General features: G+C 65.7%; 56 protein-coding genes (1 of these 56 only partly in view). 26 read left to right on the top strand and 30 right to left on the bottom strand.

Features of this window, described 5'->3' with window-relative positions; translation table 11 throughout:
* The first annotated feature begins 46 nt into the window (after window positions 1–46).
* Together mmsA and mmsB are read left to right on the top strand one after the other, a co-directional pair.
* Window positions 47–1,576, top strand: coding sequence for a multiple monosaccharide ABC transporter ATP-binding protein (gene mmsA / locus JKG68_RS12955; protein ID WP_202060005.1), 1,530 nt, complete (start codon window positions 47–49; stop codon window positions 1,574–1,576).
* A gap of 55 nt (window positions 1,577–1,631) precedes the next feature.
* A complete protein-coding gene (gene mmsB / locus JKG68_RS12950; RefSeq protein WP_376773141.1) occupies window positions 1,632–2,777 on the top strand; it encodes a multiple monosaccharide ABC transporter permease in 1,146 nt (381 codons plus the stop codon).
* Window positions 2,778–2,852: 75 nt separating this feature from the next.
* Here mmsB and JKG68_RS12945 read toward each other — a convergent pair whose 3' ends face one another.
* Both JKG68_RS12945 and JKG68_RS12940 read right to left on the bottom strand, forming a co-directional pair.
* On the bottom strand, window positions 2,853–3,164 hold the full coding sequence (locus JKG68_RS12945) for a hypothetical protein (RefSeq protein WP_202060001.1): 312 nt from the start codon (window positions 3,162–3,164) through the stop codon (window positions 2,853–2,855).
* Between the two features lie 179 nt (window positions 3,165–3,343).
* Window positions 3,344–3,502: a hypothetical protein gene (locus tag JKG68_RS12940; protein ID WP_202059999.1), complete on the bottom strand. Its 159-nt coding sequence runs from the start codon at window positions 3,500–3,502 to the stop codon at window positions 3,344–3,346.
* Between the two features lie 389 nt (window positions 3,503–3,891).
* On the opposite strand from JKG68_RS12940, the gene JKG68_RS12935 reads away from it, so the two are divergent.
* Window positions 3,892–4,119 carry a hypothetical protein gene (locus JKG68_RS12935; protein ID WP_202059997.1) on the top strand — a complete coding sequence of 76 codons (228 nt, stop codon included), beginning with the start codon at window positions 3,892–3,894 and terminating at the stop codon, window positions 4,117–4,119.
* Window positions 4,120–4,260: 141 nt separating this feature from the next.
* Here the strand turns inward: JKG68_RS12935 and JKG68_RS12930 are convergent, their stop codons facing one another.
* The 4 genes from JKG68_RS12930 to JKG68_RS12915 all read right to left on the bottom strand — a co-directional run bounded on the left by JKG68_RS12930 (window position 4,261) and on the right by JKG68_RS12915 (window position 6,697).
* Window positions 4,261–4,968 (bottom strand): outer membrane protein, encoded by a 708-nt coding sequence (locus tag JKG68_RS12930; protein ID WP_202059996.1) that lies wholly within the window; start codon window positions 4,966–4,968, stop codon window positions 4,261–4,263.
* 326 nt (window positions 4,969–5,294) lie between these two features.
* Complete coding sequence (locus tag JKG68_RS12925) at window positions 5,295–5,720, bottom strand: NUDIX hydrolase (protein WP_202059994.1); 426 nt, start codon at window positions 5,718–5,720, stop codon at window positions 5,295–5,297.
* Window positions 5,721–5,782: 62 nt separating this feature from the next.
* Entirely contained in the window at window positions 5,783–6,283 is a 501-nt protein-coding gene (locus JKG68_RS12920; RefSeq protein WP_202059992.1) for a phasin family protein, read from the bottom strand.
* A 33-nt stretch (window positions 6,284–6,316) separates the two neighbouring features.
* Complete coding sequence (locus JKG68_RS12915; RefSeq protein WP_202059990.1) at window positions 6,317–6,697, bottom strand: phasin; 381 nt, start codon at window positions 6,695–6,697, stop codon at window positions 6,317–6,319.
* Between the two features lie 200 nt (window positions 6,698–6,897).
* Between JKG68_RS12915 and JKG68_RS12910 the strand changes: the two genes are divergently transcribed.
* The 3 genes from JKG68_RS12910 (at window position 6,898) to JKG68_RS12900 (ending at window position 12,806) form a co-directional block, all read left to right on the top strand.
* A complete protein-coding gene (locus JKG68_RS12910; protein ID WP_202059988.1) occupies window positions 6,898–9,570 on the top strand; it encodes a PAS domain-containing sensor histidine kinase in 2,673 nt (890 codons plus the stop codon).
* On the top strand, window positions 9,570–10,019 hold the full coding sequence (locus JKG68_RS12905; RefSeq protein WP_312890786.1) for a GNAT family N-acetyltransferase: 450 nt from the start codon (window positions 9,570–9,572) through the stop codon (window positions 10,017–10,019). Before JKG68_RS12910 ends, JKG68_RS12905 begins: the two co-directional genes overlap by 1 nt.
* Window positions 10,020–10,082: 63 nt before the next feature.
* Window positions 10,083–12,806, top strand: a complete 2,724-nt coding sequence (locus tag JKG68_RS12900; RefSeq protein ID WP_202059986.1) for a bifunctional acetate--CoA ligase family protein/GNAT family N-acetyltransferase — start codon at window positions 10,083–10,085, stop codon at window positions 12,804–12,806.
* Between the two features lie 114 nt (window positions 12,807–12,920).
* Here JKG68_RS12900 and bfr read toward each other — a convergent pair whose 3' ends face one another.
* The 8 genes from bfr to JKG68_RS12860 all read right to left on the bottom strand — a co-directional run bounded on the left by bfr (window position 12,921) and on the right by JKG68_RS12860 (window position 18,897).
* A complete protein-coding gene (gene bfr, locus JKG68_RS12895) occupies window positions 12,921–13,406 on the bottom strand; it encodes a bacterioferritin (protein ID WP_202059984.1) in 486 nt (161 codons plus the stop codon).
* Between the two features lie 82 nt (window positions 13,407–13,488).
* The gene (locus JKG68_RS12890; protein WP_202059982.1) at window positions 13,489–13,746 is read right to left on the bottom strand and encodes a (2Fe-2S)-binding protein; all 258 of its coding nucleotides are present in this window, start codon (window positions 13,744–13,746) and stop codon (window positions 13,489–13,491) included.
* Window positions 13,747–13,865: 119 nt separating this feature from the next.
* On the bottom strand, window positions 13,866–14,435 hold the full coding sequence (locus tag JKG68_RS12885) for a putative glycolipid-binding domain-containing protein (protein ID WP_202059980.1): 570 nt from the start codon (window positions 14,433–14,435) through the stop codon (window positions 13,866–13,868).
* 653 nt (window positions 14,436–15,088) lie between these two features.
* Complete coding sequence (locus tag JKG68_RS12880; RefSeq protein ID WP_202059978.1) at window positions 15,089–15,760, bottom strand: LutC/YkgG family protein; 672 nt, start codon at window positions 15,758–15,760, stop codon at window positions 15,089–15,091.
* A complete protein-coding gene (locus JKG68_RS12875) occupies window positions 15,757–17,190 on the bottom strand; it encodes a LutB/LldF family L-lactate oxidation iron-sulfur protein (RefSeq protein WP_202059976.1) in 1,434 nt (477 codons plus the stop codon). Before JKG68_RS12875 ends, JKG68_RS12880 begins: the two co-directional genes overlap by 4 nt.
* Window positions 17,187–17,699 carry a DUF6653 family protein gene (locus tag JKG68_RS12870; RefSeq protein WP_202059974.1) on the bottom strand — a complete coding sequence of 171 codons (513 nt, stop codon included), beginning with the start codon at window positions 17,697–17,699 and terminating at the stop codon, window positions 17,187–17,189. Before JKG68_RS12870 ends, JKG68_RS12875 begins: the two co-directional genes overlap by 4 nt.
* Window positions 17,700–17,713: 14 nt before the next feature.
* Window positions 17,714–18,511: a (Fe-S)-binding protein gene (locus JKG68_RS12865; RefSeq protein ID WP_202059972.1), complete on the bottom strand. Its 798-nt coding sequence runs from the start codon at window positions 18,509–18,511 to the stop codon at window positions 17,714–17,716.
* Window positions 18,508–18,897 carry a c-type cytochrome gene (locus JKG68_RS12860; protein ID WP_202059970.1) on the bottom strand — a complete coding sequence of 130 codons (390 nt, stop codon included), beginning with the start codon at window positions 18,895–18,897 and terminating at the stop codon, window positions 18,508–18,510. The genes JKG68_RS12865 and JKG68_RS12860 overlap by 4 nt, the downstream gene beginning before the upstream one ends.
* Before the next feature lie 135 nt (window positions 18,898–19,032).
* Between JKG68_RS12860 and JKG68_RS12855 the strand changes: the two genes are divergently transcribed.
* The 7 genes from JKG68_RS12855 (at window position 19,033) to JKG68_RS12825 (ending at window position 27,295) form a co-directional block, all read left to right on the top strand.
* Window positions 19,033–20,466 carry an FAD-linked oxidase C-terminal domain-containing protein gene (locus JKG68_RS12855; protein WP_202059968.1) on the top strand — a complete coding sequence of 478 codons (1,434 nt, stop codon included), beginning with the start codon at window positions 19,033–19,035 and terminating at the stop codon, window positions 20,464–20,466.
* Entirely contained in the window at window positions 20,463–21,647 is a 1,185-nt protein-coding gene (gene glcE / locus JKG68_RS12850) for a glycolate oxidase subunit GlcE (RefSeq protein ID WP_202059966.1), read from the top strand. The genes JKG68_RS12855 and glcE overlap by 4 nt, the downstream gene beginning before the upstream one ends.
* Before the next feature lie 79 nt (window positions 21,648–21,726).
* The gene (gene glcF / locus JKG68_RS12845) at window positions 21,727–23,082 is read left to right on the top strand and encodes a glycolate oxidase subunit GlcF (RefSeq protein ID WP_202059964.1); all 1,356 of its coding nucleotides are present in this window, start codon (window positions 21,727–21,729) and stop codon (window positions 23,080–23,082) included.
* A gap of 103 nt (window positions 23,083–23,185) precedes the next feature.
* Window positions 23,186–24,694, top strand: coding sequence for a chromosome partitioning protein ParA (locus JKG68_RS12840; RefSeq protein ID WP_202059962.1), 1,509 nt, complete (start codon window positions 23,186–23,188; stop codon window positions 24,692–24,694).
* Between the two features lie 375 nt (window positions 24,695–25,069).
* Entirely contained in the window at window positions 25,070–25,921 is an 852-nt protein-coding gene (locus JKG68_RS12835; RefSeq protein ID WP_202059960.1) for an SDR family NAD(P)-dependent oxidoreductase, read from the top strand.
* Between the two features lie 12 nt (window positions 25,922–25,933).
* Window positions 25,934–26,515, top strand: coding sequence for an NUDIX hydrolase (locus JKG68_RS12830; RefSeq protein ID WP_202059958.1), 582 nt, complete (start codon window positions 25,934–25,936; stop codon window positions 26,513–26,515).
* Window positions 26,516–26,575: 60 nt separating this feature from the next.
* On the top strand, window positions 26,576–27,295 hold the full coding sequence (locus tag JKG68_RS12825; protein WP_202059956.1) for a DUF2076 domain-containing protein: 720 nt from the start codon (window positions 26,576–26,578) through the stop codon (window positions 27,293–27,295).
* 127 nt (window positions 27,296–27,422) lie between these two features.
* Here the strand turns inward: JKG68_RS12825 and JKG68_RS12820 are convergent, their stop codons facing one another.
* Window positions 27,423–28,193 (bottom strand): L,D-transpeptidase, encoded by a 771-nt coding sequence (locus JKG68_RS12820; RefSeq protein ID WP_246515383.1) that lies wholly within the window; start codon window positions 28,191–28,193, stop codon window positions 27,423–27,425.
* A gap of 207 nt (window positions 28,194–28,400) precedes the next feature.
* Here JKG68_RS12820 and JKG68_RS12815 point away from each other — a divergent pair, with 207 nt between their 5' ends.
* Window positions 28,401–29,246 carry a DMT family transporter gene (locus JKG68_RS12815; protein ID WP_202059954.1) on the top strand — a complete coding sequence of 282 codons (846 nt, stop codon included), beginning with the start codon at window positions 28,401–28,403 and terminating at the stop codon, window positions 29,244–29,246.
* Between the two features lie 28 nt (window positions 29,247–29,274).
* On the opposite strand, the gene JKG68_RS12810 is transcribed toward JKG68_RS12815, so the two are convergent.
* Both JKG68_RS12810 and JKG68_RS12805 read right to left on the bottom strand, forming a co-directional pair.
* Window positions 29,275–29,763 carry a PaaI family thioesterase gene (locus tag JKG68_RS12810; RefSeq protein ID WP_202059952.1) on the bottom strand — a complete coding sequence of 163 codons (489 nt, stop codon included), beginning with the start codon at window positions 29,761–29,763 and terminating at the stop codon, window positions 29,275–29,277.
* Between the two features lie 401 nt (window positions 29,764–30,164).
* Window positions 30,165–30,599, bottom strand: coding sequence for a MarR family winged helix-turn-helix transcriptional regulator (locus JKG68_RS12805; RefSeq protein WP_202059950.1), 435 nt, complete (start codon window positions 30,597–30,599; stop codon window positions 30,165–30,167).
* 196 nt (window positions 30,600–30,795) lie between these two features.
* Between JKG68_RS12805 and groES the strand changes: the two genes are divergently transcribed.
* Window positions 30,796–31,083: a co-chaperone GroES gene (gene groES / locus JKG68_RS12800; protein ID WP_173946442.1), complete on the top strand. Its 288-nt coding sequence runs from the start codon at window positions 30,796–30,798 to the stop codon at window positions 31,081–31,083.
* Window positions 31,084–31,135: 52 nt separating this feature from the next.
* Window positions 31,136–32,782: a chaperonin GroEL gene (gene groL, locus JKG68_RS12795; protein WP_202059948.1), complete on the top strand. Its 1,647-nt coding sequence runs from the start codon at window positions 31,136–31,138 to the stop codon at window positions 32,780–32,782.
* A gap of 85 nt (window positions 32,783–32,867) precedes the next feature.
* Here the strand turns inward: groL and gstA are convergent, their stop codons facing one another.
* Both gstA and JKG68_RS12785 read right to left on the bottom strand, forming a co-directional pair.
* Entirely contained in the window at window positions 32,868–33,485 is a 618-nt protein-coding gene (gene gstA, locus JKG68_RS12790) for a glutathione transferase GstA (protein WP_202059945.1), read from the bottom strand.
* 22 nt (window positions 33,486–33,507) lie between these two features.
* Window positions 33,508–33,957 carry a DoxX family protein gene (locus JKG68_RS12785; RefSeq protein ID WP_202059943.1) on the bottom strand — a complete coding sequence of 150 codons (450 nt, stop codon included), beginning with the start codon at window positions 33,955–33,957 and terminating at the stop codon, window positions 33,508–33,510.
* Window positions 33,958–34,053: 96 nt separating this feature from the next.
* Here JKG68_RS12785 and JKG68_RS12780 point away from each other — a divergent pair, with 96 nt between their 5' ends.
* From JKG68_RS12780 to JKG68_RS12760, 5 genes are all read left to right on the top strand, one after another.
* Window positions 34,054–34,491, top strand: a complete 438-nt coding sequence (locus JKG68_RS12780) for a MarR family winged helix-turn-helix transcriptional regulator (RefSeq protein WP_202059941.1) — start codon at window positions 34,054–34,056, stop codon at window positions 34,489–34,491.
* A gap of 194 nt (window positions 34,492–34,685) precedes the next feature.
* Window positions 34,686–35,228 (top strand): VOC family protein, encoded by a 543-nt coding sequence (locus JKG68_RS12775; protein ID WP_202059939.1) that lies wholly within the window; start codon window positions 34,686–34,688, stop codon window positions 35,226–35,228.
* Window positions 35,229–35,320: 92 nt separating this feature from the next.
* Window positions 35,321–35,707: a COG4315 family predicted lipoprotein gene (locus JKG68_RS12770; RefSeq protein ID WP_202059937.1), complete on the top strand. Its 387-nt coding sequence runs from the start codon at window positions 35,321–35,323 to the stop codon at window positions 35,705–35,707.
* Between the two features lie 57 nt (window positions 35,708–35,764).
* Complete coding sequence (locus JKG68_RS12765; RefSeq protein ID WP_202059934.1) at window positions 35,765–36,274, top strand: RNA polymerase sigma factor; 510 nt, start codon at window positions 35,765–35,767, stop codon at window positions 36,272–36,274.
* On the top strand, window positions 36,271–37,077 hold the full coding sequence (locus JKG68_RS12760; protein WP_202059932.1) for an anti-sigma factor family protein: 807 nt from the start codon (window positions 36,271–36,273) through the stop codon (window positions 37,075–37,077). Before JKG68_RS12765 ends, JKG68_RS12760 begins: the two co-directional genes overlap by 4 nt.
* Before the next feature lie 9 nt (window positions 37,078–37,086).
* Here JKG68_RS12760 and JKG68_RS12755 read toward each other — a convergent pair whose 3' ends face one another.
* Window positions 37,087–37,914: an aldo/keto reductase gene (locus JKG68_RS12755; RefSeq protein ID WP_202059930.1), complete on the bottom strand. Its 828-nt coding sequence runs from the start codon at window positions 37,912–37,914 to the stop codon at window positions 37,087–37,089.
* Window positions 37,915–38,062: 148 nt separating this feature from the next.
* On the opposite strand from JKG68_RS12755, the gene JKG68_RS12750 reads away from it, so the two are divergent.
* Window positions 38,063–39,142, top strand: coding sequence for a flavodoxin family protein (locus JKG68_RS12750; RefSeq protein ID WP_246515381.1), 1,080 nt, complete (start codon window positions 38,063–38,065; stop codon window positions 39,140–39,142).
* Window positions 39,143–39,200: 58 nt separating this feature from the next.
* On the opposite strand, the gene JKG68_RS12745 is transcribed toward JKG68_RS12750, so the two are convergent.
* Genes JKG68_RS12745 through JKG68_RS12735 form a run of 3 tightly spaced genes read right to left on the bottom strand, consistent with a single transcriptional unit; the run spans window position 39,201 to window position 41,770 of the window.
* Window positions 39,201–39,986 carry a MetQ/NlpA family ABC transporter substrate-binding protein gene (locus JKG68_RS12745; RefSeq protein ID WP_202059925.1) on the bottom strand — a complete coding sequence of 262 codons (786 nt, stop codon included), beginning with the start codon at window positions 39,984–39,986 and terminating at the stop codon, window positions 39,201–39,203.
* 34 nt (window positions 39,987–40,020) lie between these two features.
* Window positions 40,021–40,686 (bottom strand): methionine ABC transporter permease, encoded by a 666-nt coding sequence (locus tag JKG68_RS12740; protein WP_202059924.1) that lies wholly within the window; start codon window positions 40,684–40,686, stop codon window positions 40,021–40,023.
* Window positions 40,676–41,770: a methionine ABC transporter ATP-binding protein gene (locus JKG68_RS12735; protein WP_202059922.1), complete on the bottom strand. Its 1,095-nt coding sequence runs from the start codon at window positions 41,768–41,770 to the stop codon at window positions 40,676–40,678. Before JKG68_RS12735 ends, JKG68_RS12740 begins: the two co-directional genes overlap by 11 nt.
* A gap of 247 nt (window positions 41,771–42,017) precedes the next feature.
* On the opposite strand from JKG68_RS12735, the gene JKG68_RS12730 reads away from it, so the two are divergent.
* Window positions 42,018–44,114, top strand: a complete 2,097-nt coding sequence (locus JKG68_RS12730; RefSeq protein WP_202059920.1) for an ABC transporter ATP-binding protein/permease — start codon at window positions 42,018–42,020, stop codon at window positions 44,112–44,114.
* Window positions 44,115–44,205: 91 nt separating this feature from the next.
* On the opposite strand, the gene JKG68_RS12725 is transcribed toward JKG68_RS12730, so the two are convergent.
* From JKG68_RS12725 to JKG68_RS12695, 7 genes are all read right to left on the bottom strand, one after another.
* Window positions 44,206–44,691 carry an META domain-containing protein gene (locus tag JKG68_RS12725; protein WP_202059918.1) on the bottom strand — a complete coding sequence of 162 codons (486 nt, stop codon included), beginning with the start codon at window positions 44,689–44,691 and terminating at the stop codon, window positions 44,206–44,208.
* A gap of 144 nt (window positions 44,692–44,835) precedes the next feature.
* Window positions 44,836–45,810 carry an ATP phosphoribosyltransferase gene (gene hisG / locus JKG68_RS12720; RefSeq protein WP_202059916.1) on the bottom strand — a complete coding sequence of 325 codons (975 nt, stop codon included), beginning with the start codon at window positions 45,808–45,810 and terminating at the stop codon, window positions 44,836–44,838.
* Entirely contained in the window at window positions 45,810–46,904 is a 1,095-nt protein-coding gene (locus JKG68_RS12715) for an ATP phosphoribosyltransferase regulatory subunit (RefSeq protein ID WP_202059914.1), read from the bottom strand. The genes hisG and JKG68_RS12715 overlap by 1 nt, the downstream gene beginning before the upstream one ends.
* Window positions 46,905–47,301: 397 nt before the next feature.
* The gene (locus JKG68_RS12710) at window positions 47,302–47,769 is read right to left on the bottom strand and encodes a hypothetical protein (RefSeq protein ID WP_202059912.1); all 468 of its coding nucleotides are present in this window, start codon (window positions 47,767–47,769) and stop codon (window positions 47,302–47,304) included.
* Between the two features lie 70 nt (window positions 47,770–47,839).
* On the bottom strand, window positions 47,840–49,324 hold the full coding sequence (hisS, locus tag JKG68_RS12705) for a histidine--tRNA ligase (RefSeq protein WP_202059909.1): 1,485 nt from the start codon (window positions 49,322–49,324) through the stop codon (window positions 47,840–47,842).
* Window positions 49,325–49,609: 285 nt separating this feature from the next.
* Window positions 49,610–50,959: an omega-aminotransferase AptA gene (gene aptA / locus JKG68_RS12700; protein WP_202059907.1), complete on the bottom strand. Its 1,350-nt coding sequence runs from the start codon at window positions 50,957–50,959 to the stop codon at window positions 49,610–49,612.
* Between the two features lie 94 nt (window positions 50,960–51,053).
* A complete protein-coding gene (locus JKG68_RS12695) occupies window positions 51,054–51,275 on the bottom strand; it encodes a heavy-metal-associated domain-containing protein (RefSeq protein ID WP_202059905.1) in 222 nt (73 codons plus the stop codon).
* A 178-nt stretch (window positions 51,276–51,453) separates the two neighbouring features.
* On the opposite strand from JKG68_RS12695, the gene JKG68_RS12690 reads away from it, so the two are divergent.
* The 3 genes from JKG68_RS12690 to JKG68_RS12680 form a co-directional block, all read left to right on the top strand.
* Window positions 51,454–52,785, top strand: coding sequence for an EAL domain-containing protein (locus tag JKG68_RS12690; RefSeq protein WP_202059903.1), 1,332 nt, complete (start codon window positions 51,454–51,456; stop codon window positions 52,783–52,785).
* A gap of 171 nt (window positions 52,786–52,956) precedes the next feature.
* The gene (locus tag JKG68_RS12685; protein ID WP_202059901.1) at window positions 52,957–53,832 is read left to right on the top strand and encodes a TIGR01459 family HAD-type hydrolase; all 876 of its coding nucleotides are present in this window, start codon (window positions 52,957–52,959) and stop codon (window positions 53,830–53,832) included.
* Window positions 53,833–54,148: 316 nt separating this feature from the next.
* A protein-coding gene (locus JKG68_RS12680) for a bifunctional riboflavin kinase/FAD synthetase (protein WP_202060036.1) crosses the window boundary here: on the top strand, window positions 54,149–54,227 show its 5' end (the start). The gene runs 866 nt beyond the window's last position; 79 of the gene's 945 nt are visible here — the first part of the coding sequence; its start codon is at window positions 54,149–54,151; the stop codon falls past the right edge of the window.

Below are 54,227 nucleotides of genomic sequence, written 5' to 3'. Positions count from 1 at the left end.
GTGAGGATGATGCAGCGTCACCTTTAGAGACGCCCGAGGTTGTGCGATGAATGCGATCCTTGAGATGCAGGGGATCACCAAGACGTTTCCGGGCGTCAAGGCGCTGGACAACGTCAACATCACCGTCAAGGCCGGCGAGATCCACGCGCTGGTAGGTGAGAACGGCGCAGGCAAATCCACCCTGATGAAGGTTCTGAGCGGCGTCTATCCGCACGGCTCCTATTCCGGGTCTATTGTCTACGAGGGCCAGGAGCGCCGCTTCAAGGGCATTTCCGACAGCGAAGAGCTCGGCATCATCATCATCCATCAGGAACTGGCCTTGGTGCCGCTCCTGTCGATTGCGGAAAACATCTTTCTCGGCAACGAGCAGGCCGAGTATGGGATCATCGACTGGTCGGCGGCATTCTCGCGTACCAGGGAATTGCTCAAGGTCGTTGGCCTCAACGAGTCGCCGGAGACCCTGGTCACCAACCTGGGTGTCGGCAAGCAGCAACTCGTCGAAATCGCCAAGGCGCTCTCGAAGAAGGTCAAGCTCCTGATCCTGGACGAGCCGACCGCCAGCCTGAACGAGAAGGACAGCGACGCGCTGCTGAACCTGCTGCTCCGGTTCAAGCAGCAGGGCATCTCCTCGATCTTGATTTCGCACAAGCTCAACGAGATCTCGAAGGTGGCCGACTCCATCACCGTGCTTCGCGACGGCGGCACGGTCGAGACCCTCGACTGCCGCGCGGAGGCCATCAGCGAGGATCGCATCATCCGGGGGATGGTGGGCCGCACCATGGAGGATCGCTATCCCAAGCGCGAGCCGAAGATCGGCGAGACCATCTTCGAGGTCGAGAACTGGTCGGCCTATCATCCGATCCACACCAACGTGCAGGTGGTCAAGAACGTCAACCTGACGATCCGGCGCGGCGAGATCGTCGGGATTGCCGGCTTGATGGGGGCAGGGCGCACCGAGTTTGCCATGAGCCTGTTCGGCCGCAGCTACGGCCAGAACATCTCCGGCCGGGTGACCCTGCACGGCAAGGAGGTTGACGTGAGCACGGTGGAGAAGGCCGTGTCGAGCGGGATCGCCTATGCCACGGAGGATCGCAAGACCTATGGCCTAGTTCTTGCCGAGGACATCCGCAAGAACGTAACCCTGGCAAATCTGGAGGGCGTCTCCAAAAGCTTCGTCATCGACGATATTCGGGAGCTCGCGGTCGCCAACGATTACCGCGCCAAGATGCGGATCCGCAGTCCGAGCGTCTTCCAGGAGACGGTGAACCTGTCGGGCGGCAACCAGCAGAAGGTCGTGCTGAGCAAGTGGCTCTTCTCCGACCCGGAGATCCTCATTCTGGACGAGCCGACCCGGGGCATCGACGTCGGCGCCAAGTACGAAATCTATACGATCATCAACAAGCTGGCCGATGCCGGCAAGGGCGTTCTCATGATATCCTCGGAGATGCCGGAGCTGCTCGGCATGTGCGACCGGATCTATGTGATGAACGAGGGCTCCCTGATTGCCGAGCTCGACATTGCCGAGGCATCCCAGGAAAAGATCATGCACGCTATCGTCAAGTCGGGGAGACGCTGAGATGGACACGAGAACCGCCGACGAGCTTCAGGTTTCCCAGCAGAAGACGTCGTGGATGGAGTTCGTCAAAACCCATTTCCGCGACTACGGCATGCTTCTGTCGCTTCTGGTCATCATGCTGTTCTTCCAGGTGGTGACCAACGGTACGCTCCTGCGGCCGCTCAATCTCACCAATCTCGTTCTCCAGAACAGCTACATCGTCATCATGGCGCTGGGAATGCTGCTTGTCATCGTAGCGGGGCACATCGATCTGTCGGTGGGCTCCATTGTCGGCTTCGTCGGCGGGCTGGCGGCCATGATGATGGTTCGATGGGGCATCGATCCCGTGACGACCACCATTGCCTGCCTGATCGTAGGCGGCCTGATCGGCGCCGCCCAGGGCTATTGGGTGGCCTATTTCAAGGTACCGTCCTTTATCGTGACGCTGGCCGGCATGCTCGTCTTCAAGGGCCTGACCCTGGCGTTGCTCGGGGGAATGTCGGTCGGCCCCTTTCCGGTGGTGTTCCAGCGCCTGAGCTCCGGCTTCATTCCCGACGTCTTCGGCGGGGAGGGATTCAACTACACGGCCCTGTTCCTGGGCGCTGCGAGCGTGGCGGTGATCATCTATTTCAGCTTCCGCAGCCGCGCCAACCAGCTCAAGCACGCAGTGGAGACGGCGCCTTTCGGGCTCTTCGCCTTCAAGAACGCTCTCCTGGCCGTTCTCGTGGTGGCGTTCTGCTATCTGATGGCAACCTACCGCGGCCTGCCGAACGTTCTCGTCATCATGGCCGTGCTGATCGCGCTCTATGCGTTCGTCACCAATCGCACCACGATCGGTCGGCGCATTTATGCGCTCGGCGGCAACGAGAAGGCAGCCAAGCTCTCCGGCATCAAGACAGAGCGTCTGACCTTCCTCACCTTCGTCAACATGGGCGTGCTGGCAGGCCTTGCAGGCCTGATCTTCGCGGCCCGCCTGAACACCGCCACGCCAAAGGCAGGTTTGGGCTTCGAGCTTGATGTGATTGCTGCCGTCTTCATCGGCGGCGCCTCGGCTACGGGCGGTGTCGGCAAGGTCACGGGCGCCGTGATCGGCGCCTTCGTCATGGGCGTCATGAACAACGGCATGTCGATCCTCGGCATCGGCATCGACTACCAGCAGGTCATCAAGGGGCTCGTGCTGCTCGCTGCCGTGTCGCTGGATGTCTACAACAGGAAGAAGTGAGCCGCTTGAGCCCGGCTGAAACAGCGACGGCGAGCCCAAGGCTCGCCGTTTCACGTTCGTCTGATCAGACCCGGTTCAGCGCGATGCCGACATTCCCGCTGCTTCGGGAACAGGGCTCTTGGTCAGGGTGATCTTGTTGTCGCTGCGATTGCAGGACATGGTGACGAAACCGTCCGAGGCATTGATCCGAACCGTCACCACATCGCTGGTGCTCACGAGCTTGACAGGCGCCTCGTCCACCTCCTGCGCTGCCTCATCGATGATCGAGAGACACTCGTCAAAAGGCATCGATGCAATGCGGGTGTCGGCGGACTGAGCCTGCGCGGCGGAGCTAACGGCAAGAGCCCCGAAAGCTGCAACCATAACCGTGATCATAAAGGGGCGCATCGACTGATCCTTCCAATGCTCGGAGATCATCACGCCCGAGGTCTTTCCGCTGTGTCCTATCGCACAGGATAGCAACGTGCCTCAGCATGCGCCGTTCCTCGCTGTCAATGTCGCAGGGGGTGGCAAACCTTGATCATCGACGGGGATCTGTTGGCTGTGGTTAGCGGAAGATAAAGGGCTTAGCCGCTGGATTCCTTCTCTCTCCCGGAAATCTGGCGTCCACGCCGCTCCGCCGTTGCCAGAGCCTCGGCCAGAAGGCGGCTTTGGTCATCGGGCCGGGACGAGTTCAACGCCGAAAGAATCTTCTCCGCTTCCGCTTCGTGGCGAGTGTCAGGCATCGATCTACCTCTCTCAAGCTCTGCCGATGCAACTGCCGAACTTTGCATGCGGTTCCTGCTTACGATTGGCGATTGGAGTGCAGGCCATCGGAGAGGCTTATCTGTGTCTAAAAAGCGCCCACCTTGGCAGGCAAGCCCACAGGCAGGCGCATCACGGAGTCATAAGAACTTGTCTTCTCAGGCCGGACGTAAGAGAGTTGCATCGAGTGCCGGGAGAGACCTATGACGGGTGGTCAATCGGTGCTGGTTCTGAAGTCCTAAGTGATCCTGCCTCTTCTTTGCCATAGCTTTCCGGGACAAGGGTTCCGGCCAGCAGACCTCATTCATTCCAATCGTTTCAGATCTCGCGTTCAGACATGATTCATCCCAAGATTGTCAGGGATGGTCCCATGACGACCGGCGGACCAGACCCTTTAAAGGATGCTCTCGATCTCCAGGCTCGGATTAGGGGACTGAAAGCCCTGCTCGAACTCCAGCGCTGGCAGGTGGAGGTGCTCAATAGCAGGCTCTACTCATCCGAGCCGGGCGGAGTCGCAGCCCGGCGGCTCCTTGCTCTCAAGCGGAGCGAGGACGGGGCGCCAGCCCTGCAGGTGCCTGTGGGCATGAACGATCCTTGAGGAGAACTTCCTGAAAACGGGGTCCTTGTCCAAGGCAATGCCCCAGAGGCTGTTCGAGGGCGGATGTCAGCATCGCTCCCCTGAATCGAAAAAGCCCGGCGCTGCCGCCGGGCCTTTCCGTTTGAAGCGCGTAAGGTGCTGTCAGTTGAACTTGTAGTTCACGCCGGCGCGAAGCACGCCGAACTCCGCATCACGATCGATGTCGACGCGGCCGCCGAGGGTGTAATTGTCCTTTGTGTCGAGATCCACGTAGAGACCCTCCACCTTGGCGGTGAAGTTGCCCGTAATGGCGTATTCCACGCCGGCGCCGAGGGTCCAGCCCCAGTTGATTTCGTCGCCGCTGTGGTGTCCCAGCACCGTGTCATAGCCTCGGTTGCCGCCGACATCGCCGTAAGCGAAGCCGCCGGTGCCGTAGACGAGGGCGCGGTCGAAAGCGACACCGGCGCGGGCACGGATCGTGCCGAAGAATCCATCGGAGTCGCCCGGGTAGTACGTGGTGCCGTAGGACGCGCCCTTGTTGCCGACGGCCGCATACTGAAGGTCCGTCTCGGCGCCGACTACGAACATGCCGAACTGGTAATTGTAGCCCGCCTGGGCGCCGCCAACGAAACCGCCGCTCCGTCTGCCGCGGGCCGTGCCGAATGCGGGATCATAGTAGCGGCTGTCGCCCACATTCCAGCCGTAGCCGACGTTCAGGCCCGCGTAGAAACCAGTCCAGGTGAAAACCGGAAGGGCGTTGTAGGTGGATGCGGGCGAATAGCGCGATGGCAAGTCAGCCGCATGGGCGGTCGAAGCCGCAATGGCGAGAGCCGCTGTGGCAGCGAACAGTCCAAGAGCAGAGGTACGCATAGCTGGAATCCGTGCTTAGAAACAGAAATGGCGAGGCAATCATTGCCTTTCGGGGTAACTAATAAGAGAGCCGAGAAGGTATTTGCAATATGATTGCATGTTACCATTTGGAACATGCTTGATGATTTATGAACGTTTACTTTCCATCAACCATAACGCCGCTGGTCGGCTTGAGCTTGTGAGCCGATTATGCGCAGATCCATCCGTGAAGTTCGGCCGTGAGGCCTCAAAGCTAGAGACAAACTCGGCCCTGCTTTTTTCTGAAGGCAGGGCCTTTTTCTTGGGCTCGGGTTGGCTTGACCGTCACGAACTCTCAGGAGTTCCCGCTAACCTGAGACAAGGGCTTGAGCACGCCTTGCGATCACATCCACATCCGCGCTCATGGGAAGTTTGTCGGGATCGAGATCGCCGATCGGAAACCAGCGCGCCTCGAGAGCATCGTCACCTGCCAGCGGAAGACCGGAGATCCACCGGCACTGGACGGCAATCAGGATGTAGTGCTGCTGCACAAGGCCGGAGGCATCCCGCACCAGAATGTCGAGAGTGGTGAGGATGTCTTGAGCCTCGGCATCGATTCCGGTCTCTTCCCGAAGCTCGCGTGTGGCCGCAGCCTTGACGGTCTCACCGAATTCGATCTTCCCGCCCGGAAATCCCCATAGGCCTGCGTCCGGCGGGTTGGCGCGCCGCACGAGCAGCGTCTGGTCTTCACGGATGACGACGGCGATAACTGCCGGGACAGGGGAGCGGTTCATGAAAAAGGCTCGGCCAGTGATGGCCGAGCCTTAACGCATCAGATCGTCTTAGGGTAGCGTACTTAGCGCACTTGACGGTGGAGGGTCTGCAGGGGCTCGAGGCTTCTGGTGAACCAGAGCGCCGTCGTTTCTGCAACGTCCTTCCACTGAGCCGAGGCCGCCTCGTAGGCCTGCCGTGTTGCGCTGGTCTGCGCCTGGAAGGCCTCGGGGAGGGGAGAAGGCTTGATGGCCGAACGCCACAGGTCGAGAGCGGCGCTGCTCTGGATGTTCAGAGCCTCGATGATCTTGCCATTCACCTCCAGGGCGCCTTTCGCCGAAGCTGCCACAGCCTCGCTCATGGCCTGCCGGATGGCATCACCCTGCTTGCGCGCGGAGGAGAAGATGGCTCCGGCCTCGATGGGCTGAACCGTTGCGGCCGGAGGCTGCGAAGCAGGGCTGGCATCCACCAGGGTCTCCGTCGCTTCGGCTGCCGCGTGAGCTGCCATCTCGACCAGATCGGCCTTGTGAGCGATCTTGGTGCTCTTGGCTGCCCTCTTGGTTTTTGCCGTCTTAGCTTCCGCCATCGTCACATCCTCGCGAAGTTTTTGAGAAGGGTCTTACTTCTTGCCGCCCGGTTGCTTCATGGCGGACTGGGCCATGGAGCCGAATTCCTTCATCTGGGACTGCATCGCCTCGAATTGAGAGCGAACGAATTCGGCCTGGATCTGCATGGCTTCCTGCATATCCTTCGCACGCACCATCCTCTGGGCGAGGTCGAAAGCGGCGGAGAGGTTCTGCTCCGTATAGGAGAAGGTCTTGCGGGCGGCATCCTTGGCACTGGCCTGGACCGTATTCGCCGAGCCTTCGAACGTGTCGGCGGTCTTCTGAGCGGCGCTCATGAAGCCGTCGATGGCCTTGCGGGCCTGCTCGACGCTCTTCTCTGCGAAGTCGCGCATTTCCGGGGGAATTTCATAACCTTGGGGCTGGTTCGTCGCCATGGATCACTCCTCGTTGTAAGGCATTTGTGCAGTGCAATATCACATTGTGCGATGCAAAATCAACACCTTCATGCCTGCCTTATTAAGGTTACCTCAAAGTAAAAGGATTCAAGTGTTCCGCCTTGCATGCTTGGCTGCCGATATTAGTCTAGAACCCTTGCAGTAGGTGACTTGAGACAGCTTGAGGCAAAAGGCCGTTCATGACGGATGCCCCCACCCCGTTCGAAGCCATGATCGCGCGGCTTGCCGCCGAGCCGGGCCTGAGCCTTTTGGCAAAGCCTGGCGCGGGTGTGCTCGTGTGGGATCGGGCGGGGGGTCGACTGCTCTGGACATCGCCGGCTGCTGGCGCTCTTCGGGATGCCCTGACCGATGAGACCGGCCACGTTAAGGCGGATCTAAAGGCCCGGGACGGTCTCAAGGCATTGGCCGAGGGGCTTGCGCCCAGACAGGGCAGCCGGCTGGAGCGTTTGCGACTCGATCCAACCCGCCCGTGGCTGCCGGTCGCTTGCGCCTGTCGCCTGGCCACCCTGGACAGCGGCGAGACGGTTCTCGTGACCGCCCTTGTCGGGCCGGTTCCAAAGATGGCCACACGCTCCCGGCCTGCTCAGGCGCAAGAAGGATCCGTCGGTCCTGCGGCGCCTTCGTCCGAAGCCGCTCGTGGGCCCGCCCCATTGCCGGAAAGGCCCCTGGGACCGATCCGCTTCATTTGGCAGGCCGATGGGCAGACCCGTTTTACCGAAGTTTCTCCCGAGCTGGCCGCAGCCGTGGGGCCCGCGGCCGGCGACATTGTCGGGCTGACCTGGGAGGAGGTAGCCCGATCTTTCGTCGAGGATCAGGACGGAGCTGTGGCTGCCCTGTTCGCGCGCCGTGGGACATGGAGCGGACATACCGTTTTCTGGAACATCGATCATTCGACGCTGCAGGTCCCTGTCGACTGGGCCGGGATGCCGGTATTTGCCGCAAACAGGGACCTCATCGGATTTCGAGGGTTCGGACTCCTGCGCATGGATGCCGCCCGCGAGCGGAGCGCACCGGAAGAGCCTCGGCTCCACATCGTCGTCCCGAGCTTGCTGGCCGACGAGACGCTGCCGTTTCGCCCGCCGGAGGAGCCTGCCCCGGAGGCGGAGGCTTCGGATGAGGATGGCTGGTTCGCCGATCTTCGGGACCAGGTGGCCGAAGCTCTCTCAGTCTCGAATCCGCCTCAGCCCAAGGATGAGCATGGCGGCGCTGGCAAGCGGCCCGTAGCCGCCCCGCCGTCGAGCCTCTCCAACGCGGAACGCAGCGCCTTCCGTGAAATCGCCCGTGCTCTGGGAGCCCGCCTGGAAGAGGACGCCCCTTCGCAAAGCGAGCGCCCTGTCGAGGCAGTCTCCCCCATCGAGCCCGCATGGGAGGCGGAGAACGAGGCGCTTCCGATAGCCGCCGCTCCGGCTGATGGCGACAAGCTCCTCGACCGCCTGCCGATCGGAATCCTGGTTCATCGCGGAGAGCAGGTTCTGTTCGCCAACCGGTTTCTCCTGGACCTGGCTGGCTACGATGATGTCGAGCAGATCCAGGCTGACGGCGGCCTCGTGTATCTGTTTCGCGGCTCCCCTGTCCTTGGGGGCTCGGGCGAGGAGGATTCGGCCCTCGCGCTCACCAGGCGCTCGAACGAGAACATTGCCGTGACCGTGCGTTCCTCGTCCGCCGAATGGAATGGCGAGCCGGCGGACCTCATGGTCATCAGCAGGGTAGCGAATGGGGAGGTGCAGCCCTCCCGCGAAGACCGGGTACATGAGCTGGAGGCCATCCTCGACACGGCCACCGACGGCGTGATCGTGCTCAACGAGACGGGCCGTATCCTCTCCCTCAACCGCTCTGCCGAAGCGCTCTTCGGCTACGATGAGCGGGACGTCGCCGGAGACGCCATCACGGTGCTTCTGGCGCCCGAGAGCCATATGGTCGCCCTCGACTACCTCGAAGGGCTGCGCTCGCCGGGTGTCGCATGCCTGCTCAACGATGGACGCGAGGTGCTCGGTCGGGAACGCCAGGGCGGCACGATCCCGCTGTTCATGACCATGGGCCGCTTGGGCGATGGGCCGGACCGCAAGTTCTGCGCGGTGCTTCGGGACATCACGGCCTTCAAGAAAACGGAGGGCGAGCTCATCGGCGCCAAGCATGCGGCCGAGGAGGCCAGCGCCCAGAAGTCCGATCTGCTGGCCAAGATCAGCCATGAGATCCGCACCCCCCTCAATGCTATTCTGGGCTTCGCCGAGGTCATGCTGGAGGAGCGTTTCGGCGCGATCGGGAACGAGCGGTACAAGGAATATCTCAAGGACGTCCACGCCTCAGGCTCGCATGTGATCAGCCTGGTGAACGATCTCCTGGACTTGGCCAAGATCGAAGCAGGCCGGCTGGAGCTGTCGTTTTCCGGGGTCAACCTCAACGATCTCGTCTCGTCCTGCGTCACCCTTCTCCAGCCGCAAGCCGCCCGCGACCGCATCGTCATGCGCATGAGCTTCGCGCCCAAGCTGCCCCCGGTGGTGGCCGATGAGCGCTCCATGCGCCAGATCGTGCTCAACCTTGTATCGAACGCCATCAAGTTCACGGATGCGGGCGGGCAGGTGATCGTTTCTACGGCCCTGACCGACCGGGGCGAGGTGGCGTTTCGGGTGCGCGATACGGGGATCGGGATGACGCCGGAGGAGGTCGAGGCTGCCCTCGAGCCGTTCCGCCAGCTCGCCACCTCGCGCAAGCGCGGCGGCACGGGACTGGGGCTTCCGCTCACCAAGGCCCTGGTCGAGGCGAACCGGGGCGCGCTGCAGATCGCGAGCCAGCCTGATGAGGGCACCCTCGTGGAGGTGATCTTCCCGCCTACCCGGGTGCTGGCGGAATAGTGCCGGGCTTCACGCTGCGTCGTGCTGTCTTGTCGGATATGCGGGCCGTCGCTCGCCTGCACCGCCATGTGCGCACAGCCTGCCTGCCTTACCTGCCGGACCTCCACACCCCGGACGAGGACCTGGCCTATTTCCAGGATATAGTCTTTCCGGGCAGCACCATCCTGTTGGCCGAAGCACGAGATCACCCGGTCGGCTTTGCAGCCGCAAGGGACGAATGGCTCGATCATCTTTATACCGAGCCGGCTTGGCACGGCCGGGGTGTCGGATCTGCCCTGCTGTTCGCGGTGCAGGAGGGGCGCCTCCGCCTGGACCTGTGGACCTTCCAGCAGAACGCCGCAGCGCGCCGCTTCTACGAACGACGCGGCTTCAGAGCCGTCGAGATGACGGATGGTTCGGGCAATGAGGAGCGCGTGCCGGATATCCGCTACAGATGGATCCGCGATTGAACCCTGCCGGATCGGCATTAGCTTTGTGCCATCACCCAGGTTCTCGCGAGACGAAGGATCCCCATGTCTACCTATCGCCTCGACAAGTTCTTCTCACCCCGCTCCGTGGCGGTCATCGGGGCGAGTCCGCGGCCCGGCTCGCTGGGGCTGATCTTCCTGCAGAACCTGGCAAAGGGCGGCTTCAAGGGTGCGGTCTACCCTGTCAATCCGCACCACCGGGAGATCGAGGAGAGGCCCTGCTTTGCGTCCCTCGGCGCCTTGCCCGAAACGCCCGATCTCATCGTCGTGGCGGTGCCGCCGGAAAGAGTGCTCGGGGTTGTCGAGGAAGCCGGGAGCAGGGGCGTCAGCGCCGCGATCATTGCAACCGCTGGGCTTGGCCATGGTCCGGGCTCCCTCGGCGACAAGGTGCGGCTTGCCGCCCGGCGCCATGGCCTTCGCATCATCGGCCCCAACTGCATCGGCGTGATCGCCCCTCGGGTGCAGATGAATGCAAGCTTTGCGGCGCACAGCGCGAAGCCCGGCGACCTGGCGCTCGTATCCCAATCGGGTGCGCTGGTGGCAGGTCTTGTGGAATGGGCGGCCCAGCGGCAGGTGGGGTTTTCGGCCGTCGTATCCCTGGGCGACAAGGTCGATGTGGATTTCAGCGACTGCCTGGATTTCTTCTCGGCGGACAGCGGCACCCGGGCGATCCTGCTGTACATCGAATCCATCGACAACGCGAAGAAGTTCATGTCGGCGGCCCGCGCCGCCGCGCGCATCAAGCCGGTGGTGGTCATCAAGGCGGGCCGGCATGCGCAAGGGGCCAAGGCCGCTGCGACCCATACGGGCGCGCTCGCCGGTTCCGACGCCGTTTACGACGCGGCCTTCCGCCGGGCCGGCCTGCTGCGCGTGCTCGATCTCGATCAGCTTTTCGCCGCGGCCGAGACCCTCGGCCGGCAGAAGCCGTTCCCTGGCAATCGACTGGCAGTTCTTACCAATGGAGGTGGTATCGGCGTTCTGGCGGTCGACCGGTTGATCGATCTCGGCGGGCGGCTCGCTGCCCTGTCGGACAAGACCCGGGAGGCTCTCGATGCCATCCTGCCGCCGACCTGGTCCCACGCCAACCCCATCGACATCGTGGGCGACGCGACCCCCGCTCGCTATGCGGGAGCCCTTGAGGCCCTGCTGGCCGATCCGGAGAACGACGCGGTTCTCATCCTCAACGTGCCGACCGCCATCGCGAGCGCATCCGATGTGGCCGCAGCGGTCGCCGATGTGGTCAGGCGGGACCGCTCGCGAGGGTACCGGCAAAAGCCCGTTTTCGCGGCCTGGATCGGCGAGGACCCGGATTCGGCGCGTGCGTTCGAGGAGGCGCGCATCCCGCATTTCGCGACTGAGGCCGACGCGGTGCGCGGCTTCGTCCAGCTCGTGCGCTACCGCGAGGCGCAGAACCAGCTGATGGAGACCCCCGACAGCCTGCCGCACGATTTCGAGCCCGACGTGGCGGCCGCTCAGGCGGTGATCGCCCACGCCCTGGCGCAGGGCCGGCGCTGGCTCGATCCCCTCGAGGTCAATGCGCTGCTCAAGGCCTATGACATCCCCACGGCCCCGGTGATCCTGGCGACGACGCCGGAGGAAGCCGCCGAAGCGGCCCGGCCCATCATCCGGGAGGGCGGGACGGCGGCGGTCAAAATCCTTTCCCCGGACATCGTGCACAAATCCGATATCGGCGGCGTGAAGCTCGACCTGACGACGGAGGAGGCCGTCCGGAAAGCAGCCGCGGACATCTTCGAGCGGGCTGCCCGCCTGAAGCCGGGCGCTCACGTGACGGGCGTCACCGTTCAGCCCATGGTGCGGCGGACCAAGGCCCGCGAGCTCATCGTGGGCCTGGCCGACGATCCGTCCTTCGGCCCCGTGGTGCTCTTCGGGCGGGGCGGCACGGCGGTCGAGGTCATCAACGACAAGGCGCTGGCGCTGCCGCCGCTCGATCTCAAGCTCGCGGAGGATCTCATCGCCCGCACCCGCGTGTCGCGCCGGCTGAAGGCCTATCGCGACGTTCCGGCCGCCGACGAGGCGGCGATTGCGCTGACCCTCGTGAAGCTCGCGCAGCTCTCCGCCGATCTGCCCGAGGTGCGCGAGCTCGACATCAACCCGCTGCTTGCCGACCATACGGGCGTGATCGCGGTGGATGCCCGGGTGGCGGTTGCGCCCGAGACCCGGAAAGGCAGCGGCCATCCCCGTTTTGCGGTGCGGCCCTACCCGAAGGAGTGGGAACGCACGCTCAGGCTGCGCAACGGCCGCGCGGCCTGCGTGCGTCCCGTCAGGCCCGAGGACGAGGAGGAGTTCAGGCAGTTTTTCGAGAAGATCACGCCGGAGGACCTGCGCCTGCGCTTCTTCGCGCCGGTCCGCGACTTCAGCCACACCTTCCTGGCCCGCCTGACGCAGCTCGACTACGCCCGCGCCATCGCGTTCGTGGCGTTCGACAAGGATACGGGCGAGATGATGGGCGCGGTGCGCCTCCATGCGGACGCCAATCACGAGACCGGAGAATACGGCATCCTGCTGCGCTCCGACCTCAAGGGCCTGGGTCTCGGCTGGGAGCTGATGCGGCTGATGATCGAGTGGGCGAAGGCGGAGGGCCTGCGCGAGATCGAGGGGCAGGTGCTGCGCGAGAACTCCACCATGCTCGACATGTGCCGCAGCCTCGGCTTCTCGGTGCGGATCGATCCGGACGATCCGGAGCTGCGCCTCGTGACCTTGCCGATCGCCTCCATCGAGGAGCCGGGGAAGCTCGCCAAATCGACCTGACAAGCAAAAGGCCCGCCGTGGGGCGGGCCTTCGGTTTCTCCAGGAGCCTCGCCCTTCGAGACGGATTGCTGACGCACTCCTCCTCAGGATGAGGTCGGTTCTATAGACTAGGGCCTAGTGATCGTCGTCGAGGCCGCCGATGTGCTTCTGGGCGTAGAGTTCGACGCCGATCTGCTCGACCAGGTTGATCTGGGTCTCGAGGAAGTCGATATGGCCTTCCTCGTCCGTCATGAGCTCTTCGAACAGGTTCTTCGACACCCGGTCGCCGATGCTGTCGCAATAGCCGGCGGCCTCGCCGTAGAGGTTGCGGGCCTCGTATTCCGCAGCAAGGTCGGATTCGAGAATTTCCTGGATGTTCTGGCCGATGCGCAGGGGATCGAGCACCTGCAGGTTGGCAAAGCCTTCAAGGAAGATGATGCGCTCGATGAAGCGATCCGCGTGGTGCATCTCCTCGATGGATTCCTTGCGCCAGGTTTTCGCAAGCTCCTTGTAGCCCCAATCGTCCAGGAGCCGGTAGTGCAGCCAGTACTGGTTGACCGCCGTCAGCTCGCTGCGCAGGCCGCGATTGAGATACTCGATAACCTTGGGATCACCCTTCATCCTAACCCTCTCGACCAATCGGCGCCGGACGCGCCACACCACTCTTTAGAGGATTTGTGAACTAGGGTGAAAGCCCCTTTGTTCAAAGGGTGGGTTCGGCGGCGGCCCTTTCGAGGGCCGTCGGGCAGCAGCCCCGCTGGCAGGCCGCGATGGGCTCCACGCCCGCAGCGGCAAGAGCCTGATCCATGATGGCGCGGATCGTTCGTGCGCAGCGCCCGCAATTGGGGCTGCACCCGAGGCAGCGGTAAACTTGCGCCGGCGTGCGCGGGCAATCGGGCCCCGGCTTGAGGCAGGCCTTCACGTCGCCGTCGGAGAGGATGTTGCAGGAACAGACGATCATTTGTTGTTCTAGTTTAGAATTACTAAAAACTACGTGTATTATCAAAGACTTACCCGAGTTCGACGGCGGGCGCCAGCACAATCCCATGTGCCCAGATGTCACGGTTCGGGAAAGAAGCGTCAGCCCAGGCGCCTGAACAGGCCGGGATAGTCGAGGACGAAGCCGTCCTGATCGACGGGCAGATCGGCGGTGAACCCGTCCTCCAGGCTCTCGAAGCGGTAGAGGGAGCCTGCGTCCAGGGCCGTGTAGCGCTGGCTGGCCGCCGAGACGATGAGCTCCGGCATGGAGATGTAACAGAGGCGGATCTCCATGCTCTCCCCGGTCTCCAGGTCGAGGCGCCGGACAGGCAGGGTGTTGGTGAGCGGCGTCGCCTGAATGTCGACGTCGATGCAGCCCTGGAGCGCCGGCTGATCCTTGCCGTTCTCCTGCCAGTGCCCCTGGCCGTCGCTCTCCAGATGCAGCACGTGCCCCGATGTGGTTCTCAAGAGCGCCTGCCGGGTGCGCCACAGGGCATCGAGCTTGAGACGGTAGGAGAGGCCGAACCTGGCGCCGTCCTCCTGGGCGATCACCACGCCGGACATGCTGAGCCCGCCATCGGCCGGCCGCACATCCGCATGCTCAAGCCCTGCCTCGCAGCCGTCCCAGGCCGACCAGCGGATGGTGCGGAAGATCAGGGTCGGGATGGACATGGTTGGGCCTCCAGGCTTCACCGCCGCTTTGCGTGGAAAGATTATGGCCCAGACGCGGGGCTTGTCGATTCGGATGCTCCCGAGGGGCTGGCGCGTCGAAGCCATGCTGCCCCTGAAAAGGGGAAGGGGGTGAGGTCTGAGACCGGCTCGCCGCTTCTCCCTCTGCCGTGCGGGAGAGGGAGGCGCCGTGTCCGCCTCGTACTCTTCCGATGAAGGCCCGTGCTCTGATTTTTCGACCCCCCCTCGATCCATCCCGCAAGGGAAGGGAAGAGGCGCCACCCTGTCATCCCCGGCGCGCGAAGCGCGGGAAGGGGATCCACCTATATGCACAGCGGTATGGATTCCCTTCCCCTTCGCTACGCTCCGGCCGGGAATGACACCGGGGTAGGTGCAACGAGGTCAGCGGCACGAGGTGAGCGCTACCTTGTCATCCCCGGCGAGCGGAGCGAGGGAAGGGGATCCGCTCACGCGCGCCGAGCCCTGTATCCCCTGACACCTCGCTCCGGCGAAGGAACGCCAAGGCTGTTTCCCCTGTAACGGGGAGGCAAGCATCCGTGGCTCTCTTGATCGAGCGGACTTTTGGTGGGGACGTCTGACCGGCCTGCTTATGCCCTCGGCCGGAAAGGCCGGCTGGAGCCTGTTGAACTTTGCCTCTACTCCCGCACCACCACCACATGCAGCCGCCGCGGCCCGTGGGCGCCGAGCAGCAGGGTCTGCTCGATGTCGCCGGAGCGGGAGGGACCGGTGATCCAGTTCACCGTGCGGGGCATCGAGCCCTTGCCGAAGGCGAAGCGCACCCGGTTCCAGACCGATTCATAGTCGCTCGCGATGTCTTTCGCCGAGACCACGATGATGTGGTTGTCGGGCAGGAAGTTGAGCGTCGAGGGGTTCTCGTGCCCCGACACCATCGCCAGCGTGCCGGATTCGGCGATTGCCCCGAAGGCGTGGCTCACCGCGTTGAGGTCGCGGCCCTCGCTCGGCCCATGGGCGATATCGAGCGTCGTCTCGGACCAGGGCATGGCGCCGAGGCGCGGGTCGTCGCCCATGCGAAGCGTCGCGGGCAGGTTGTGGTTGCGCAGGAAGAGCGCGATGGATTGCGGCACCTCCGCCGGGGAGGCGACCTCCGTCACCGTGGCGAGCGACACCTCGACCATGGTCTTGAACAGGGCGAGCCGCTCCTCGCCGGACACCTGCCCGCGCTGGGGGATCACGCCCCTGGGCGAACGCTCCAGGCGATCCGCCACCATCTGCTTGCGGATGGTCTCCTTGCCGTTGACGCCGAGGGACCGGCGGATATTGGCGAAGACGTCGTCGCGGGCGCTCATGCGGCCTGTCCTTTGCGCTCGCGCTTCCAGCGCTGCTGGAACGTCTCGCCCTGCGGGGCCGGGAAGTCGCGATACTTGGTCCAGCCCTTCGCCATCGGCAGCCAACTGAAGCGTCCGCGCTGGCGGCCTGCGAGCGCCAGGGCTCCCATGGCGATGCGCGTGGCCGTCCGGTACAGGGCCGGCCGCTTGGCGAAGAAGCCCCAGAGCTGGAGGCCCGAGCGCACGGTGGCAGGCGTCAGGTGGCGCTCGAACTCCCGCTCGCGCCAGTGGCGCATGAGCTTGGGCAGCGGAATGCGCACCGGGCACACGCTCTCGCAGCGGCCGCAGAAGGTGGAGGCGTTGGGCAGGTGGCCCGCCTTGTCGACGCCGATCAGGGACGGGGTGAGCACGGCGCCCATGGGGCCGGGATAGACCCAGCCGTAGGCGTGCCCGCCGACCGCGTGATAGACCGGGCAATGGTTCATGCAGGCGCCGCAGCGGATGCAGCGCAGCATCTCCTCGAAGGCCGTGCCGAGCATGGAGGAACGGCCGTTGTCGAGAATGACCACGTGGTAGTTGTCCGGCCCGTCCGCATCCTGGCTGCGGCGGGGGCCGGTGGAGAAGGTGGTGTAGACCGACAGCTCCTGGCCCGTGGCCGAGCGGGCGAGCACGCGCAGGAGCTGGCTCACGTCTTCCAGCGTCGGCACGAGCTTCTCGATGGAGGCGAGCACGATGTGGGTCTTGGGCAGGATCTGGGTCAGATCGCCGTTGCCCTCGTTGGTGACGATGATCGAGGTGCCGGTCTCGGCCACCAGGAAGTTGGCGCCCGTGATGCCCACATCCGCCGCGAGGAAGCGCTCGCGCAGCACGGCGCGCGCTTCCGTCAGAAGCTGCACGGGCTCGGAGAGGTCGCGCTTGGCGTCGAGATGGGTGTGAACGCGCCGGAAATCCTCCTCCACCTGGGTGGCGTTGAGGTGGACGGCGGGCGCGATGATGTGGCTCGGCAGCTCGTTGCGGAGCTGGATGATGTACTCGCCCAGATCCGTCTCGACGGGCGTGATGCCGTTTTCCTCGAGATGGTGGTTGATCCCGATCTCTTCCGAGATCATGGACTTGCCTTTCGTCACCGTCTTGGCGTCCACCTCGCGGCAGATGCTCAGGATGATGTCGCGGGCCTCCTGCGCGTCGCGGGCGAAGTGCACGTGCCCGCCGGAGGCCTTCACCTTCGCCTCGTAGGATTCGAGGTAGAGGTCGAGGTGCTGGAGCGTGTGGTTCTTGATGTCGCGCGCGGAGTCCCGCAGCGCCTCGAACTCGGGCAGCTTGTCGGCCGCCATCTGGCGCTTGTCGATGAAGCCCTGCTTCACGTTGCCGAGCGCTTTCTGGAGCTGGCTGTCGTTCAGCGCCTGCGCGGCATTCTGCTTGAACTGAGGGGAGGTGGAGTGAACGGTCATCGGACCTCTTTCTGTCCGGCCCGCAGCCATCGGGCATAGGGCGGATGCGTGTTCTTCATCTCGTCATAGAGCCAGACCATGCGGTCGCAAAACCACATCTTGGCGAACCAGGCAATGAGACCGCCGGCCACGGTGGGGAGCCAATCGTTCAGCAGCGCCCCGACAAGTGCGACGACAAAGCCCGCGGCGGACACGGCGGTCAAGATGTTCGCCGCCCGCGCGTGGTGATCCGGGATCGGCACGGCCTTGCGGTTGAGCCAGACGCGCTCGCCGAAGGTGGCCCTGGCGCTCCAGGTGTCGGTGCGGGCGGGCGCGGGAAACAGGCGCGGATTGAGCCACAGCCACAGGATCACGAGGGCGACGGGCGCGAGCGCCCAAAGGCCGAGCCATGCATGGCTCCAGATGGCCGCAAGCAGAAGCGGCAGGGAGGCCACCCGCGTCCACACGCTCCACGGGCTCGCGTGGCGCTCCCAGGTCTGCTCGTCCATCCGGAAGAGGCGGGCTGCCATGTGGCCGTGATCCGTCATGGGCCCCGCGGTTGCTTGCCGGCGCCGATCGGCGGCTCGTCCGTCATCCCGGCCAGAACCTCGGCCACGTGGCGAACCTGAACGGGCTTTCCGTCGCGGCTGAGCTTGCCGGCCATGTTCATGAGGCAGCCGAGATCGCCCGCGAGCAGGGTCGGCGCATGGGCCTCCTCGACGTTTCTGGCCTTGGCGTCGACGATGGCGCCGGAGATGTCGCTGTACTTGACCGCAAAGGTGCCGCCGAAGCCGCAGCACACGTCGCTGTCCTTCATCTCGACCAGGGTCAGGCCTTCCACGCTGGCAAGGAGCTTGCGCGGCTGGGCCTTGACCTTGAGCTCCCTGAGCCCCGAGCAGGAATCGTGGTAGGTCACGGCCCCGTCGAAGGACGCCTCGACCCGCGTGACGCCCAGCACGTCGACCAGGAAGCTCGTCAGCTCGTGGGTCTTGGCCGCCAGGGCGTCGGCCTTAGCGCGCCAGTTCGGATCCTCCTCGAAGAGCTCCGGGTAGTGCGCCTTGATCATCCCGGCGCAGGAGCCGGAGGGCGCGACCACGTAGTCGAAGCCCTGGAAGGCCTCGATCACCTGCATCGCCAGATCGCGGGTGGTGCCCCGGTCGCCCGAGTTGTAGGCGGGCTGGCCGCAGCAGGTCTGGACGGGGGCCTCGACGGTGCAGCCGGCGTCCTCCAGGAGCTTCACAGCCGCAAAGCCCACGGAAGGACGCATCAGGTCGACGAGGCAGGTGACGAACAGGCCCACCCGGGGTTTTGCCGGACGATCCTGGAATTGCACGGCGCTCATTGGGTGGCCTTCTGCCCTTGCGCGTTGAACTGCTTCAGATAGGCGACGAGATCGTTGATCCGCTGCTCGTCCTTGAGGCCCGCATAGACCATCTTGGTGCCGGGGATCTTGGCGCGCGGGTTCTTGATGTAATCCCGGAAGGTTGCCTCGTCCCAGGTGAGGCCGGAATTCTTGTTGGCCGGGGAGTAGGTGTAGCCTTCCACCGATCCGGCGGGGCGGCCGAACAGGCCGTTCAGCACAGGGCCGACGGCGTTCTTCGCATTCTCGCCAACCTGGTGGCAGGCCCGGCATTGCGCAAACACTTTTTCGCCGGCTGCCGCGTCCTGAGCCTGGGCTTGGCCGAAACCGGCCAGGAGCAGGGCGGCGGAAAGGACGAAGGAACGCATCAAAAACTCCTTTGCTGGACAACCGTCCGATCTTAGAGAGATTCTACATTATTGGAAAACGCCCGCAGGGAAAGCTGCCTTATTGTTAAGGTAGCCATACCGTGAGCGCAGCCAACGATTCCAAGGAAGGGTGCCATGACCATTGCATTTCCAAAACCGGACGAAGCGGTTCTGGCGCGCCGGAGGGAGATCATCGAGGGGCTGGGGCGCCTTGTCGCGTCCGAGGCCCTGATCGTGTCCGAGGACGAGCGCCGCGCTTTCGAGACGGATGGCCTGACCTCCTATCGCCGGATCCCGCTCGCGGTCGTGCTGCCGTCCACCACGGACGAGGTTTCCGCCGTCATGCGGTTCTGCCGCGAGCACGGGGTCAGGATCGTGCCGCGCGGCGCCGGAACCTCCCTGTGCGGCGGAGCGATCCCGCAGGAGGACGCCATCGTGCTCGGCGTCGCCAAGATGAACCGGGTGATCGACGTGGATTTCGAAGGCCGCACGGCCCGGGTCCAGTCGGGCATCACCAATCTGGGCATCAGCCAGGCGGTGGCGCATGAGGGCTTCTTCTACGCCCCCGATCCGTCGAGCCAGCTCGCCTGCACCATCGCGGGCAACATCGCCATGAATTCCGGCGGGGCGCATTGCCTGAAATACGGGGTGACCACCAACAACCTCCTGGGGGTGACGGTGGTGCTCCTCGACGGCACGGTGGTGGAGATCGGCGGCGAGCATCTGGACAGCGCGGGCTACGACCTGCTGGGCCTCGTCTGCGGCTCGGAGGGGCAGCTCGGCGTGGTCACGGAAGCCGTGGTGCGGATCCTTCGCGCGGCGGAAGGCGCGCGTCCCGCCCTGTTCGGGTTCGAGAAGGCGGAGGATGCGGGCGCCTGCGTGGCGGCGATCATCGGGGCGGGCATCATCCCGGTGGCGCTCGAATACATGGACAAGCCCGCGATCCAGATCTGCGAGGCCTTTGCGCATGCGGGCTACCCGCTCGACGTGGAGGCCATGCTGATCGTCGAGGTGGAAGGCTCGGACCAGGAGATCGAAGACATGCTCCGCCGCATCGTCGCGATTGCCGAGCCGTTCCGGCCGAAGACCATGAAGGTGTCGCAGTCGGAGGCCGAGAGCGCGGCGATCTGGAAGGGCCGCAAGTCGGCCTTCGGGGCCACGGGGCGCGTCGCCGACTACATCTGCATGGACGGCACCATCCCGACGGGCCAGCTGCCGTACGTGCTCCGGCGCATCGACGAGATCGTGAAGTCCTACGGGCTCGGCGTCGCCAACGTGTTCCATGCGGGCGACGGCAACCTGCATCCGCTGGTCATGTTCAACACCAACCAGCCGGGCGAGATGGAGAAGGCCGAGAAGGCCGGCGAGGACATTCTCAGGCTCTGCGTGGAGGTCGGCGGCTGCCTCACCGGCGAGCACGGCGTGGGCATCGAGAAGCGCGACCTGATGACCTGCCAGTTCAACGCGGTGGACCTGGAACAGCAGATGCGCGTGCGCGGGGTGTTCGATCCGGGCTGGCTTCTCAACCCGGCAAAGGTGTTCCCCCTCGAAGGAAGGCTCGTCGCGTGACCGTTCATACCCCCCGCGACGAGCAGGACGCATCGGCGATCATCCGCGAGGCCGCCGAGAACGGCACGCTTCTGAACCTTGCCGGAAACGGCACGAAGGCGTCGATGGGCCGTCCCAACCAGACCGACGCCACGATCTCGTCCACGGCCCTGACCGGCGTCACCCTCTACGAGCCGGCCGAACTGGTGATCTCCGCCCGCAGCGGCACGCCGGTTCTGGAGGTCATGCGGGTTCTGGCCGCGAAAGGGCAGGAGCTGCCCTTCGAGCCCATGGACTACCGCTGGCTCCTCGGCAGCAAGGGAGAGCCCACCATCGGGGCGGTGGCGGCCATGAACATCTCCGGCCCGCGCCGGATCATGGCGGGCGCCGCCCGCGACAGCCTCATCGGCGTGCGCTTCGTGAACGGGCGCGGCGAGGCGGTAAAGTCCGGCGGACGCGTGATGAAGAACGTCACCGGCCTCGACCTCGTGAAGCTCATGGCGGGCTCCTGGGGCACGCTGGGGTTTCTCACCGAGGTCACCTTCAAGGTTCTGCCCAAGCAGGAGCGCATGGCGACCCTGGTGATCCGCGGCCTCGACGACCGGCAGGCCATCGAGGCCCTGTCCATAGCCCTCGGCTCGCCCTTCGACGTGACGGGCGCCGCCCATATTCCCGACCGCGACCGGCGGGGCGGGAGCACGCTGATCCGGCTCGAAGGATTCAGGGTCTCGGTAGATTACCGCATGAACGAGCTGCGCCGCCTTCTGAAGCGTTTCCGGTTCATGGATCTTCTCGAAGGCAACGGGGCCGAGGCGCTCTGGCAGTCGGTGCGCGATGCCTCGCTGCTTCCCGACCACGGGGATCGGGCGATCTGGCGGGTCTCGACCGCGCCGACCAAGGGGCCCGAGTTTGCAGCGCAGGTTGCGGGGGCGCTCGACGCGCAGTGGTTCTACGATTGGGGCGGCGGTCTCCTGTGGATCTCGACGCCTGCGGACGGCGATGCGGGCGCATCCGTCCTGCGCGAGGCGACCAAAGCCTTCGGCGGCCATGCAACCCTGGTGCGCGCGCCGGCCGAGATCCGCTCCACCCTCGACGTGTTCGAGCCGCAGCCGGAGGCGCTGATGGCGCTGTCGCGCGGCATCAAGGCATCCTTCGATCCGGCCGGGATTCTCAACCCGGGACGCATGTATGCGGGGGTTTGACGGGCAAGGCCCTTGGAACCGCGCGAAATTGCCGTAATCTGAAAGCCATCTGTTGGCAGAAAAGTATTTTTAATCCGTCATGCAAACCAATTTCACGCCCGATCAGCTGAGAGATCCCGCCATGGCGGCGTCGGAGAAGATCCTCCGCACCTGCGTTCATTGCGGCTTCTGCACGGCCACCTGCCCGACCTACCTGCTGCTCGGCGACGAGCTCGACTCGCCGCGCGGGCGCATCTACCTGATGAAGGACATGCTGGAGAGCGGAAAGCCCGCCTCGCCCGAGGTGGTCAAGCACATCGACCGCTGCCTGTCCTGCCTGTCCTGCATGACCACCTGCCCGTCGGGCGTGCATTACATGCACCTGGTCGACCACGCCCGCGCCTATATCGAGGCCACCTACACGCGGCCCTGGCACGACCGGCTCCTGCGCTCCGTTCTGGCCAGCGTGCTGCCCTATCCGAACCGCTTCCGCTTCGCGATCGGCGCGGCGCTGCTGGCAAAGCCCTTCAAGGGCCTGATCGGCGCCCTGCCGCTCCTCGGCAATCGCCTGCAGGCGATGATCGAGCTGGCGCCCGCGCAGGTTCCGGCCCGCTCGCCGTTCGATCAACCCGGCACGTTCCAGGGCCATGGGGAGCGCCGGGGCCGGGTGGCCATCCTGTCCGGCTGCGCCCAGCCGGTGCTGAAGCCCGGCTTCAACGAGGCCGCCATCCGCCTCCTCAACCGCCACGGCGTCGACGTGGTCCAGCCGAAGGGGGAGGGGTGCTGCGGGGCGCTCGTCCACCACATGGGCCGCGACGACGAGGCCCATGGATTCGCCAAGCGCAACATCGATGCCTGGATCGCCGAGATGGACGGCGAAGGACTGGACGCCATCGTCATCACGGCGTCCGGCTGCGGCACGACGATCAAGGATTACGGCTTCATGTTCCGGGAGGACCCGGATTATGCCGAGAAGGCCGCCCGCGTGTCGGCCATCGCCAAGGACGTGACCGAATACGTCACGTCCCTGACCCTCATGGAGCCGGTGCGCGAGACGGATCTGGTGGTGGCCTATCACTCCGCCTGCTCCATGCAGCACGGGCAGGCCATCCGGACGGAGCCGAAGACGCTTCTGAAGCAGGCGGGCTTTACCGTGAAGGACGTGCCGGAAGGCCATATCTGCTGCGGCTCGGCGGGCACCTACAACCTGCTCCAGCCGGAGATCGCCGCCCAGCTCCGCGCCCGCAAGGTCGCCAATATCGAGCGCACCAAGCCCGACCTCATCGCCACCGGCAATATCGGCTGCATGACCCAGATCGGGAAGGGCACCGGGATCCCCATCGTCCATACGGTCGAGCTTCTCGACTGGGCGACGGGCGGACCCATGCCGGAGGCGCTCGAGGCGGCAGGCCTTCAGAGCCGCGTCTCCGGGCCGTTAACCATCGCGGCAGAGTAGGCCTGCTACACTCTTACGCAACGAAATTTTGTTTCTATCCCCTTCGGCTCTGCGCTAAAAGGTAAGGAAAGTGTGAATTTCTAGGGGCGCAAGGGGCGGCACCATGTCTTCGGGTTGGACGTCTTTCAGAAACCGTTTCGGCAAGAAGCAGGACGACGCTGTCACGGGCTCCTTGTTCGAGGGCAGCGAGCCCGCAGAAAATTCTGCCGCACCCGCGGCTCCGCCCGAGAGGGGCGAAACCATCGTCGTCCGCCCGAACGGCACCCTCGATTCCGTGGGCCAGAAGAACGAGCTGATCCGCGTCCGCTTCGCCAACATGATCGACCGCCTGGAGGAGATCCGCAGCCTCAAGGAGGATTTCGCCCTCTTGAGCGAGCCGGTGAGCGACCTCATCCGCAGCTACCCGCAGCTCCAGTCGCGGCTCCTCGAAACCGAGGCCGTGCTCAAGCAGGAGACGGAGACCGCAACGGGCCTGCGCCGGGAGCTCGGCGATCTCGGGAGCCTTCATGCCCGAACCGTGGACGACCTGAACGCCGCCGTGTCCCAGCTCCGCAAGGCCGAGGCCAAGGTCCGCGAGCAGGACAGCTTCATCGAGGACCTGCGCCTCAACGTGAAGGACAAGGAGGCGATCGTCGCCGACCTTGAAAACCAGCTCCCCATCGAGACCGAACGCGCCCGCAACATCACGGAAGAGAACCAGGCCCTGCGCCTCGAAGCGCAGGAAGCCGACCAGACGGTGGCCCGCGCCGAGCGGGAGCTCATCGAAACCCGCGAGCGCAACGGCCTGCTCGATCACGAGGTCAAGCGCCTGCAGAAGGTGGCGGAGGAGCAGAACTACCGCCTTTCCAGCCTCACCAACCGCTACGGGGAGGTGGAAACGCAGCTCGAGGCCACGCGCCAGCGCGCCTCCGAGCTCGAAACCAAGCTCATGGCCGAGCAGGTGCTGCGCCAGCGCCTGGAAACGCAGATCGATTCCGAGCGCTCGGCGCACCAGACCGATTTGTCTTCCCTGGACATGAAGATCGAGGGGCTCAACTCGCGCCTGTCCGCCACGGACAAGATCCTGGCGCATACCCGCGATCAGCTGCGCGACAAGAACGAGGCCCTGCGCGGGGTCGAGCGCAGCCTCAAGGAAACCACCATCGAGAAGAACACCCTCGACCGCCGCCTGGAGGCAACCCAGCAGGAGGTCGAGCGGCAGGTGGCCATGGTCAACGAACTCCAGCGCTCGCGCATCGAGCTGCAGGAGCGGGTGGAGATGCTGGGCAAGGCCATCGCGGCCAAGGACTTCCAGATCGAAAGCTCCGACAACAAGGTGGCAAGCCTCTCCGAGCGCATCGACCAGCTCACCAAGCGCTTCGAGCAGGAGCGCAGCACCCTCGAGGCCGCCAACCGCCGCCTTACGGAAGAGCTGCAGAACGAGAAGGCGGAGCGCTCCCTCATCCAGGGCGCCCTGGAGATCGCCCGCGAAAGCCGCGTCAAGATCCAGAAGAAGTACATCGCCTTGCGCAAGAAGACCCGCCTCGACGCGCAGGAGGACGATCCGTCCCTGTTCGACGAGGACGAGCTCGAAACGAATGTCCGGCCTTTGAAGTCCTCGGACGGCGAGTAACGCGGTTACCTCCACAGCCCCGCAGCGATGCGGGGCTTTTTTCTTGCGCAAGCCGGGAGCGCCATGCCGTGGGGTGTCGTCCCCGGAGGTCCTTGAGGACCGGGAAGGGGATGCATTCGGATGCGTGGAGCGATGGATTCCCTTCCCCTTCGCTGCGCTCCGGCCGGGAATGACACCGGGGTGAGAGCACCACGGTCAGCGCTCCGCTGTCATCCCCGGCGAGCCGCAGGCGAGGGAAGAGGATCCATAGCGCAGCGGTTCCGGGTGGATTCCCTTCCCCTCCGCCGACGGCCTTGGCGAACGAACCGCCGCGCGCCACGTTGGGCCTATTGTCGAATCGCAAGCGCTTCACAGCAGAACCAAGGACTCCCAGCGATGGCCCAGCACCCTGCAATCGCCCGCGACCGCGTCGCCGTCGTCACCGGAGCCGCGAGCGGCATCGGCTTGGCCGCCGCCAGGCGGTTCGCGGAACTCGGGATGAAGGTCTGCCTTGCGGATCTTGCGGGCGATGCCCTGCAGCAGAGCGCAGACGAGGTGGCGCGTGCCGCGGGTCAGCGGGAGAACGTGCTCGCGGTGGCAACCGATGTGAGCCGGCGCGAGGATGTCGAAGCCCTCAGGGACAAGGTCTATGCCGCCTTCGGCGAAGTCTCTCTCCTGATGAACAATGCCGGCACCGAGGGCGGCGGGACTCTTTTAGGCGATCCGCAGCGCTGGCGCAGCATTCTCGACACCAATCTCTGGGGCGTGATCAACGGGGTGCAGGTTTTCGCGCCGGCCATGATCGGCCGGAAGGCGCCGGGCGCCATCATCAACACGGGCTCGAAACAGGGCATTACCACCCCGCCGGGCGATACGGCCTACAACGTCTCCAAGGCCGGCGTGAAGGTGCTGACCGAGGCGCTGGCGCATGAGCTGCGCAACACGCCCGAGGCCCAAGTGACGGCGCACCTCCTCATCCCGGGCTTCGTGTTCACGGGCTTTACCAAGGCACGGGGCGTCACCGAGAAGCCGGCCGGTGCCTGGGCGCCGGAGCAGGTGGTCGATTTCCTGCTGCCGGCGCTGGCGCGAGGCGACTTCTACGTGCTGTGCCCCGACAACGAGACGACGCGGGAGATGGACGAGAAGCGCATCCGCTGGGCGGCGGAGGACATCATCGAGAACCGTCCGCCCCTGTCGCGCTGGCATCCCGACTACAAGGACGCCTTCGCGAAGGTGATGGAAGGCTAGGGCGCCGCCTCCATGAGCTTCGACCCTTCGGCCTTCCGCGCGCATGTGGGCGCGATCCTGGACGCTCATGCCCGGGCCTTCGACGTGCCCGATGACAGGCATGCTCTCCTGCGCAGCCAGATCGCGGCAGGAGACGACATCCATTCCCGCCGCACCTTTCCCGGCCACGTCACCACATCGGCCTTTATCCTCGATGCGGAAGGGCGCAGGATCCTGCTCATCCACCACCGCTCCCTCGCGCGCTGGCTGCAGCCGGGCGGGCATTACGAGCCGCCGGGGGATCTCGCAGGCTCAGCCTTGCGGGAGGCCGTGGAGGAAACCGGGGTGCAGGGGCTCGCGATCGATCCATGGCATGGGGTGTCCGGCCTGCCCGTCGACATCGACAGCCACCGCATTCCGGCGCGACCGGCGCGGGATGAGCCGGAGCACTGGCATCACGATATCCGCTATGTGGTAAGGGCAGGGGCAGGCATCGAGCTCCGGCCCGACTTGAGGGAGGTGCATGGCGCCGAATGGCGCGAGCTCTCGGCCCTCGAAGGCATCGCCCCGCAGGCCCTGCGCAATATGCGCAAACTTGGCCTTGCGGCCCCCTAACAAACCGAAGGGCCATGCTTACATCAGCTTCCAACGACCCTTTGCCGAAGGAGGCTTGCCATGAACGATCAGGAACGTCAGATCATCAGCGATATCTTCCGACGTCTCGAGCAGGTGGCGCATCAGCCGCGCGATCCGGAGACCGAGCGCTTTATCGCCGACAAGCTGCGCCAGCAGCCCTATGCGCCCTACGCCATGGCCCAGGCGGTCTACGTTCAGGAGCAGGCTCTGGCCAATCTCCAGGCGGAGAACGAGCGCCTGCGGTCGGAACTCGATCAGGCCAGCCGCCGGCCGCAGGCGGGCGGCTTCCTGTCCAGCATCTTCGGCGGCGGCTCACGCCCGCCCGAGCCTGCCTATAATGCGCCTCCCGCCCGCCAGGCCTCGCCCTGGGGCAGCCCCCATCAGCACCATCCCTCCCAGCCCCATTACGGTTCGCCGCAGGGCGGCATGATGGGCGGCGCGCCCGGTGGTCCGTGGGGCGGAGGCGGCATGATGCAGCGCGGCGGCGGCAGCGGGTTTCTCGGGACCGCGCTCTCGACGGCAGCCGGCGTCGCGGGCGGCATGATGATCGCCAACGCCCTCACCAGCGCCTTCGACGGGAACAACGATGCCGCCGGCGACAAGTCGGCCTTGGCCGATTCCGGCGGCGGCGACCAGGCAGCCGATGCGGGCAATGCCGGCATCACGGACTCGCTCTACCAGGATGCCAGCCGGCAGGGCGGGCAGGACGACTTCTCCGACTTCGGCGGCGATGGCGGAGACCAGGGCGACTGGGCCTGAGCCCACACCAAAGATTCAGAGCACGCCCGCCTGGTGGCGGGCGTTTTCACTTCGATGGCTCGCCGCCTTCAAACGCGAATGGCCGGGGCGAGCCCGGCCATCGTGAGACATGGGTGACGGTGACGGATCAGATCACGATCACGGTCGCTCCGACCTTCACGCGGTTGTAGAGGTCGACCACATCGTCGTTGAGCATGCGGATGCAGCCCGAGGAGACGGCCTGGCCGATGGTGTGCGGCTCGTTGGTGCCGTGGATGCGGTAGAGCGAGGAGCCGAGATAAAGGGCGCGGGCGCCGAGGGGGTTGTCCGGTCCGCCTTCCATGAAGCGCGGAAGGTCGGGACGGCGGCGCAGCATGTCGGCCGGCGGACGCCAGGACGGCCATTCCCGCTTCATGGACACGGTCTGGCGTCCGCTCCATTCGAAGCCTTCGCGGCCGACGCCGATGCCATAGCGGATGGCGCGGCCGTCGCCCTGCACGAGATACAGGAACTTGTTGCCCGTATCGACGACGATGGTGCCGGGCCGCTCCCTGCCCTGATAGGACACGAGCTGGCGCTGGAACTGCGGCGCGATCGCATAGTCGATGCTGTTGTCGTAGCCGGTGCCGTTCCCGTAGTCCTGGGGCAGGGACGCCGTCACGCTGCCGGTGGAGCGCACGTCGTCGGGATAGCCCGCCAGGCGCTCCGCCCGGCTGGCGCGGGTGCGGGGGGCCGGACGGGTGACGAGCGGGTAGTCCTCGTCGTAGCCGTCTTCCGCCTGGGCGTAGGGGTAATCGTAGCTCGGGGAGATATAGGTGTTGCCGTAGAAGCCGCCGTTCCTGGCCATCGGCTGTGCCGAGGCGGCAGCCGGGAGAAGGGCGGCCAAAAGCATTGCTGAGCAAGGGATCCAAGCGCGCATCGAAGCATCCTGTGTGTGTTTTGCTGAACTAACGGCAAGCGGAGCATTTGTTTCCGCCAAGCTCGCTGAATTTAAACAGGCCCTAAAGGAGCGCTTTCCTGTCGACAGGCCGAAAGGGTGGGTGAACCCTTCGGAAAAGTGCTGTAAGAGCGTTGCGGCTCGGGCGGCGTCCATCCCGGATGCGGCCATTCATATCGTTGTGAGATCATGCAATTCGGTCCCGCCCTGCGGGCTGCTTCCGGCATCGCGGTCCTGTCCATCATGGATGCGGTCATCAAAGGGATGGCTGCCTTCTACCCCATCTTCCAGGTTGCCTTCCTGCGCTTCGCCTGCGGGAGCCTCATCGTGGCCGGCGTGGTGTCCGTGATGCGGCCCGGCTGGCCCAGCCGCGAGACGGTGGTGGCCAACGCGATCCGGTCCGTGATCGCCGTGGTGACCGCGGTCAGCTTCTTCTATGCCCTGGGCCAACTGGCCTTGGCCGAAACGCTGGTGCTGTCGTTCCTCTCGCCCATGTTCATCGCCCTGTTCGGGCTTCTCATGCTGAAGGAGAGGGTCGACGCGAGGATCATCGGCGCCATCGTCATCGGTTTCGCCGGAACGCTCATCGTCGTCCTGGGCCAGACCGCGGAGGCGGATGCGGCGCGCTCCTGGACAGGGGTCGCGGCGGCGCTGACTTCGGCCGTCACCTATGCGCTCAGCCTTGTGCTGCTGCGCCAGCGGGCGCTGCGCGACAAGTTCCTCCACATCGTGGTGTTCCAGAATGTCGGCCCGGCCGTTCTCGTGGCGCCCTTCGCCGTCTTCGTCTGGCAGCCTCTCGATCTCGCGCACATGGCCTGGTTCATGCTCATGGGCCTGCTGGGCTTCATGGGCCACATGCTCATGGTGACCGCCTATGCCAAGGCCGAGGCGGCGCGGCTGGCGCCGCTCGAATACACCGCCCTGATCTGGGCGGTGCTGATCGGCTATGGGGTGTTCAGCGAGATCCCGACCTGGGCGACCCTTGGCGGCGGCCTCCTGATCGTCGGCGCCGCCATGCTGACCTCCAAGCGTTAAGACCTCCAAGCGTTAAGGATTGCAGGCCTCAAGCGGCCTTGCTGGCGGCGGCACCGAAGATCATGCAGGTCTCGGTGCCGTGGGCCAGGAGCTTGCCCTGGCCGTCGAAGAGCTTGCCCTCGGAGGTGGCGAGCGTTCCTCCGCGATGGATGAGAGTGCCCTCGCAGGTCACCTTGCCCCGGTTCGGCAGGATCGGGCGGACGAAGTTGAGCTTCATCTCCACGGTGGTGTAGCCTTGGCCCGCCGCCAGGGTGGTGTGGACCGCGCAGGCCATGGCGCTGTCGAGAATGGCCGAGGTCCAGCCGCCATGGATGGTGCCGAGGGGATTGAAGAAGCTCTCCGTCGGCTCGCCCTCGAAGACCACCCGGCCTTCCTCCGCCAGCACCATGTAGACGTTGGTCGAAAGCGAGAAGGGCGGAGCCGGATGGCGGCCCTCCAGCATGCCGCGCAGGAAGGCGAGCCCCGGCTCGGCCGTCAGAACGTCCCGTGACACGATTCCATGAACCCGCTCGACCATCGTCGCCTCCTTCTGTGCAGATACACACTACGCTCCCACGGTGCGCAGTCAATGCTCTCCAGGCTCCAGCCGATGAAGGAGCGGTGCCGTCTTTCTCCTTCTTGCGGGCAGGGGCGGGGACGAGGGTGCCATCCCTGGCGGCGTATGGCCGGGAGGAGGATCCAAGGCCGTACGCGTGCGGGTGGATTCCCTTCCCCTCCGCTGACGCTCCGGCCGGGAATGACACCGGGGTAAGAGCCCCACGGTCAGCGCTCCGCTGTCATCCTAAGGCCAAGCGGAGCGAGGGAAGGGGATCCACGATCAGGCGCTGTGGCTATGGGTTCCCTTCCCGAATCTGGTGGCCGCCGGGCAGGTGCGTCCCCACAAAGGACGAAAGGCATCATGGTGTTGCGGCCAAACTCTCAGCGGGTATAGGCCGCCTTGCGCAGGGCCCGCATGGCGAGGCGGGCCTCGTCCGGCTTGGTGTCCATGAGCTTGGCCTCCAGGTCGCCCTGCGCCTGCTGCCAGAGCGGAATGGCCGCCTCCAGGATGGCTTGCCCTGAGGGGGTCAGCCGGTGCCGCAGGCCGCGCCCCCCGGCCGCGACGGGCTCGATCCAGCCGTTCTGGGTGAGAACCTTCAGGTTGCGCACCAGGGTGGTCCGCTCCAACCCCAGCTTCTCGGCCAGGGCCGTCTCCGAAATGGCGGCGCCATGGCCGATGGCGCCGAGGATCCCGAATTGGGGCAGCTTGAGGCCGACGGGCCGCAAGGCGGCCTCATAGGCGCGGCTCAGGATCCGGGCCGTCATGCGGGCATGGAGGGCAAAGCAGGTTTTGCCGATGGCTTCCAGGTCGGTCATGAAACGATCATGAACCCCCCTTATGAGCCGTCAAGATCCCCCGTTCCCGGATCAATACGGATCAGACGGCTTGACTCCCCGATTGCATATGCCTATCTCGCGGCCAGCGTTAGCACTCGTCAACGAACAGTGCTAACAGCCGAGAGACCAGGGTGCGGCCATTGGGGGCCGCGCCAACAGTCAAAGGGGAAGTTCCATGAAGTTCCGTCCGCTGCACGACCGTGTCGTCGTCCGCCGCATCGAAGCCGAAGAGAAGACGGCCGGCGGCATCATCATCCCGGACACCGCCAAGGAAAAGCCGCAAGAGGGCGAAGTTATCGCCGTCGGCCCTGGCGCCCGTGACGAGAGCGGCAAGGTGGCTGCCCTCGATGTGAAGGCCGGCGACCGCGTTCTGTTCGGCAAGTGGTCCGGCACCGAGGTGCGGATCGACGGTCAGGACCTCCTGATCATGAAGGAATCCGACATCATGGGCATCGTCGGCTAATCAGGCCCGCGAACCCATCACAGATTTTTCAATTTAACTGGAGGCTAAGCCCATGGCTGCCAAAGACGTTAAGTTTTCTTCCGACGCTCGCGACAAGATGCTGCGCGGCGTGGACATTCTCGCCGACGCCGTGAAGGTGACGCTGGGTCCCAAGGGCCGCAACGTGGTGATCGAGAAGAGCTTCGGCGCTCCGCGCATCACCAAGGACGGCGTCACCGTCGCCAAGGAGATCGAGCTCGCCGACAAGTTCGAGAACATGGGCGCCCAGATGGTGCGCGAAGTGGCCTCGAAGACCAACGACATCGCCGGTGACGGCACCACCACCGCGACGGTTCTGGCCCAGGCTATCGTCCGCGAGGGCGCCAAGGCCGTGGCCGCCGGCATGAACCCCATGGACCTCAAGCGCGGCATCGATCTTGCCACCGCCGAGGCCGTGAAGGACATCCAGTCCCGCGCCAAGAAGGTGAAGTCCTCCGACGAGGTTGCCCAGGTCGGCACGATTTCCGCCAACGGCGACAAGGACATCGGCGAGATGATCGCCCATGCCATGCAGAAGGTCGGCAACGAGGGTGTCATCACCGTCGAGGAAGCCAAGACCGCCGAGACCGAGCTCGACGTGGTCGAGGGCATGCAGTTCGACCGCGGCTACCTCTCCCCGTACTTCATCACCAACGCGGAGAAGATGGTTGCCGAGCTCGAGGATCCCTACATCCTCATCCACGAGAAGAAGCTCTCCTCGCTCCAGCCCATGCTGCCGATCCTCGAGGCTGTCGTTCAGACCGGCAAGCCGCTGCTGATCATCGCCGAGGACGTGGAAGGCGAGGCTCTCGCTACCCTCGTGGTGAACAAGCTCCGTGGCGGCCTGAAGATCGCCGCCGTGAAGGCTCCGGGCTTCGGCGACCGCCGCAAGGCCATGCTCGAGGACATCGCCGTCCTGACCGCCGGTCAGACGATCTCCGAAGACCTCGGCATCAAGCTCGAGACCGTTGCTCTCCCGATGCTCGGCCGCGCCAAGCGCGTTCGCATCGAGAAGGAGAACACCACGATCATCGACGGCGCCGGCCAGAAGGCCGACATCGAGGCTCGCGTTTCGCAGATCAAGGCGCAGATCGAGGAGACCACCTCGGACTACGACCGTGAGAAGCTCCAGGAGCGCCTTGCCAAGCTCGCAGGCGGCGTCGCGGTGATCCGCGTCGGCGGCGCGACCGAGATCGAGGTCAAGGAGAAGAAGGACCGCGTTGACGACGCCCTGAACGCCACCCGCGCTGCGGTGGAAGAAGGCATCGTCCCCGGCGGCGGCACGGCTCTGCTGCGCGCCAAGGGCGCCGTTGCGAAGCTCAAGACCGAGAACCCGGACGTGCAGGCCGGCATCAAGATCGTGCTGCGCGCGCTTGAGGCTCCGATCCGCCAGATCGCCGAGAACGCCGGCGTCGAGGGCTCCATCGTGGTCGGCAAGATCAACGACAACACCTCGTCGGACACCTTCGGCTTCAACGCTCAGACCGAAGAGTTCGTGGACATGCTCCAGGCCGGTATCGTCGATCCGGCAAAGGTGGTCCGCACGGCTCTGCAGGACGCGGCTTCGGTTGCCGGCCTGCTCGTGACGACCGAGGCCATGGTTGCCGACGCTCCCAAGCGCGAGTCCGCTCCGGCGATGCCGGGCGGCGGCATGGGCGGCATGGGCGGCATGGACTTCTAAGTCCTCGCACGCAGTCCTGGAAATGAAGAAGCCCCGGAGGAAACTCCGGGGCTTTTTCGTTATCCGAGATGGCTCGGATGAAAGCTTAGGCCGCCTTCTTCACCAATCCCTCAGCCTCGAGCGCCTGCTGCACGCTTGGGCGGGAGGCGACCCGGGCCTGGAAGGCCTGCAGGTTCGGGAAGGACGAGATGTCGATGCCGTGGAAGTTGGTCCAGTTCACCACCGTGAAGAGATAGGCGTCGGCGACCGTGAACTTGGAGCCCGTCAGGAACGGGTGCTGGCCGAGCTTCTCGTCGAGATAGGCGAAGCGGCTGGCGAGGCGCTCCTTGGCGGCGGCCTTCACGGCGTCCGGGGTGGCCGGGTTCCACAGGGGGCCGAAGCCCTTGTGGATCTCAGTGCTGATGAAGCCGAGCCATTCCAGCAGGCGGTAGCGCTCGATCGTGCCGTGGGCGGGCGCCAGGTCCGTTCCGGGCTGGCTGTCCGCCAGATACTGGACGATGGCGCTGGCCTCCGTGAGCACCGAGCCGTCCTGCAGGCCAAGGGCCGGAACATAGCCCTTGGGATTGATGGCCGTGAAGCTTGCGCCGGTTTCCGTGGTGCGGTTGGCGAGATCGACCTTCTCGAGGGTGAAGGCGACGCCGGCCTCGCGGGCAACGATATGGGGGGCAAGCGAGCAGGCGCCAGGATAGTAGTAGAGCTTCATGGGTTTTCTCCTGAGAGGGGGGTTAGGCTGCGGTCTTGAGCGTCACGGCTGCGGGAGACAGCGTGAGCGAACGGGATGGCTTCAGGGCATAGGCCCCGTCGCCCAACAGGGCTTGTGCAACGGAGAGCACGATCAGGTAAAGGGGATATTCCCAGCCGCCGCCTTGCGCCGAGAACACCCAGCCGTTGCCGATGTGAACCCAGGCGGCCCCGACGAGAACCGGCAGGAGCGCGAGAGCGACCCAGCGGCTCTGGATGCCCAGAACCAGCAGGACGCCGCCGACGAGCTCGGCCCAGAAGGTCGCATAGGCGAGGGCGCCGGGCAGGCCCAGCGATTCGAAGTACTGCGCGGTGCCGGCAAGCGTGAAGGTCATCCACTTCAGGATGAGGCTGTGGGCGATGTACATGAGGCCGAGCGACACCCGAAGGAGCAGGGCGGCATAGTCTGAATTGGTCGGATGAGCGTGTGTCATTGCAAATCTCCATGCAAGTGCATATAGATTTGATGCAGATGCATGGATTTGTCAATTTCAATGCAATTGCATCAAAAACAGGAAGGGTTTGCCGGAATGCAAGAACCATCTGCCGCGGTGATCAAGGCCTGGGGCCGCCTGATCCGCACTCAGCGGGCGCTGGTGGGGCGCATCGAGGCGGAGCTCAAGAGCGCCGGCTTTCCCACCCTCCACTGGTACGACGTGCTGCTCGAGCTCAAGCGCGGTCCCGAGGGACGCCTGACGCCGCGGGAGATCGAGGAGGCGGTGCTGTTCGAGCAGTACAATCTCTCCAGGCTCCTCGACCGCATGGAGGCCGAGGGGCTCGTGCGCCGCATTCCCTATCCGGGCGACAAGAGACGCCAGCTGGTCGAGATCACACAGGAGGGCAGGGCGCTGCAATGGCGCATGTGGGGCGTCTACAGCGCCGCCATCAACCGCTTCATCGCGGCGAAGCTCACCGAGAAGGAGGCCGGGCAGCTCGCGACCCTGCTCCTCAAGCTCATGCAGGACTAGAGCCGTTTCCCCTTGCGCGGGATCGTCTCTCCTTCTTTATGCGCGGCAATTTTCGGCAAACCGGATCCCCTGTGCCGAAAGATGCTCTGGAGCGCGCCCGTTCCCAAAGCCGTGAGGTCCGATAAAACGATCTGCCCTTCCGTGCGTTCATGTGTATACGGCTAAGTGATAGGTGGCTAAGCGAGGGCTGTAACGTGAGAGCAGGGCAAGGAATCTTTCCGGAGTGGCGGCGTCTGCTGGGAGCGGGTCTGGTCGCCCCCCTCATGGCCGCCTGCCTCGGCCTTGCCTCTCCCGGGCACGCCCGGGCGGCCTCCGAGCCGACGCCGACCTCGGCCGCCATCCGGACGCCGGACTTCGACGAAAGCGTCCGGTGGTACAGGGACACCCTGGGCTTCCGGCTGATCGGCAGCCAGAGCCTCGTTCCCGGGCGCAAGGCCGTCCTGGAGAAGAGCGGCTTCCTGCTCGAGATCAACGAGACCGATCACGTTCTGCCGCAGGATCCCGATGCCACCGCGGCCGTGCGGGCAACCGGCGCCCCGGTGATCAGCCTGATCGTTCCCGACGTGGACAAGGAGGTTGCCCGCCTGAGCGAGATGGGTGTGGACATCCTCCAGCCGCCCGAAGACCAGCTGGAGGACAGCTACCGGGTGGCGCAGATCCGCGACAACGGCCGCCACAGGATCGAACTGCGCGAGCCGCTCGACGATCCCGCGCGCTTCAACCCGATGGGGCGATAACAGCCGAAAGTTCTTGCGGGGTGGGGGAATAAAGCCGCCCTGAGAGGTGTCTTTGAGGATGAGGTCATGGTCTCGACCTCGGGAGGACACCCATGAAGCAGATTTTGCGCCCCACCATCCTGGCAGGACTTCTGGTCGCCGCGACCTGCGCGCTGGCCCAGACGGCCGCCCCGGCGAAAATGGCGGACACGAGCAAGGGCAAGGCTCTGGTCGACGCCAAGGGAATGACGCTCTACACCTTCGACCGCGATGCGGCCGGCAAGTCGGCCTGCAACGGTCAATGCGCTCAAAACTGGCCGCCGCTCATGGCGGATGCGTCCGCGTCGGCCTCCGGCGATTGGAGCGTGATCACCCGTGACGACGGCGCCAAGCAGTGGGCCTACAAAGGCAAGCCGCTCTATACCTGGGTGAAGGATACCAAGCCCGGCGAGGTCACGGGCGACGGCGTGAACAATGTCTGGCATGTGGCGGCACCATAGTCTTGCCTGACGGGGCATCTCATCATTGAATGAGGCCCGACGGATGAAAGTTTGACCTTGGACGAGATCGCCTCGCTGCTCGAACCGCAGATTCCGGCCTTAAGGCGCTACGCCTGGGCCCTGCTGCGCGACGACCAGACCGCGGACGACCTCGTCCAGGACACCCTGGAGCGCGCCATCAGCCGCTGGAACCAGCGACGGCTCGACGGTGACCTGAGGGCCTGGCTCTTCGCGATCCAGCGCAACCTGTTTCTCAGCTCGCTGCGGCATCGCAGGAGCCGCGGCGTTCACCTGGGAGAGGATGCTCTGGATGACGTTCCGGCCCCTGACGGCGGGCCGGAGATCCGCGCCGACTTGCACGATGTTCTGACCGGGCTCGACGCCCTGTCCGAGGAGCAGCGTTCGGTGCTGCTTCTGGTCGGCGTCGAGGACCTGTCCTACGAGCAGGCGGCGCAGGTGCTGGACATTCCGCTCGGCACGGTGATGTCCCGGCTCAGCAGGGCGCGGGCGAGATTGAGAGAGTTCATGGAAAACGGGCGCAGCGCCGTTCTCAGGAGAGTGAAGTGACGGGCGAGCGACCCATCGGAGAGGACGATCTGCAGGCCTTCGTCGATGACAGGCTCGCGCCCGCGCGGCTGGAGGCCGTGAAGGCCTATCTTGCGGCCCGTCCGGTCATGGCCGCCCAGGTCGAGTGTGAGATCGAGCAGCGCAGGGCGCTGCGGGAACGGCTGGCGTTCAAGGCCGAGGAGCCCATTCCTTCACGCCTGCGGATCGCCAATCTCGTAGCCGCCCGGCGGCGCCGCTCGCTCGTTCGGCCCGCGACCGTGGCGGCCGCCATGGCGTGGCTCGCCATCGGTGCGGTGCTCGGCGCCGCGGGAGGAGCATGGTGGTCGTCGGGCCGGCAGGGACAAACGATCGCGAGCGCGGCCGACAGTGCGATCGCGGCCCACCGCATCTATGTGAGCGAGCGGCTTCACCCCGTCGAGGTTCCTGGCGATCAGGAGGCCCATCTCGTGCAATGGCTGTCGCGCCGTGTGGGCAGGCCCCTCGTGGCGCCCAACCTGGGCGCCCAGGGCTATCGTCTGATCGGCGGGCGGCTTCTGCCGGATAGCGGCCAAGCCGCCGCTCTTTTCATGTACGAGAACGAGGGCGGCAACCGCCTGACGCTCTATGCCCGGGCCGGCGGCGGCGCGGAGCAGACGTCGTTCCGCTTCGAGACGGAGGGCGACGTGTCCGCCTTTTCCTGGATCGACAACGGCCTGTCCTACGTGGTCTCCGCGAGAACGGAGCGCGCGCAGCTCCTGCCCATCGCGGAGGCGATCTACAGGCAGTTCGAGGCTACGGGCGATCCTGCAAAGAGCCGCCTGTAGCCCCTGCCGTCAGCCGAAGACGGCGGGATCGGGGCCGACGCGGCCGCCCTTGTCGTCGAGGCCCTCGATGACGCGCATATCGTCCGCATCGAGCTTGAAATCGAACACGTCGATGTTCTCCCGCATGCGGGAGGGCGTCACGGATTTCGGGATCACGACGAGGCCGTTGTCCAGGTGCCAGCGCAGGATGACCTGGGCCGGGGTCTTGCCGTATTTGCGGCCGATCCCCGCGAGGGTCTCGTCGGTCACGAGGCTGCCCTGGCCGAGCGGGCTCCAGGATTCGGTCGCGATTCCGTTCGCCGCATGAAAGGCGCGCAGTTCCTTCTGCTGGAAGCGCGGATGCAGCTCGATCTGGTTGACCGCAGGCGTCACCCCCGTCTCGTCGATCAGGCGCCGCAGGTGCTCCACCATGAAGTTGGACACGCCGATGGACCTTGCGCGGCCATCCTGCTTCAGCTTGATCAGGGCGCGCCAGGTGTCGCGATAGGCGTCGCTTCCGGCCACGGGCCAATGGATCAGGTAGAGATCCACAAAATCGAGTTGCAGGCGCCCCAGGCTTTCGTCGAACGCCCGCAGGGTGTTGTCGTAGCCGTGATTGTTGTTCCACACCTTCGTGGTGATGAAGAGCTCGTCGCGGGAAACAGACGCGGCGCGGATGGCTTCTCCCACGCCCTCCTCGTTCCCATAGATCGCAGCCGTATCGACGGAGCGGTAGCCGGCCTTGATGGCCTCGCCCACAGCCGCCGCCGCTTCCTCGTTCGAGACCCGCCAGACGCCGTAGCCGAATTGCGGCATGGCGTTTCCATCGTTCAGGCGGATCGTGGGTATGGCTGACATCGGCTGCTCCATTGAAGTTGCGGCAGGAAGGTAGGGCCGCCGCCCGATAAGCAAATAGTGATGGCATGACGGGAGAGGTATGCCGGAACGGACATGGGAACCCTGCGTTGCAAGCTTAGCGTTCGGTCCCTCTCGGCAGGAGAGCCTCTTGATCACTCCAGAAGCGCGGAAGGGCACCCCCGATCCGACCCTCGACGAGGGCGAATTCCGAAAAAGATTCCTCCAGCAGTTCCTGGATCCCGCCTTCGAGCCGCTCAAGGGCGAGCTCCAGCGGATCGCCGACGCGGCCTGGGATGCCTACAGCCATCACCGCAAGAGCCCGAAAACCCGCAAGGCGGGGCCTGGATTCACCGACCCCGATTACGATTTTTCCGTCGACTGGATTGCCGCGAAGGAGGCGATCGACGAGGCGCAGAAGCGGCACGAGGACCAGGCAGGTCCCGACCGGTTTCTCCTGATCGTGGCGTCTTCGCGCAGCGAGCACACATGCCCCGGCGAGATGTCAAAGAGCTATCGCCTCGTCGACGTGGCCCGGCAGGTTCTCGGGAGCGCCGAGAACACAGAAGTCGAGGTGCTCGAACTCAGCCGTCTCACCTCCGAGTACGGCCGCCACATCCACCCGTGCAAGGCCTGCTTCTCGACCGCGGCGCCGCTCTGCCATTGGCCGTGCTCCTGCTATCCCAACCACTCCCTCGGGCAGGCGCATGACTGGATGAACGAGATCTATCCCCGGTGGGTCGCAGCCCATGGGGTCATGATCGTCACCCCGGTCAACTGGTACCAGGTCTCCTCGCCCCTGAAGCTGATGATGGACAGGCTCGTCTGCGCCGACGGGGGCAACCCGGACCCGACCTCCACCCACGGCAAGAAGACGGACCAGGCCAAGGAGATGGAGCTGAAGGGCTGGGATTATCCCAAGCACCTGGCGGGCCGCATGTTCTCGGTCATCGTTCACGGGGATGCCGAGGGCGCCAGCGACGTTCGCCGCAGCCTGTCCGATTGGCTGCGCGCCATGGATCTGGTGCCCGCCGGAGCCCTGGCCGAGGTCGACCGCTACATCGGCTACTGGAAGCCTTACGCGACCAGCCATGAGGAACTCGACCGGGACAATGCCGTGCAGGACGAGGTGCGCAACGCCGCCTGGACCCTGCTGGAGGCCGTGAGGGCCAAGCGGTCCGGGCAATTCCTGTCGGCCGGGGAGCGCTTGCAGGAGCCGCGCCAGAAATAGGCGCATGAAAAAAGCCGGCCCCATGGGACCGGCTTCCTAAAGGGCTATAGAGCGGCGCTTACCAGGAGGTGAGCACCGAGCCTTTGAACTTCTCCTCGATGAACTTCTTCACCTCGGGCGTGTGGTAGGACTCGACCAGAGCCTTCACCCAGGGCTTGTTCTTGTCCTCGCTGCGCACGGCGATGAGGTTCACGTAGGGACCCTTCGGGTTCTCGCGGGCGATCGGATCCTTCACCGGGTCGAGGCCGCCCGATGTGGCATAGTTGGTGTTGATGACGGCCGCATCCACGTCGGCGAGCACGCGCGGTCCCTGGGCTGCTTCGATCTCGACGAATTTCAGCTTCTTGGGGTTGTCGGTCACGTCGAGGGGCGTCGGCTTGTAGCCTGTGCCTTCCTTCAGCTTGATCAGGCCCTTGTCCTGCAGGAGGATGAGGGCGCGGCCGCCGTTGGTCGGGTCGTTCGGGATCGAGATGGTGGCGCCGCTCGGCAGGGCGTCCAGGCTCTTGTGCTTCTTGGAGTAGATGCCGATCGGGAAGTTCACGGTGAGCCCCACGCTCTCGATCTTGTAGCCGCGGTCGGCGACCTGGTTGTCGAGATAGGGCTGGTTCTGGAACGAGTTCGCCTCGATGTCGCCGGAGGCCAGGGCCGTGTTCGGCACCACGTAGTCGGAGAACTCCACGATCTTGATGTCGATGCCCTTCTGGGCCGCGATGGGCTTCACGGCTTCGAGGATCTGCGCGTGCGGGCCGGGGGTGGCGCCGATGCGGACGGTCTGCGTCTGCGCGGCGGCGGGCAGGGCGGCGAGGGAGAGCAGGGCGGCGAGGCCCAGGGTCTTCAGGGACATGGGGGTGCTCCTAGGATTGAACTTGAAAAAGCGGTCAGGCGTGCCGGATGCGCTTGTTGAGGTGCCGGGCCAGGCGGTCGCCGATGGTCTGCACCGCCTGGACGAGGACGATGAGAACGACCACCACGGCCAGCATCATCTCGGGCATGAAGCGCTGGTAGCCGTAGCGGATGCCCAGATCGCCGAGCCCGCCGCCGCCCACCGCGCCCACCATGGCCGAGAAGCCGAGAAGCGACACGATGGCGAGCGTCAGCCCGAGCACGATGCCGGGCAGGGCCTCCGGGACCAGAACCTTGAGGACGATCTGGAGCGGGCTTGCGCCGAAGGCGCGCGCCGCCTCGACGAGGCCCTGGTCGACTTCCCGGATCGCGCCTTCGATCAGGCGGGCGATGAAGGGCGTGGCGGCGATCGTCAGCGGCACGATGGCCGCGCTGGTGCCGATGGAGGTGCCGGCGATCAGGCGGGTGAACGGAATGATCGCAACCACGAGAATGATGAAGGGCGTCGAGCGGGTGGCGTTGACGACGACGCCGAGCACCCGGTTGACCCAGGGGGCCGCGAACAGTTCGCCCTTGCCGCTGGTGGCCAGGAAGATGCCGAGCGGAAGGCCGAAGGCGGTGGCGATCAGGGCCGCCACGGCGACCATGTAGAGGGTTTCGCCGGTGGAGGCGGCGATAAGGCGGATCATCTCAGGCGACATGGCCGAGCACCTCCGTGTCGAGACCGTACTGCTTCAGGAAATCGAGGGTGGTGGCGAGCGCGGCTTCCGGCACGCCGACGACGAGAGTGCCGAAGGGGCGGCCTGCGATCTCATCCACCGAGCCCGACAGGATGTTGGTCTCGATGTTGAGATCGCGCGCGAGGCGCGACAGCACCGGATCCGTCGCGTGCGGGCCGCGAAAGCCGATCCGGACGACCGCCTGGCTGCCCGGCGATGCCTCGGAGCGAAGGCGGCCTGCCACATAAGGCGGCAGCGCGCGCCCCGCCTCGTCGGCCAGGAAGGAGCGGGTCACCTCGTGCTGCGGACGGGTGAATACCTCGAACACGTCGCCCTGTTCGACGATGCGCCCGCCCTCGATCACCGCGACCTCGCGGGCGATGGAGCGGATCACGGCCATCTCGTGGGTGATGAGCAGGATCGTCAGGCCCAGCTCCGCGTTGATGCGGCCGAGCAGGTCCAGGATCGAGCGGGTGGTTTCCGGGTCGAGGGCCGAGGTGGCCTCGTCCGACAGGAGAACCTTCGGCTTGGTGGCGAGCGCGCGGGCGATGCCGACCCGCTGCTTCTGGCCGCCCGACAATTCGGACGGGTAGCGGTTGCGCTTGTCGGTGAGGCCCACGAGGGCGAGCAGCTCCTCGACCCGCGTCCTGATCTCCGCCTTGTCGTAGCCCGCCACCTCGAGCGGCAGGGCCACGTTCTGGGCGGCCGTGCGCGAGGAGAGCAGGTTGAAGTGCTGGAAGATCATGCCGATGGAGCGGCGGGCATGGCGAAGGGCAGCCTCGGGAAGGGCCGCGATGTCCGCTCCGTCCACGATGACCTTGCCGGTGGTGGGCTTCTCCAGGCCGTTCACGAGGCGGATCAGGGTCGATTTGCCGGCACCCGAGCGGCCGATCACGCCGAGGATCGAGCCCTGCTGCACGGAAAGATCAGTTTCCCGCAGGGCCGTGACAGGCTGCCCGTCGCGGCCGGGGAAGGTCTTGGAGATGCGCTCCAGCCGCACGATGGGCTCGGCAGGGATCAGTCGCTGCGACGGCCGGTCGCCAATATATCCGAGGGGGGCATTCATGGGGTCGCTCTCAGTTCGATGGCCGATAGATGCGACGTCTTGTTCTCTAAGTCAACCTTTTCGTTCTTTAAACAGGACAATTTGTTTTGAAGAACGTGTGCGGCTTCTTAGCGGCCTGTTCCAAAGGTCACAAGACTGCTATCGCTTGCCCAAGGAGGAAGTTCCTCCTTTCTTTCGCCACAAGCACGATTGATCCGGCTGCTCCCAGGTTTTGGCGCCGAGGACGGGATCTCGGCAGGAGAAGTGTATGATCAAGGCGAGCATCGCGCTGGCACTTATAGGTTTGAGCGTCCTGGCAGCCTCCCTGTCCGGAGCCGTCGGGGTTCCGTTCTATCTGCCGCTCTCGACCCTGGCGCTGGCCGGGATCCTTTATGTGGGTCGCGGCATTCCGAAATTCCTGCGCATCTTCCTCGTCATGCTCGCGGCCACGCATCTCGTGCTGCTTGGGCTGATCTTCGGAGCGGTGCTGGGCGCGATCACGGGCGATTACACGGGCTATGTTCCGCCGCCCTCGGCGGCGCTGGGCGCGACCGCCTTCGGGGCCATCATCTACGGCCTCTCCTACGTGCCCGTGGTGCGCACCATCTGCCGCATCACCGACCGCTATCTCGACTCCCAGGCCGACAGCCTGATCCAGATCCCGTTCATCGGCCTGGTGCGCGCCCGCGAGGGCACGATCGGCACCTGGATCATCGGCATCCTGATTGCCCTCAACCTCGCCCAGGTCGCCCTCAACGTCCGCCTCAGCTTCTTCTCGCGCGATATGTTCAATGCGCTCGAGGCCAAGGACGCGGCAGCCTTCTGGTATCAGCTCTTCGTCATCTTCACGCCGCTTGCCGTGGTGTTCGTGATCGCCGCCCTCACGGAGGTGCTGCTGCAGAACGTGCTCACCATCCGCTGGCGCGCCTTTCTCAACACCTATTACGTGGGCGAGTGGCTCGGCGACGGGGCCCATTACCGGATGCAGCTCATCGGGCGGGGCGCCGACAACCCGGACCAGCGCATCTCGGAAGACCTGCGCAAGTTCGTCGAGAGCACCTATTCGCTCTCCGTCGGCCTCATGAACCAGGCCGCGACCCTGGTCTCCTTCGTGGCCATCCTCTGGACGATCTCGGCGGGCTTCACCTTCCCGGGCACGGATGTGGAGGTGCCGGGCCTGCTGGTCTGGGTCTGCGCGGGCTATGCGATCCTCGGCACCTGGATCACGCACCTGATCGGGCGGCCGCTCATCGGCCTCAACTTCGAGCAGGAGCGGGTGGAGGCGAACTACCGCTTTTCCCTGGCGCGCCTGCGCGAGTACACGGAGCAGGTGGCGCTTCTGTCCGGCGAACCGGCGGAGCGCGAGGGCCTTGCCCGGCGGTTTCGGCAGATCGTCGACAACTACATGCAGATCGTGGTGCGGCTGATCAAGCTCAACACCTTCACCTCGGCCTATTTCCAGGCCAACGTGGTGGTGCCCTACATCCTGACCGCTCCCTACTACTTCGTCGGCAAGATCTCGCTCGGCCAGATGCAGCAGGTGGTCGGCGCCTTCTCGCGGGTGGAGTCGGCGCTCACCTACTTCATCACGATCTATACGACCTTGGCCGACTACAAGGCCGTGCTCGACCGCCTCACCACCTTCGAGGGCGCGATCGCGTCGGCGCAGCGCGTGGGCGGCGAGAGCAAGCTGGCGATCACCCAGGCCGCCGGCCGGGAGCTGCGCCTCAACAACCTGGACGTCCGCCTGCCCGACGGCAGCGCCCTGCTGCGCGCGGACGGGCTCGCCTTCCGTCCCGGCGAGCGCACCCTGATGACGGGGCCCTCAGGGTCGGGCAAGTCCACCCTGTTCCGCGCCATCGCGGGCATCTGGCCCTTCGGCGAGGGCGAGGTGCTGGTGCCGGAGGGGCAGACCATGATGCTCCTGCCGCAGCGGCCCTACATTCCGATCGGCACCCTGCGGGACGCGGTCACCTATCCGGGCAAGATCGATGCCTACACGCATCCGGAAATGGCGGAGGCCCTGCGCTCCGCCAAGCTGCCGCAGTTTGCCGACCGTCTGGACGAGGAGCGCAACTGGGGCCAGACCCTGTCGCTCGGCGAGCAACAGCGCCTCGCGGTCGCCCGCGCGCTCCTGACGAAGCCCGACTGGCTGTTCCTGGACGAGGCGACGGCGGCCCTCGACGAGCCCACGGAGGCGGAGGTCTACCGCATCATCAAGGAGAAGCTGCCGGACACGACCGTGGTCTCCATCGGCCACCGCTCGACCCTCGCGGCCTATCATGACCGCCGCATCGACATGAAGAAGACCGAGGGCGGGCTCTCGACGCCTGTGGACATGCGGCAGGCCGAGCCTGCGGAGTAGCCGGATCGGCTGCGCCGTCCGGGATATCAGGACCGAAACGAGAAAGGCCGGCTTCGCGCCGGCCTTTCGCATTCATATCGGATCGGGCGTCTTACAGCGAGCGTTCGAACAGCAGCTGGCCGCCGTTCTGGGTGCGGATGATCAGGTTGCGGCCCTGGATCTCCCATTTGCCGGAGGAGCGGAGCGCCACCAGGAAGGCCTGCTCGATGGCCATGGCGGACTTGTCGCAGCTCCTCTTGGTCAGGGCGAAGGGGCCGACGGCCAATCCCTGCTCGCGCAGCGGATAGGCTGCGGTGGCGTAGGTGTTGCAGCCGCCGAAGCCCGTGGCCCGCAGCTGGTCGTCGAGCTTGAAGCTCGGGCGCTCGCCGGTGAACGGCTTTCCGTTCAGGCTGACGGCAACCCAGGAGGAGTTGAGCGGGAAGACCTTGCCGGCCGGGCCCTCGCCCGCCTGGGGCACCTTGGGATCCACCTGACGGGTGGGGCCCACGGGCCGGCCAAGGGTCGCGGCCGATTGGGCATGAGCTCCCGAGACGGCGGCCATCACCGCCAGAAATGTCGCAAGTCGAAGTGCGTTCATCGGAACCTCTTCATCGGAAAAACGCCGGGACCATAAGGGGCCTTGAGCGTTCAGGCAACGCCCAAGGTGATGTTGTGCCGTCTCTTCCCGTGAGAGAACACACCTAAACTGAAGCTTTCGTGAAAGAAGGCCCCGACCGGACCTTCACCCGATGCGCCTCAGCAGCCGCTCCGTGAGCGCGTTCGTGGGGCGGAACAGGTAGTCGAAGGCCCGCACCGAGATGTCCTGCGCGCCGATTCCCTGCAGGGCCGCCACGATGTCGAACACCGTCGTGGCCCGGCAGTGCAGAACAACCTCGCGGCCGAGCGCATTGCCGTAAGGCAGGCTCGCTCCCAGGTCCCGCGCGAGGGACAGGAGGGCGGATGCTCGCGCCGGATCGAGGGCCGCGCGCACCTCGCGGCTGGTGCGCGCCTCTTCCTCGGCGGCGATGCGCGTCAGCACGGCGGTGGCGGCCGCGCGGGCCTTGTCGGTCCATGGCGCGCGGGCGGAGGCGACGAGATTGGCCTCGGAGCGCAGCATCACCCCGTCGTCGAGGATTTTTAGGGCATTGGCCGACAGCGTCGCCCCGGTGGTGGTGATGTCCACGATCAGCTCCGCCGAGCCCGCCCCCGGCGCTCCCTCGGTCGCGCCCAGGCTCTCGACGATCCGGTAATCCGCCACGCCCTTCTCGGCGAAGAAGCGGCGGGTGAGGTTCACGTATTTCGTCGCGACCCGCATCTTCTGGCCATGGCGGGCGCGCAGATCGGCCGCGACCTCGTCGAGGTCCGCCATCGTGCGCACGTCGATCCAGGCCTGCGGCACCGCGACCACCACGTTGGCGTGGCCGAAGCCCAGCGGCGTGAGCATCTCCACCGCCTCGTCCGCATCGGCGATCTGCTCGCGGATCAGGTCCTCGCCGGTGATGCCCAGATGCGCCGTGCCGGAGGCAAGCTGGCTGACGATCTCGGAGGCCGACAGGAAGGCCACTTCCACGTCGGGCACGCCCTTGAGCGTGCCGCGATAGTCCCGCGCGCCACGGGACTGGGTGAAGACGAGGCCGGCGCGGGCGAAGAACGCGGCCGCGTTCTCCTGCAGGCGTCCCTTGGACGGAACGGCCAGGATGAGAGGAGCGTCGGACATCAGGGCCTCCCCAGGATGCGGTCGAGCCAGAAGGAGCAGCCGACCGCCGGGATCGGAGCCTCTGCGCCCAGGTGCTCCAGCAGCCGGTCATAGCGCCCGCCGCCCACGATGGGCTTGCCGTCGCTGCGGCGCGGGTCCTGCACCTCGAAGATGAAGCCGGTGTAGTAGTCGATGTTGCGGGCGAAGGTGGCGGCAAACGAGAAGGCGCCCACATCGAGGCCCCGCGCGGCCATGAAGCCGGTGCGCTCCTCGAAGGTCGTGAGGGCCGGATCGATGTCGAGGCCCGCGTCCCTGGCAAGCGCCCGGACGGCGCCGGCGGCCTGATCCGGATCGCCCGCGATGGTGAGATAACGCTCCAGAACCCCCCGGGCCTCGTCGGCGAGGCCGGTCCGGTTCGCGGCGCGGGCCAGGAAACGCTCGGCGATCTCGCCGGCGCTGCGGCCGCCGACGCGGGCGATCCCCGCGATGGAGAGAATGTCCTCCACAAAGGCTTTCGCCGCCTGGGGCGCCTGTCCTTCGATGGCGGCGAGGAGGCCCGCATGCTCTTGGCTTCCCGGCCCATCGGGCTCGGCGAGGCTCGCCAGCCCCTGACCCGACACGATGGCGCGGATCACTCGTCTTTTGGCGGCGGGCGCGATGCCCAGCGCATCGATCAGGGCATGGAGAAGGCCCATGTCGCCGAGCTTCACCACAGGGGCGGGGCCGCCGATCTGCGCGAGGCCTTCGAGGGCAAGGCTCAGGATTTCCGCGTCCACGGCCGAGACATCCGTCCGGCCGATGGACTCGAGGCCTGCCTGCAGGAACTCGCCGCTCTCGCCCGCGCGCATGCGGAAGACGGGACCGCCATAGGAATAGCCGGAGGGCTGGGCGCCCCGGTGCGCCAGATGCTGGAGGCAGACCGGTATGGTGTATTCGGGCCGCAGGCACAGCTCCGCGCCGGACGCATCCTGCGTCACGAACATGCGCCGCCGGATATCCTCGCCCGACAGGTCTATGAACACGTCCGCTGGCTGGAGCACCGGCGGCTCGACACGCGCATAGCCCTCGCGCTCGAAAAGCGCGATCAGCGCAACAATGGCATCCGTCTCCGTCACTGGCCCTGCCCAATCCTCATGCTGGCCTGCTCTCTAGCAATGCTGGGCCGGGAAGGCGATTGTTTTCGACCGGAAGGGTGAACGGGTGAGGTTGAGCTGCTATCCCGGACGGCGCAGGAGATCCGGGACCGTGCACAGAATGATGCGCTGATTTCCCCCCTTGTGGGGAGGGCCAGGGTGAGGGCGCCTCACGGTCATAAGGCACTCGCTCACAGCCCCACCTCCAACTCCTCCCACAAGGAGGAGGGCTCGGTGTGTCCCGCCTGCCCGATTTGCGCAGAAGGAAGCGCATCCCCGTCAAGCCCGAGGCCTGTACGGAGGAGGGGTCCGGCGCCACGTTGGTCCAACGATCCCGGGTTCTGCTCCGCAGCCCCGGGATGACGCTTTATGAAGAGGCTCAGTGCTTCTCGGCCGTGTCGCCCTTGGGCGCCTTGGCCTTTGTCGTCTTGCGCTTGCTGTCGCCGCTGGAACGGTTGACGTATTTGACCTTCTTGGCCTGCGACTTGTCGCTCTCGCCGCCCTCTTCGCCAACCAGGCTGGCGGGCAGGAAGTGGCGGGCGGCTTCGGTCACGACGCCCGCAACGGCGCCAGCTGCGGTCTGGGTCAGGTCGGCGGCGTCCAAGCCGGCATCGGCCACGGCGGTGCCGGCCTTCTTGGCGGTGCGGGTCCTGGTGAGGGCAGCGGCGGCGGCGCCTGCTGCGGCGATCAGGGCGTCCGCCAGGATTTCGCGGCCGAGGGGCGAGTTGACCAGGTCCATGAGGCCGGATTTCTTGGCGGTTTTCGCCAGCTTCGTCCCGGCGCTCTTGCCGGAGCCCTTCTTGGATTTCGTCGTGCTCTTCTTCTCTTTGTCCTTGGCCTTCGCCATGTTCATCTCCTGATGGTCAAGCTTGCCAGACAACCCCGATGAAAGCACAGGGGTTCCCGAAAGGCCAAGGTTATCCGAAATGCCGCCCCAGAACCTCGCGGACGGCCTCGACGAGACCGGCCTCGGACACGGAGAACTGCGCCGGGCGGGCCGCCTTCCACTCCTCGTTGGACGCAATGGCCTGGGCTGCCTTGGCGCCTTCGATCAGGTCCTTGATCTCGACCTCGCCGCGCTCGCGCTCGTTGGAGCCCTGGATGATCACGCACGGGCTCTGCCGCCGGTCGGCATATTTCATCTGCGCCTTCATGCCCGACGAACCGAGATAAAGCTCGGCCCGGATGCCAGCCTGGCGCAGGGCCGAGACCATGCGCTGGTAGGCGGCGATCTGGTCCTTATCCATTACCAGCACCACCACCGGGCCGGGCTTCTCGTTGCCCGATACGATGGGGCTTTTCACCATCTGCAGCGCCGAGAGAAGGCGCGACACGCCGATGGAGAAGCCCGTCGCCGGCACGGGCTCCGAGCGGAAGCGGCCCACGAGCCCGTCATAGCGCCCGCCGCCGCCCACCGAGCCGAAGCGCACGGGGCGTCCGTCCTCGTCCTGCACCTGGAAGGTCAGCTCGGCCTCGTAGACCGGCCCGGTGTAGTATTCGAGGCCGCGCACCACGGACGGATCGATGGTCACCCGATCCTCGTACCCGGAGGAGGCCACCAGGGCGGCGATCTCCGCGAGCTCGTTCGCACCCTCGAGGCCGCGGGCCGAGGAGCCGACGACCTGGCGCAGGCTCTCGACGGTGGCTGCGTTGTCCGCGCCCTTGGCGCCCGTGAAGGCCAGCACGCGCGCGATGGCATCGGCATCCAGCCCCGCGCCTTTCGTGAAGTCGCCGCTCTCGTCCTTGCGGCCCGAGCCGAGAAGCTGGCTCACGCCCTCCGGGCCGAGGCGGTCGAGCTTGTCGATGGCGCGAAGAACCGTCAGGCGCTGGCCCGCTTGCGTCTCGCCGCCGAGGCCGATCGCTTCGAGCACGCCGTCCAGAACCTTGCGGTTGTTGATCTTGATGATGAAGTCGCCGCGCTTGAGGCCGAGCCTCTCCATCGTGTCGGCGGCCATCATGCAGATTTCCGCATCCGCCGCCACGGAGGCGGCGCCCACCGTATCGGCGTCGAACTGCATGAACTGGCGGAAGCGCCCCAGGCCCGGCTTCTCATTGCGGAACACCCAGCCGGCCCGGTAGCTGCGGTAGGGCTTGGGCAGCGCATCGAAATTCTCGGCTACGTAGCGGGCGAGCGGCGCGGTCAGGTCGTAGCGGAGCGACAGCCACTGCTCGTCATCGTCCTGGAAGGAGAACACGCCCTCGTTCGGGCGGTCCTGATCCGGCAGGAATTTGCCGAGCGCGTCAGTGTACTCGACGAAGGGCGTCTCCACGCCCTCGAAGCCGTAAAGCTCATAGGACTCGCGGATGGCCGCCAGCATGCGCTCGGTGGCGGAAAGATCGGCGGGGGTGCGGTCGGCAAAGCCGCGCGGGGCGCGAGCCTTGATCTTGTCGGCCTTGGACATGGGTTTAACAGCAGCCGTTGGATGGAGAAAACGTGCTGCGGTCCTACTCCCTGCGGCGGGGAGGGGCAAGGGTTGTTGCGATTTCCGCAACACGGCCCGTCATCCTGGACGAAGCGGAGCGAAGATCCGGGATCCCGAGACCAGTCCGGTGCAGGAGCCTCAATGCTGTCATCCCCGAGCAGGCGGGGACCCATAAACGCTAACGCTGCCGGACTGGCCGCAGGCTGTGGTTATGGATCCCGGGCTCTGCTCCGCAGCCCCGGGATGACAGTTGTGGTTAGTATCTTAAGCCACCGCCTTGATCACGCGGGTGAGCTTGTCGACGATCTCGCCGATCTGGTCCTCGGTGATGATGAGCGGCGGCGAGAGCGCGATGGTGTCGCCGGTCACGCGCATCATCAGGCCTTCCTCCTGGAAGCCCCGCTCCATGGCGTCGAAGGCGCGGCGGCCGACCGCATCGGGGCGCGAGGCGAGGTCGATGGCGCCCACGAGGCCGATGGTGCGGATGTCGAGCACGTTCGGAAGATCCTTCAGCGAATGGATCGCGTCGGCCCACACCGGCTCGAGGGCCTGCGCGCGCTCGAAGAGCTTCTCGTCCCGGTAGATGTCCTGGGCCGCGAGCGCCGAGGCGCAGGCCAGCGGATGGCCCGAATAGGTATAGCCGTGGAACAGCTCGATCATGTGGTCCGGGCCCTTCATGAAGGTGTCGTAGAGCCCCTCGCGCACCATCACGCCGCCCATGGGCACCGTGCCGGAATTCACGCCCTTGGCAAAGGTGATCATGTCCGGAACGACGCCGTAGCGCTCGGCCGCGAACGCGGTGCCGAGGCGGCCGAAGCCCGTGATTACCTCGTCGAAGATGAGCAGGATGTCATGCTTGTCGCAGATCTGCCGCAGGCGCTGGAGATAGCCCTTCGGCGGCGCGAGCACGCCCGTGGAGCCCGCCATGGGCTCGACGATCACGGCCGCGATGGTCGAAGCGTCGTGCAGCGTCACGATGCGCTCCAGCTCGTCTGCCAGATGCGCGCCCCACTCGGGCTCGCCGCGGGAGAATGCCTGCTCGGCGCGGTTATAGGTGTGGGGCAGGTGGTCGACGCCGGCGAGAAGCGTGCCGAAGAACTGGCGGTTCTTGACGATGCCGCCCACCGAGATGCCGCCGAAGCCGACGCCGTGATAGCCGCGCTCGCGGCCGATGAGGCGCGTCTTGCTGCCCTGGCCCTTCACGTTCCAGTAAGCGAGGGCGATCTTGAGGGCCGTGTCCGCCGCCTCTGAGCCCGAGTTGCAGAAGAAGGCGTGGTTCAGGTCGCCCGGAGCGAGCTGGGCGAGGCGGGAGGCAAGCGCGAAGCCGCCCGCATGGCCGAACTGGAAGGCGGGCGAGTAATCGAGCTCCTCGGCCTGGGCCTGGATCGCCCGGGTGATCTCGTCCCGGTTGTGGCCCGCATTGCAGCACCACAGTCCCGCCGCGCCGTCGATCACCTCCCGGCCCTCGGGGGTGTAGTAGTACATGCCCTTGGCGCGGGCGATCATCCGGGGGCGCTGCTTGAAGGAGCGGTTCGCCGTGAACGGAAGCCACCAGGCCTCCAGGTCGTTGGGCGCTGAAAGATCGTTCGCGGCTCTGGATGTCTGGGCGGTCATGATGGTCCCCGGAAATAGCTGGCGAGGGGGAACCTAGCAGCCGTTTCCGGAAGCGGCAAAAAGAACTTTGCGCCAGGCCATGAGCTGCCGGGGCTCAGCCCGTCATGGCGGTGGCCTCGAAACCGGCGGCGTCGATGGCGCGCGCCACCTCGACGCTTTGCGCCTGGGTGACCACATGAACCCGTCCATGCTCCAGGTCCACCTCGACCGTGGCGCTGGGATCAAGCCGCTGGACCGCCTTGGTGACGGAGTTGACGCAGCCCTGGCAGGTCATTCCCTCGACCTGCATGAGCAGATCCTTGCGGGGCTCTTCCATGCAAAATCCTTTCTGTTCCTCTCAGGCATCGGACGAACGCTACAGGCGGGCAACGCACCGCTGCGGGAAAATGTCCATTGTGGGAATACGAAGCTTGCCGCCCGAATCGCCCTGATTCATTGTCTGTTAACACACTGATTCGGGCGTCAACGCCGAACCAGGGGGAGCGGGGGCACCCATGGTCACGAACAAGAAGAAAATTCCGGTCCTGCGGGACGGGAAGGCGGCGCTGCTTGCCTTCACGCCGGCCTTTCTGATGGCAGCCGCGTCACCCTATGTGCCGATGGAGGCCGGGCTCGTGATGCCGGTGACGGCCTTGCTGATCACGGCCGTTTTCCTCGGCCCGATCATCCTGTGGCGGCGGGCGGAACGCGACCGGTCCATCCTGTCCCGTCAATCGGCAGAGTTGGATCGCCAGGTCTTGAACCTCAAAGACCCGAACCGTGCCGCTCCGCTCGTCCTGCGCCCGGCCAAGGCGGATGCTCGCTGTCCGGCAGGCGTTCTGCGCGAGCTTGCGAAAGCTGCGGGCGATCAGGACCTCGCTCAGCAGGCCGCTTCAGGGGTGCCGGACAGAACGCGCCCCGCCAAGCCCGTGCTCACGCTCGTGCCGGACGGGCCGCCTGCTCAGCCGAAGTTTCCCGAGCCGACCCTCCTGCCGTCCATGTGGAATTCCACGGACGAACAGGTCAGCCGCATGGGGCTGGTCACGCAGGCCTTCGAGGCGGACCGGATCGAGCTGCACCTGCAGCCCGTCGTTTCGCTCCCGCACCAAAAGATCCGTTTCTATGAGGCGCTCGCCCGCCTGCGGCTTGCAGACGGGACCCTGCTCGGTCCATCCGAATTCCTGCCCGTTCTCGAATGCCTCGGCCACGCGCCGGAATTCGACCGCCGGGTCCTGACCCGCGTCATGGCCGTGGCCGGCCATCTCGCGGCTCGCGGCAGCGAGGCGATCGTCGGCCTGAACCTGTCCGCCCACTCCATCGCCGAGCCGGGCTTCCTGTGGTCGCTCGAGGGGCTTCTGGACAGGTCGCCGGAGATCCTCGGCAGGATCGTGCTGGAACTGCCCCAGCACAGCTGGCGCCATCTCGACCCGGATCAGAAGGCGGCTCTCGCCGCCTTGCGCGACAAGGGCGTGCCGTTTTCGCTCGATCGTGCCGCCGATCTGCGTTTCGATCCTCGCGTGCTGGCCGATCTGGGCATCCGCTTCATGAAGCTGCCGGCCGACCTGATGGTCGCGGCCGCCGAGCAGGACAAGGGCCTCCATGCGGGCCCCGAACTCAGCGTATGGGATTTCGCCTCGGCCCTGCGCCGCCAGGGCGTCAAGCTCATCGCGGAGCGCGTGGACCGGGACGAGATGGTGCCGGTTCTGTGCAGCCTCGGAGCGCCGCTCGCTCAGGGTTTCGCCTTCGCGGCGCCCCGCCCGGTCAGGGCGGAGGTGGTCGAGCGGGGAGCTCGTCCGCAGCCTGTCGCGTCGGAGGACATGCGGCCGCTCCTGCGGCGCGCGGGCTGACCGGACCCGGTTGACTTGAGAGGCGCAAGGGCCTACCCGCCCGGGTTCATCACTGAAGCATCGGGTCTGAATGTGGGGCCCACTTCCAGGCCCGATGCTCATCTTGACGTGCGCATCGTCTGGCGCGGAAAACCGGCTCCACTTTTCCACGCGATGCGCTAGGGAGAACCCATGACCGCCTCGTCCCGCCTCGTTCTCGCCGACGGTCTGCAGCCGCTTGCCGGCCGCTACGATCTCATCCTCTGCGATGTCTGGGGCGTGCTGCACAACGGCGTGAAGGCCTACGAGGCCGCAAGCGATGCGCTCACCCGTTTCCGCCAGAAGGGCGGGCGGGTCGTGCTCGTCTCCAACGCGCCGCGTCCCGGCGCTTCGGTGGGAACGCAGCTCGACGGATTCCAGGTTCCCCGCACGGCCTATGACGCCATCGTCACCTCCGGCGACCTGACGCGGCTTGCGATCAAAGAGCGGATCGACCAGGTCGTCCACCATGTCGGACCGCCCCGCGACATGCCGATCTATGCCGGCCTCGACGTGCGCTTCGGCTCCATCGAAGAGGCCGATTACGTGGTCTGCTCCGGCTTCGACAATGACGAGGAGGAAACGGTCGAGGACTACCGGGCGTCGCTCGAAGCCATGCGGGCGCGCAACCTGCTGATGGTCTGCGCCAACCCGGACCTCATCGTCGAGCGCGGCCACATGATCCTGCCCTGCGCGGGAACGATTGCGCTGGCCTACGAGGAGATGGGCGGCGCGGTATTTTACGCGGGCAAGCCCCATGGCCCCGTTTACGAGCGCGCGCTCGCCGTGGCGGCCGACCTGAGCGGCCACGCCATCCCGAAGGAGAGGGTGCTTGCCGTCGGTGACGCGATCCGCACCGACATCGCAGGCGCCGCCGGTTTCGGCATCGATTCCCTGATGATCGCCCGCGGCATCCATGCGGAGGAGCTGGGGCTTCACCGGGGCGCTCTCGTGTCCGATCATGTGCAGGATTGGGTGGACCGGCAGCCCGTCCGGCCGACCGCGATCATGGACGTGCTGTCCTGGTAGGCCGCGATATGGACTGCGGGCGTCATCACCGGCGAGCATAGCAAGGGAAAGGGATCCACGATCAGGCTCAACCCTATGGATTCCCTTCCCTTCCGCTGCGCTGCGGAAGGGAATGACACTGAAGGTGGTGCCGCTGTCATCCCCGGCGAGCCACAGGCGAGGGAAGGGGATCCACTCCCAGGCACCGATCCATGGCTTCTCTCCGACCGGAGATGGCACCATGGGCAATGCCGCGCCTCCCTTGACCCGGATGCCGGTTTTCGACAGGGTCGCGCCCATCGATCGTCTCACGAATGAGTTCCGAGGTTCTTCCCTGATGCCCACCCCGTTCGCGATCTGCCGCGATGGCGAGCCCGTGCCCGAGGGCCTTAAGGGATCCGTGGCGGCCATCGGCA

Source organism: Microvirga aerilata (assembly GCF_016743775.1).
GTDB classification, from domain to species: Bacteria; Pseudomonadota; Alphaproteobacteria; order Rhizobiales; family Beijerinckiaceae; genus Microvirga; species Microvirga aerilata.
Note: the sequence above shows the minus strand (reverse complement) of the source record. Positions and strands in the feature narration are given on the sequence as shown.

What these genes read in the sequence shown, in the direction of transcription:
- mmsA (WP_202060005.1), top strand. Translation starts at nt 47, where the DNA reads ATGAATGCGATCCTTGAGATGCAGGGGATCACCAAGACGTTTCCGGGC.
- mmsB (WP_376773141.1), top strand. Translation starts at nt 1,632, where the DNA reads ATGGAGTTCGTCAAAACCCATTTCCGCGACTACGGCATGCTTCTGTCG.
- JKG68_RS12945 (WP_202060001.1), bottom strand. Translation starts at nt 3,164, where the DNA reads ATGCGCCCCTTTATGATCACGGTTATGGTTGCAGCTTTCGGGGCTCTT.
- JKG68_RS12940 (WP_202059999.1), bottom strand. Translation starts at nt 3,502, where the DNA reads ATGCCTGACACTCGCCACGAAGCGGAAGCGGAGAAGATTCTTTCGGCG.
- JKG68_RS12935 (WP_202059997.1), top strand. Translation starts at nt 3,892, where the DNA reads ATGACGACCGGCGGACCAGACCCTTTAAAGGATGCTCTCGATCTCCAG.
- JKG68_RS12930 (WP_202059996.1), bottom strand. Translation starts at nt 4,968, where the DNA reads ATGCGTACCTCTGCTCTTGGACTGTTCGCTGCCACAGCGGCTCTCGCC.
- JKG68_RS12925 (WP_202059994.1), bottom strand. Translation starts at nt 5,720, where the DNA reads ATGAACCGCTCCCCTGTCCCGGCAGTTATCGCCGTCGTCATCCGTGAA.
- JKG68_RS12920 (WP_202059992.1), bottom strand. Translation starts at nt 6,283, where the DNA reads ATGGCGGAAGCTAAGACGGCAAAAACCAAGAGGGCAGCCAAGAGCACC.
- JKG68_RS12915 (WP_202059990.1), bottom strand. Translation starts at nt 6,697, where the DNA reads ATGGCGACGAACCAGCCCCAAGGTTATGAAATTCCCCCGGAAATGCGC.
- JKG68_RS12910 (WP_202059988.1), top strand. Translation starts at nt 6,898, where the DNA reads ATGACGGATGCCCCCACCCCGTTCGAAGCCATGATCGCGCGGCTTGCC.
- JKG68_RS12900 (WP_202059986.1), top strand. Translation starts at nt 10,083, where the DNA reads ATGTCTACCTATCGCCTCGACAAGTTCTTCTCACCCCGCTCCGTGGCG.
- bfr (WP_202059984.1), bottom strand. Translation starts at nt 13,406, where the DNA reads ATGAAGGGTGATCCCAAGGTTATCGAGTATCTCAATCGCGGCCTGCGC.
- JKG68_RS12890 (WP_202059982.1), bottom strand. Translation starts at nt 13,746, where the DNA reads ATGATCGTCTGTTCCTGCAACATCCTCTCCGACGGCGACGTGAAGGCC.
- JKG68_RS12885 (WP_202059980.1), bottom strand. Translation starts at nt 14,435, where the DNA reads ATGTCCATCCCGACCCTGATCTTCCGCACCATCCGCTGGTCGGCCTGG.
- JKG68_RS12880 (WP_202059978.1), bottom strand. Translation starts at nt 15,760, where the DNA reads ATGAGCGCCCGCGACGACGTCTTCGCCAATATCCGCCGGTCCCTCGGC.
- JKG68_RS12875 (WP_202059976.1), bottom strand. Translation starts at nt 17,190, where the DNA reads ATGACCGTTCACTCCACCTCCCCTCAGTTCAAGCAGAATGCCGCGCAG.
- JKG68_RS12870 (WP_202059974.1), bottom strand. Translation starts at nt 17,699, where the DNA reads ATGGCAGCCCGCCTCTTCCGGATGGACGAGCAGACCTGGGAGCGCCAC.
- JKG68_RS12865 (WP_202059972.1), bottom strand. Translation starts at nt 18,511, where the DNA reads ATGAGCGCCGTGCAATTCCAGGATCGTCCGGCAAAACCCCGGGTGGGC.
- JKG68_RS12860 (WP_202059970.1), bottom strand. Translation starts at nt 18,897, where the DNA reads ATGCGTTCCTTCGTCCTTTCCGCCGCCCTGCTCCTGGCCGGTTTCGGC.
- JKG68_RS12855 (WP_202059968.1), top strand. Translation starts at nt 19,033, where the DNA reads ATGACCATTGCATTTCCAAAACCGGACGAAGCGGTTCTGGCGCGCCGG.
- glcF (WP_202059964.1), top strand. Translation starts at nt 21,727, where the DNA reads ATGCAAACCAATTTCACGCCCGATCAGCTGAGAGATCCCGCCATGGCG.
- JKG68_RS12840 (WP_202059962.1), top strand. Translation starts at nt 23,186, where the DNA reads ATGTCTTCGGGTTGGACGTCTTTCAGAAACCGTTTCGGCAAGAAGCAG.
- JKG68_RS12835 (WP_202059960.1), top strand. Translation starts at nt 25,070, where the DNA reads ATGGCCCAGCACCCTGCAATCGCCCGCGACCGCGTCGCCGTCGTCACC.
- JKG68_RS12830 (WP_202059958.1), top strand. Translation starts at nt 25,934, where the DNA reads ATGAGCTTCGACCCTTCGGCCTTCCGCGCGCATGTGGGCGCGATCCTG.
- JKG68_RS12825 (WP_202059956.1), top strand. Translation starts at nt 26,576, where the DNA reads ATGAACGATCAGGAACGTCAGATCATCAGCGATATCTTCCGACGTCTC.
- JKG68_RS12820 (WP_246515383.1), bottom strand. Translation starts at nt 28,193, where the DNA reads ATGCGCGCTTGGATCCCTTGCTCAGCAATGCTTTTGGCCGCCCTTCTC.
- JKG68_RS12815 (WP_202059954.1), top strand. Translation starts at nt 28,401, where the DNA reads ATGCAATTCGGTCCCGCCCTGCGGGCTGCTTCCGGCATCGCGGTCCTG.
- JKG68_RS12810 (WP_202059952.1), bottom strand. Translation starts at nt 29,763, where the DNA reads ATGGTCGAGCGGGTTCATGGAATCGTGTCACGGGACGTTCTGACGGCC.
- JKG68_RS12805 (WP_202059950.1), bottom strand. Translation starts at nt 30,599, where the DNA reads ATGACCGACCTGGAAGCCATCGGCAAAACCTGCTTTGCCCTCCATGCC.
- groES (WP_173946442.1), top strand. Translation starts at nt 30,796, where the DNA reads ATGAAGTTCCGTCCGCTGCACGACCGTGTCGTCGTCCGCCGCATCGAA.
- groL (WP_202059948.1), top strand. Translation starts at nt 31,136, where the DNA reads ATGGCTGCCAAAGACGTTAAGTTTTCTTCCGACGCTCGCGACAAGATG.
- gstA (WP_202059945.1), bottom strand. Translation starts at nt 33,485, where the DNA reads ATGAAGCTCTACTACTATCCTGGCGCCTGCTCGCTTGCCCCCCATATC.
- JKG68_RS12785 (WP_202059943.1), bottom strand. Translation starts at nt 33,957, where the DNA reads ATGACACACGCTCATCCGACCAATTCAGACTATGCCGCCCTGCTCCTT.
- JKG68_RS12780 (WP_202059941.1), top strand. Translation starts at nt 34,054, where the DNA reads ATGCAAGAACCATCTGCCGCGGTGATCAAGGCCTGGGGCCGCCTGATC.
- JKG68_RS12770 (WP_202059937.1), top strand. Translation starts at nt 35,321, where the DNA reads ATGAAGCAGATTTTGCGCCCCACCATCCTGGCAGGACTTCTGGTCGCC.
- JKG68_RS12755 (WP_202059930.1), bottom strand. Translation starts at nt 37,914, where the DNA reads ATGTCAGCCATACCCACGATCCGCCTGAACGATGGAAACGCCATGCCG.
- JKG68_RS12745 (WP_202059925.1), bottom strand. Translation starts at nt 39,986, where the DNA reads ATGTCCCTGAAGACCCTGGGCCTCGCCGCCCTGCTCTCCCTCGCCGCC.
- JKG68_RS12740 (WP_202059924.1), bottom strand. Translation starts at nt 40,686, where the DNA reads ATGTCGCCTGAGATGATCCGCCTTATCGCCGCCTCCACCGGCGAAACC.
- JKG68_RS12735 (WP_202059922.1), bottom strand. Translation starts at nt 41,770, where the DNA reads ATGAATGCCCCCCTCGGATATATTGGCGACCGGCCGTCGCAGCGACTG.
- JKG68_RS12730 (WP_202059920.1), top strand. Translation starts at nt 42,018, where the DNA reads ATGATCAAGGCGAGCATCGCGCTGGCACTTATAGGTTTGAGCGTCCTG.
- JKG68_RS12725 (WP_202059918.1), bottom strand. Translation starts at nt 44,691, where the DNA reads ATGAACGCACTTCGACTTGCGACATTTCTGGCGGTGATGGCCGCCGTC.
- hisG (WP_202059916.1), bottom strand. Translation starts at nt 45,810, where the DNA reads ATGTCCGACGCTCCTCTCATCCTGGCCGTTCCGTCCAAGGGACGCCTG.
- JKG68_RS12710 (WP_202059912.1), bottom strand. Translation starts at nt 47,769, where the DNA reads ATGGCGAAGGCCAAGGACAAAGAGAAGAAGAGCACGACGAAATCCAAG.
- hisS (WP_202059909.1), bottom strand. Translation starts at nt 49,324, where the DNA reads ATGTCCAAGGCCGACAAGATCAAGGCTCGCGCCCCGCGCGGCTTTGCC.
- aptA (WP_202059907.1), bottom strand. Translation starts at nt 50,959, where the DNA reads ATGACCGCCCAGACATCCAGAGCCGCGAACGATCTTTCAGCGCCCAAC.
- JKG68_RS12695 (WP_202059905.1), bottom strand. Translation starts at nt 51,275, where the DNA reads ATGGAAGAGCCCCGCAAGGATCTGCTCATGCAGGTCGAGGGAATGACC.
- JKG68_RS12690 (WP_202059903.1), top strand. Translation starts at nt 51,454, where the DNA reads ATGGTCACGAACAAGAAGAAAATTCCGGTCCTGCGGGACGGGAAGGCG.
- JKG68_RS12685 (WP_202059901.1), top strand. Translation starts at nt 52,957, where the DNA reads ATGACCGCCTCGTCCCGCCTCGTTCTCGCCGACGGTCTGCAGCCGCTT.